Genomic DNA, 54,337 nt, shown 5'->3' on the forward strand with positions numbered 1-54,337 from the left:
GCGGCGGCGGGCAGCGGCGTTTCCTTCGCGATGCGGGCGACGGTGTTATGCGTCCGCTCACGCGTGGAGCCGCCCGCGCCATAGGTCACGGACACGAATTTGGGGGCAAGCGGCGCCAGCGTCCCGATCGCGGACCAGAGCTGCTCCTCCATCTTCTCCGTCTTGGGCGGGAAGAATTCGAAGCTGACATTCAGGTCGCCCGCCATATCGGCATAGAGCGGCGCATCGAGCACGCGCCGGGCCTCTTCGACGGAGGGGAAGGGAAAGGTCATGCGCAAATGCGTCCTTCAATCGGCAGGATGCGCGCGCCGCGACGCCGCCCCAGCCACAGTTTCACGGTCAGTTCATGGCCGGGCAGGCTTTCCACCCGGTCGAGGTCGAGGCCCGCCTGCGCGAACCAGCTTTCCATCTGGTCGTCGGAAAAGCCGAGCCGCGCATGCTGGTCGCGCAGCCGGAGCTCCTCCCGCTCATGCGCGTCGAAATCGGCGATCAGCACCCGGCCCCCGGCGGCCGTGACGCGCGCGGCTTCGGCGATGACGGCTTCGGGCGCCTGCGCATAGTGCAGGACCTGATGCAGCACCACCGTGTCGGCATCGCCCTGCGCCAGCGGCAGCGCGCCGAAGTCGCCGAGCACCAGCGCATATTTGCCGCCAGCATCCTCAGGCAGCTTGGCACGGGCGATGCGCAGCATGTCGGGGCTGCGGTCAAGCGCCGTCACCTGATCCGCCAGCGGCCCGAACAGTTCGATCATGCGCCCCGTGCCGGTGCCGATGTCAAGCAGATGGCCGATCGGCTCCGCCTCCAGCAGCGCCGTCATCGCGCGTTCGACATCACGCTCAGGCACATGGAGCGAGCGGATGGCGTCCCATTTTTCGGCATGTTCGGCGAAATAGCTTTCCGCCGCGCGCGACCTGTCGGCGCGCACCGCGGCCAGCCGGGCAAGGTCCGCCTTCTGCCACAACTGCTCGCTTTCCGAAGGGGCAAGCTGATCGAAAAGGGTGAGGAAGGGCGCGATGGCGGAGCCCCGGCCCAGGCGCAGGAACACCCAATTGCCTTCCTTGCGCCGCTCCACCAGCCCGGCTTCGGCCAGGATGCGGACGTGGCGGGACACGCGCGGCTGGCTTTGCCCCACCACCTGTGCGATTTCGCCGACGGCAAGCTCCATCGCGCGCAGCAGATAGATGATGCGCAGCCGCGTCGGATCGCCAAGGGCGCGGAAAATGTCGAGTGCGGCACTCATGCGAGGATCATATAAAGAAATCTTTATATGCGTCAATGGCTGTCGCCAGTGGCACCGCAATTGCGCGCTTTTGCGCGGTTACGCAGGAATGGGATTGCCTTGAGTCGCCGTATTCATTACGTATCGGCCCCGCAGGCGCAAAGGGGGGTGAACTTTTCTCCGAGAGTGGTCTGCGCAGTTTTTTTCTCTGAGAGGGGTTTGCCCATGTCCAAGTCGATTGCTCTTTCGCTCGTTCTCGCCGCTTCGCTCGGTCTCGCCGCTTGCTCTGGCGGTTCGGAAAACGCCGCCAACGTTTCGGCCAATGCTTCGGAAAACGCCGCGAACGCTGCCGACAACGCGATGCTGGCTGCTGAGAACGCCGCCACCAACGCTTCGAACGCTGCTGAAAACGCCAGCAACGTCGCTGCCAACGCTTCGGCGAACGCGATGTAATTTCCCTTTTCCCAAGGGAAATGTCGAAGGGGCCGCGCCGGTGACGGAGCGGCCCTTTTCTTTGCGGAAAGGTCAGGCGATGAGGATGATCGGCTTGGGGCCAGCGCTGCTGCTGCTTTTGTCCTTGGGCGGATGCGGTTCATCAGACGATGGCGATGCGAGCGGCCTTGCCCCCGGAGAGGCGCGCGCGCTTAACGACGCTGCGGCTGAACTAGACGCGCGCAACCATCCGCCGCAGGATGACGCGGGCATCAATCCCGCCGCCATGAGCGCGGCAAGGGCCAGGCGGGAGCAGACCGGCCCATGAAAAAGGGCCGCCCCGGAAGGCGGCCCTCTTCATTTGCCTGCCGTTGGAAAGCGGCTCAGCAATCCCGGTCGATCGCCCGGCCCGCCAGAGCGCCCACGCCCGCGCCGATGATGGCGCCGGTGGTGCCGTCTCCGCGACGGCCATAGCGGCCGCTGCCCTTGCCGACTTCATTGCCGAGCAGGCCACCGGCGATCGCGCCGATGATCGTGCCGCCCGTGCCATTGTCGCGGCAGCGGTAACCGCCACGATAGCCGCGATAATAGTTGTTCCGGTAATAGCGGTCGCCACGATCGCCGCGGTAATAATCGCCGCGATAACCGCGATAGCCACGGTCCCCGCGATAATAGTCGCCGCGTTCATAGCGGCCCCAGCCGTCGCGGGCCTGCGCCGGAGCGGCGGTGACGGCGAAGGAAGCCGCGCCCATGGCCAGCGCTGCCCCCATATTGATCAGAAACTTGGTCTTCATGGCGTGCTCCTCGAAATATCCTTTTCGATGGCTGCTGCCATTGGGGCAACTGCATCGATTGAACCCCTTTTGCCCGATTCGCTTTGAGCCAAGCCTGAATGGGCGTGACAGCCGCCGTTAATGCGCGTTTTTCTTTTCCATTCGCCGCAGTTGAGCGAAAAGCAGCGGCGCCGAAGCGGCCCGCCCGGACAGGCAGTCATGAAGGTTGGTTCCGTCACCCGGAATGCCTATGGCGAAACGATGCGCCGAATCCTGATCGTCCTGCTGCTCGCGATCCTGCTGTTACCGGCGCCGCACAAGAACAAGCCGGAGCTTTTCGGCCCCGGCCCCCTGCTGGTCAAGGTCCGTGCGCTTCCCTTGAGTTCCATAGACCCGTCCGTCAACCAGGTGGGGGCGCTCACCTATAAGGGCGGCTGGCAGCTCAGCAGCCCGCATCGCGGCTTTGGCGGCATCTCCTCGCTGATGGTGGATGCGCACGGACAGGTACTGGCGCTCAGCGATTCAGGGACGCTGATGGGCTTTGCCGTGCGCCCCCGCCCGGACAACCGCCACCCGTTCATCGCTCCCCTGCCGGTGAGGGCCGAAGATCGCAGCCAGCCCTGGTGGGCATGGGATTCAGAATCGCTCACCCATGATCCGGCGACGGACCGCTATTGGGTGGGGTTCGAGATGCTCCAGAGGATATGCCGCTATGCGCCGGGCTTCGCGCGGGTGGAGGCGTGCCGGACCTGGCCGGACATAGAGGCATGGCCTGAAACCGGATCGATCGAGTCCATGGCCCGCTTGCCCGATGGCCGCTTCCTGGTGATAGCGGAGATGGGCATGACGAGCGATGGAAGCCACGACACGCTGCTGTTCAGCGGCGATCCGGCCGATGAAGCGACGCCCGCCCCCATTCACCTGCGCTATGCGCCGCCGCGCGGATACCGGCCGACCGATCTGGTCGCGCTCGATGAGCGCCGCCTGCTCGTGCTCAACCGCAGGGTGACGTTGCAGAATCTCTTCACCGCGACGCTCGCCATAGTGGAACTGCCCGCATCGCCGCGCGCGGGCGACAGGTTGAAGGCGCGGACGCTGGCGCAGCTTGCGCCGCCGCTGCTGGCCGACAATTTCGAAGGGCTGGCGCTCAGCCGGGAACAGGGCCAGACCATGGTGTGGATCGTGTCCGACGATAACCACGAATTTTTCCAGCGCACCTTGCTGCTGAAATTCGCGCTGCGCCCCTGATCCTCGCGCGCGCCGAACGCAAAAAAGCGGCCCGTCGCCAGGCCGCTTCATGCCGAAACGAATCGAGCGGAAATCAGGCGGCTGCGGCGGCCTGCTTCTTCGCAATGTCGCGCTTCAGGCGGCGCGCCTTGAGCGACAGCTTGTCGTCGCTGGTCTTCAGCAGCCAGTTGTCGAGGCCGCCATTATGTTCCACCGAACGCAGGCCATGGGTCGAAACCCGCAGCTTCACCGTGGTTTCAAGCGTTTCGGAGATGAGCGACACGTTCTGCAAGTTGGGCAGGAACACACGCTTGGTCTTGTTATTGGCGTGGGACACGTTGTGACCCACCTGGCGGCCCTTGCCGGTCAGCTCGCAGATGCGCGACATAGTCAATCAACCTTGTAATGCATGATCGTTCGGAAAGCGGCGCGGATAACGGGAATCCCCCGCGCCGTCAACCCGGCAGAGGAGCGCATGGATCAGCTCGCGCAACCCTTTCGCCGGACGGGGCGTTTGGCATCCATATCCCTAAGGAGGGCGAAATGCGACTCATTGGTGGCCTGTTGCTGATCGTGCTGCTGATCCTCGCCGCCGGAATCGTCACCGGCTTCATCAACCTGGAACAGACGCAGAGGGGCAGCTTGCCCAAGATCGCGGTCGAAGGCGGCACCCTGCCCAAATATGAGGCGAACGTCGCCAAGGTGGAGGTCGGATCGCGCAACGAGACGGTCGAGGTGCCCACCGTCGACGTGAAGAAACCCTGACCTTTTCGCCATAGCCCATCATCCTGTAAGGGACGGCCATGACGCCGCCCTTCCCCCTTCCCCCGCCCATGCGCCGCGCGCTTGACCTGGCGCGCGCGGCGGAGGCCGCGGGGGAGGTGCCGATCGGCGCCGTAGTGACGCTGGACGGCCGTATCATCGGCGAGGGCGAGAATCGCAACCGGCGTGACAATGACCCCACCGCCCATGCGGAAATCGTCGCCCTGCGCACCGCCGCCACGCTGCTGGGCGACTTCCGCCTGACCGGGTGCGACCTGTGGGTGACGCTGGAGCCGTGCCCGATGTGCGCGGGCGCGATTTCCCATGCGCGCATTGCCCGCCTCTATTACGCAGCCGCCGATCCCAAGGGCGGCGCGATCGAGCAAGGGCCGCGCCTGTACGCGCAGCCCCAATGCCTGCACCGGCCGGACGTCTATGGCGGCATTGGCGGTGAGAAAGCCTCAGCGCTGCTGCGAGGCTTTTTCGCCGCCCGCCGCTGAATAATCGATGCGGTAAAGCGTGTAGGGCAAGGTCAGGCCCGTGCGCAGGGGCACGGGTTTCAGCCAGCCGGGCACCTCGCCCCGCATCAGACCGGCATAGAAGCCCTGGGGGCTGCGCGCCTGATAGACGGTGCCTTCGGGGAAGCCGGGACAGATCAGCAGATAGGTTGCATGATGCCGCGCCGCGATCGGGCGGAAGGCGGCGGGGGGGCCGTCAAAGGCGTGATGGACGTCCAATATCACCTTGCCGTTGCGGTGATAGGGGCCAGCGATCGCGCTGTGATGGGTGGTCGCGATCAGGCGGGGGCCAAGGTCCACCATGGTGAAGATGGTGGCGGGGGGCAGTTGATCCAGCACTTCCAGAACGGGCAGGCTGCGGCAAAGGGCATTGGCCTTGTTGATGATCTTGTGCCGGGCCGCCAGCGATGCGCGCTGGGGCTTGGCCGCCTCGCCCGTGCTGCTGGCCCAGAGCCGGTTGAGTTGCGGATAAAGCGGCGTCGCGAAGGCCGCCACGGCCAGGATCGCGGCCCCCGCAACACCCAGGATGCGCGCGAGCGGGCGGCCGGTGAAGATCATCCCGATCACGCGATGCGCGGCCCAGGCGGCGGCCGGGATGGCGAGCAGTTGCGCCGCCGGACCCGCCCGCAGCTGCCAGAACAGCAGCGCCGTGGAAAAGAGCATCATCAGCCCGATCGTGGTCCATGCCCAGCGTCTGTCGCTGTCGCGGCGCGACTCACACGCGCCCCAGATCAGGCCCAGAAGCCCCGCCAGCGGGATCGCCATCAGCGGCACCACCATGTTGCGCGCCTGCGCGGTGATGGGCTTTGCCTCGCGGATGTTGGACAGCCAGAGCCTCTCCAGCTCCGGCGAGATCTGATAGGCGCCCGACAGGCATTGCGGCCAGTTGAGCCAGGCGAAGGCGGCGACCGCTGCCCCCACCAGCATGCCCGCGCCAAGGCGGCTTTGCCAGTTGCGCAGCGGCAGCAAGGCCAGCAGCGTCATGCCCGCCGCCACCGCGCCGAAAATGGCGACCCAGATGGGCGAGAGCGCGTCGCACACCATTTGCCGGTTGGCATAGCTGGCGAACAGCAGGAACAGGATGGACACGCCGCCGCCCAGGCTCAGCGCATAGGGCAGCATCCGCCGTCCCGCCCCTTCCTTGAACACCCAGCGCAGCGCGATCAGCGCCCCGCCCGCCGCCAGATAGACGATCATTTCCATGCCGATCGCGATCGACAGCGCGCTGCTCAACCCCGCGACGATCCCGCCGCGCAGCCATTTGCGATCGACAAGGCCAGCCAGCATCAGCACCGCGAGGGCAAGCTGCCAGCCATGATGATCGACCCGCATGGGCATGAACATGCTGATGCCCATCTGCGCCGCGAAGGGGGCGAGCGCCGCTAATATCCAGCCATTGCCGCCCGCCAGCCTGCGGCCGATGAAGCCGAGGCCAAGCATCAGCGGCAGCAGCGGGAGCAAGGGCGCGATGCCGCAGGCGATCCGGTCCGCCTGCCCCTGATCCATGAAGGCGCGGAAGAACAGCATCAGCCCGGCCAGCGGCAGGTCGACCAGCCGCGACCAGTGGATGTCGAACCCGGCGGGCGGGTCGAGCCGGTACTGCCGCAGATCGTACCAGCCCTGCCCCGCGAGCCAGTCCCGCACTTGCAGGTAGCGGATATTGTCGTCGGTATCGTTCAGCGTCAGCCAGTGGATGGAAGGCCAGCGCATGACCAGGAAGCAGGTGACCGCCACGACCCACATCAGGAAGACCAGCCACGCCCAATGCCGCTCCGCCCCGCCGGACAGGCGCATGAGCCATGGCATGAGACGCGCCCGCAGGGTGACGCTGCTTTGCAAGTTCATGGCGCGTGGATTAGAGGCTCCGCAACAAAGCGCAACGGGGCGATCCATGAAAATCCTTGGCCATCTGTCCGCCGGCCGGCAGGCCCTGTTCTGGCAGATCGTCCGCTATGGCGTCAGCGGCCTGTTCATCACCGCCTGCCAGGCGGCGATCTACTGGACATTGGCGGCTCCCGCCGGGCTGCATCCGCAACTGGCCAACGGCATTGGCTATGTGGCGGCAGTGATCATCGGCTATGTGACGCACAGCCTCTTCACCTTCCGGGGGCATGGGACACGCGGCAATCAGGCGGCGCGCGGGTTCAAATTCGTCGCCGTGTCGCTGGTCAGCTATGCGCTCAACGCGTTGTGGGTCTTCCTGTGCGTCACGCATATGCGATGGCCGGAATGGTCGCCCATCCCGGCCATGCTGTTCGTGACGCCTGCGGTGGTGTTCAGCCTGAACAGGCAATGGGTGTTCAAATGAACGGCCGTGCCCTTAATGCACGAAGCGCGCCACCACGTCGCGATAGGAGCGGCTGACCTTTACCTGCGCGCCGGATTCCAGCACCAGGAAGCATTCGCCGTTGGTGTGCGGCTTGACCTGGCGCACCTGGCTCAGGTTGACGATCGTGGAGCGGTGGACGCGCTGGAAGTTGCGCGGGTCGAGCCGTTTCTCAAGATCCTTCATCGTTTCACGCAGGATCAGCGAATTGTCGGCGGTGTAGATGCACATATAGTCGCCCGCGGCGTCGATCCGCTCGATCGAATCCACGTCCACGCGGAAAATCTGCCCGCGATCCTTGATGTTGATGAGCTTTTCGAAGCGGTTGGACGAAGGCGCTTCCTCGTCGGCGGCGAACTCGTTCATCGCATCGGGTGCGACTTCGGCCAGCACTTCGCGCAGCTTTTCAGCTTCCTGCACCTGCCGCTTTTCCGTGAGGCGCTGGCGCACGCGGTCGAGCGCGTCGGCAAGGCGGCCCTCGTCCACCGGCTTCATGAGATAGTCGACCGCCTGCGCTTCGAACGCGCGGATCGCGTGGTCGCTATAGGCGGTGCAGAAGATGAAAAGCGGCGGCTCCACCTCCATGAGCCCCTGCACAACGGAAAAGCCGTCGAAACCGGGCATCTGAATGTCGAGGAACACAAGGTCGGGTTTATGCGTCTTGATAGCGCGGATGGCTTCGCGGCCATTCGAGCAGGTTTCTACGATTTCGACATCCTCATGCGCTTCCAGACGGAGCTTCAGGCCTTGGATAGCCAGGCTTTCGTCATCGACGAGGATTGTTCTGATGGTCATGCGGCCACTTTCGATGGTTCATCCAGATTAAGCGGCATTTCGATCACGACCGAAAAACCGCCTGGCGTGGAACGCGTCTCAAAGCTTTGTCGTTCCCCGAAGGCCTGAATCAGACGATCGCGGATATTCGCCAAGCCAACTCCCGTTCCTTCGCTGGCGGGATTGTTCGGACGGGTGAACCCCTCGTTCAATCCCGGACCGCTGTCCGATACGACGATCCGCACATTTTCACCGGCAGGCTGCGCGGTGATCGAGATTTCGGCCCCCTCCTCCTTGGGCGTGACGGCATATTTGATGGCATTTTCCACCAGCGGCTGGAGCAGCAGCGACGGCAGGCGCGATTGCGCCACGGCCGGATCGATGTTGAAGACCGGGCGCAGGCGGTCCTCGAACCGCATCTTCTCGATCTCCAGATAGAGTTTCAGCGTCTCCACCTCCTGCTCGATCGTCACCTGCGCGGTCGGTTCGTTGATCAGCGTGTAGCGCAGGAAGGACGACAGGCGGGACAGCATGGCGTTCGCCCGGTCGGTCTGCTTGAGCAGGACAAGCGTCGAGATGCTGTTGAGCGTATTGAACAGGAAATGCGGATTGAGCTGGTAGCGCAGCATGGCGAGCTGGGCGCTGGACGCCTGATTTTCCAGACGCAGAAGCTGGTCCGCCTGCTCCTCCACCGTCAGATAGAAGTTGATGGCGTAATAGAGCGCCGACCATGCCCCCAGCAGCGTGATGCTAAGGTAGAATGCGCCCAGGAACAGTTGCAGCCCGGCGGTCTCGCTCGCCCGGTTCTGGGTCGAAAAGACCCAGGCGTCGATAAAGGCGACCAGCCCCGCCGCCAGCACCACGGTCAGGATCGAAGCGCCCCAGGTGACGATCGGCCGTTGCCGTTGCAGGAAGCGGAAGACGACCGCGATCAGCAGCGTCACCGAATAGCCCGTCACGGTCGATATCATCACCGGGATCAGGCTGGAGAGCGGCTGGCCATTGGCGATGGTGGACGACCCGCGCAGCAGGAACGCGCCCGCCCACCCGGCGAATTGCAGGTTCCAGAAGGCGCGGTTCTTGTCAGCGAAAAAGGGCTGAGGCTGGATGCGATGGACAGACATTGCCGCCAGCCTAGGCGATTTCATGGCAGGGGTGAAGCCGCGCCGCGAACCACGCGGGTTCAGGCCGCCGCCGCCGGTTCCTCTGCGACCGGCGTGATTTCGTCGGGGCACAGCCACACAAGGTCGCTGAGTTCCAATGCGCGGCCATCATGCGCCTGGATCACGATCTTGCGGATGGGCTTTCCGTCCCGCCGGTCCGCCAGCACCTGGCAGGACAAGGTGCCGCAGCCCCATTTTTCGCCCCATTGCCGCAATGCGATCATGGCGGGGGCGAGTTCCTGCCCCTTTTCCGTCAGGCGATATTCCACCTTGCGCCGGTCGCACTGCATCGGCTGGCGCACCATGATGCCGTTTTCCACCAGCCGGGCGAGCCGGTTGGCAAGGATGTTGCGGGCGATGCCCAGGGTCGATTGAAATTCCTCGAAATGGCGGATGCCGGACAGCGCGCCGCGCAGAATGAGGAACGACCAGCGCTCCCCCATCATCTCCAGCGCGCTGGGCAGCGCGCATTGTTCCAGATCCTGCGCCAGATTGTGCTTCATCGTTCCGCCTAGATAGCTCAAAGCCACAGCCGTTGCAAAAGCGCAGCCTATTTGCCCCAAGATGGGATTTTTTTGTTGCACAGCAAGGTGCTTCCCACACAATCGGGAAACGATGTTACGCCAGTACGAACTTGTCGAACGCGTGAAGCGCTACGATCCGAACGCGGACGAAGCGATGATCAACCGCGCCTATGTCTTTTCCGTCCAGAAGCATGGGAGCCAGAAACGCGCCAGCGGAGACCCCTATTTCAGCCACCCGATCGAGGTGGCGGGCATCCTGACTGACTTCAACCTGGACGACCAGACCATCGTGACCGCGCTGCTGCACGACACGATCGAAGACACGCTGGTCACCTATGACGAGATAGAGAGCGCGTTCGGCAAGGATGTCGCGCGCATGGTCGACGGCGTCACCAAGCTCAGCAAGATCGAGGCGATGAGCGAGAATGAGCGGGCGGCGGAAAATCTCCGCAAGTTCCTGCTCGCCATGTCCGACGATATCCGCGTGCTGCTGGTGAAGCTGGCCGACCGGCTGCACAACATGCGCACGCTGCACTTCATCAAGAATGAAACCAAGCGCCGCCGCATCGCCAAGGAGACGATGGACATCTACGCCCCGCTGGCGGAGCGGATCGGCATGTACGACTTCATGCGCGAAATGCAGCTTCTGGCCTTCCGCGAACTGGAGCCGGAAGCCTATGACAGCATCACCAAGCGGCTGGAGCAGTTGAAGGAAGGCGGCCACGACAAGGTCGACCGCATCGGCGCGGAACTGCAATTGCTGCTGGGCGGAAAGGGGCTGCCGGTCACCGTGTCAGGCCGCGAAAAGCATCCCTATTCCATCTGGAGGAAGATGCAGGAGCGGCACATCAGCTTTGAACAGCTGACCGATGTCATGGCGTTCCGCGTCATCACCGAAACGGCGGAGGATTGCTACCGCGCGCTGGGCGTCATCCACCAGACCTATAAAATGGTGCCGGGGCGGTTCAAGGATTACATCTCCACCCCCAAGCGCAACGGCTACCGGTCGCTGCACACCACCGTCATCCATCAGGACAATGCCCGCATCGAGGTGCAGATCCGCAGCCGCGACATGCATCATGACGCGGAACTGGGGCTGGCGGCGCACTGGGCCTACAAACAGAAAAGCGACGCGCGCGACCATCAGGCGGCATGGCTGCGCGATCTGGTCGAGATATTGGAACAGAGCCAGGACGCGGACGAGTTGCTCGAACATACCCGCATGGCGATGTATCAGGACCGCATCTTCGCTTTCTCCCCCAAGGGCGAGCTGCACCAGTTGCCCAAGGGATCGACGCCGGTGGACTTCGCTTATGCGGTGCACACGTCGCTGGGCAACCAGACTGTAGGCGCGAAGGTCAACGGGCGCGTGGTGCCGCTGCGCACCACCCTTGAAAATGGCGATCAGGTCGAAATCCTGAAATCGGAGGGGCAGGAGCCGCAGCCGGGCTGGCTGACCTTTGCTGTGACCGGCAAGGCGCGCGCCGCCATCCGCCGCTACATCCGCCAGAAGCAGCGCGGGGAAGAGATTGCGCTGGGCGAAAAGCTGTATGAGGAGATCATTGGCCGCTTTTCCCCCGAACTGGCCAGCGAACTGGGCGAAAAGGCGCTCAAGGCCGCGCTCAAGCGCTTGAAGCTGGAGGATCGCGCTGCCCTGATGATCGCCATCGCCACCCACCGGCTGCGCGATTTCGAGGTGATGGAGGCGCTGGTCCCCGGCTCCACCAGCGCCGAAGGCGTAGAGGAAGCGCATCCGCGCCAGCACGCGCCCGTGTCGATCCGCGGCCTGACGCCGGGCATCGCCTATAATCTGGGGGATTGCTGCCATCCGGTTCCCGGCGACCGGATCGTGGGCGTGCGCCGCACCGGCGAGCCGATCGAGGTGCATACGATCGACTGCCGGTCGCTGGAGGCGGGGCAGGATGACGACTGGATCGACCTTGCCTGGGACAGCAAGTCCAAGGGCGGCACGGCGCGGCTCCAGGTCATCGTCAAGAACCAGCCGGGCGCGCTGGCGGCGGTCACCAACGTGTTCGGCGCGACCAAGGCGAACATCCTCAACCTGCAACTGGTGAACCGCGACGGGCCTTTCCACACCGACGTGATCGACCTTGAGGTGAACGACGCCCAGCATCTGAACCGGATATTGTCGGCGCTGCGGGCGCTGGACACGGTGGTGCAGGCGGACCGGGTCTAAGAGCGCAAACGCATCCTCCCCGTCTGCGATGGGGAGGATCAGAATATGCGTGACTCCGCGCTGCTTTGCCGCTAAAGGCGCCCGCAGCAGACCCCTTGGGGTCTTCCGTCCGAGACAGTTGGCGAAGGAAATCGGTCCTTCTTAATCTCCAACCTAGACGGGGAAAAGTTCTTTACCGGCCGGGTTCGACCTGTCCGGGTCTGCCTGTTTTCCCATGAGGATGCGGGCCAGTCGATCTCTCCCCTTCGGACTAATGCCCCGCGTGCAAGCGCGGGTTTTTGCCGTTCGTCCGGGCATTCCGGGCGGACATGAAGTGGAGAATGGCATGGATCGTAATCAGAAGGCTGAGGTCGTTTCCGCGCTGAACGCACATCTGGCAGAGGTTGGCGTGGTCGTCGTGACCCGCAACCTCGGCATGACCGTCGCCCAGTCGACGGACCTGCGCCAGAAGATGCGCGATGCCGGTGCGACCTACAAGGTTACGAAGAACCGCCTCGCCAAGATCGCCCTTGAAGGCACCAGCTACACCGGCATCAGCGACCTGCTGACCGGCCCGGTTGGCCTCGCCTCCTCGGCCGATCCGGTCGCAGCCGCCAAGGTTGCGGTCGATTTCGCCAAGACCAACGACAAGCTTGAGATCGTTGGCGGCGCGATGGGCGAAGTGCTGCTGAACGCGGAGGGCGTCAAGGCGCTCGCCTCGATGCCGTCGCTGGATGAATTGCGCGCGAAGATCGTCGGGCTGCTCGTTGCACCCGCGACCAAGCTCGCGACCGTCACCCAGGCGCCGGCGGCCCAGCTCGCACGGGTCTTCAACGCCTATGCGGAAAAGAACGCGGCCTAAGGGCAGCGGGACGTTTCGGAATAACCTTTTCACACTCTCATTAGGGGCGCTGCGCCCCGCCCAGAAGGGAATAGATTAACATGGCAGATATCAATGCTCTGGTCGATCAGCTGTCGGCCCTGACCGTACTCGAAGCCGCCGAGCTGTCGAAGGCTCTGGAAGAAAAGTGGGGCGTTTCGGCCGCTGCTGCCGTGGCGGTTGCCGCTCCGGCCGGTGGCGCTGCTGGCGGCGCTCCGGCTGCTGAAGAGCAGAGCGAATTCGACGTGGTCCTGACCGGCGACGGCGGCAAGAAGATCAACGTCATCAAGGAAGTCCGCGCCATCACCGGCCTGGGCCTCACCGAAGCCAAGGCTCTGGTCGAAGGCGCGCCGAAGGCCGTCAAGGAAGGCGTCAGCAAGGACGAAGCCGAAAAGCTCAAGAAGCAGCTGGAAGAAGCCGGCGCGACCGTCGAGCTCAAGTAATCGGTGCGCCCCGCCTTGCGCGGGGCTCGCTGACCGGCTGTGCCGGGGAAAATCGGGCGGCGTCCTTTCGGGGATGCCGCCTTTTTCTTGGGCGGAATATCTGTTTGCTGAACTAAAATCCGCGCAGGCTGAGCCTGTCGAAGCGCTTCACTTCATGATTAGGCGGTTGGTTTCCATCAGGGACGATCCGCATCAACGCTGGAACACGGCGCCCACCACGGCGATCCGGTCAACCTCCTGATAGGCTTCGTTCGCCAGTTCCTCCCCGAATACATCCGGGTCCAGTTCTTCATAGCGCATGGCGCAGCCCGCCGCGCCAGCCATCCCGGTCAGCGCCTCGCGCAGAACATCCTTGCCGTCCACGATCGCCGATCCGGTATAGAGGATGAAGCGGCCGCCGTCCGCCAGCCGGTCGAGCGCCTGGCGCGTCATGTCGAGCGCCGCCGCGCCGCCATGCAATGCGCCGCCGTCCCTGTAGGCGCGCTTGGCCGGGTCGATAATATAGGGCGGGTTGGCGAGCACCAGGTCAATCGGATCATCGACGCCGGTCAGGCCGTCGCTTTCGATGAATTCCGCCTCGACGCCTGCCGCGCCTGCGTTGATCCGGGCAAGCCGCAGCGCTTTTGGATTGATGTCGGTCATGATCAGCCGCGCGCCGGGGCACAGCCGGTGCGCGACGATCGCGCCGACGCCAGCGCCTGCGCCCATGTCGGCGAGGCGCACAGGCGCGGCGGGCGGCCGGGCGCTGAGTTCCGACATGATCAGCCGGGCGAAACGATAGCTGTCAGGACCGAAGAAGACGGCATCCTCATCATCCGTGGGGTAAGCGGAATGGAGGAACAGCGCACCGCCCAAAGAGGAGACCCGGAACAGGGAGCGCCAGCGCCCCTCCCCCGCTTCCTCAAGCGCGCCCGCCGTTTTCAGCAACTGCATGACCTCGCGATCCAGCAGAGACGTGCCGAATGGCAGGCTCCATCCCAGCACATCCTCAATCTTGCGCGCCTCGCGCCGGTCCGGGCGGCTCAGGACCAGCCCGTGAGTAGCGGGCGTGGGCGTCACGAAATGGTAATCACGCGCCTTGAGCAGTTGAAGCAGGGCGGCGAGCGCGGCGTCAGCCGGGTCGATAGGAGAATGAATCATCGGCAGACGGTTCCCGCCATCACAAGGGTTCAGCATCGAGATAAAGATAGCTGGGGTCGAATTCCGCCATCAGCTTAAGGCCATCAAGGTCCAGGATGCGCGCTTCCCCGCGATTATAGTCGAGCAGGCGCTGGTCGCGCAGCAGGCGCAGCGTCCGGTTGGCGTGAACGGAAGTCATGCCCAGCGCATCGGCAAGCTGGGACTGGTTCATGCCCAGGGTGAAGCGTTCGCCGTTCAGCCCGACGATCGCCAACCGCTCATGCAATTCGCAGAAAAGTGCCGCCAGCCGCCCCGCTGCCGACCGCTGGCCCAGCGACAATTCCCATTCCCGGTTCATGCACGCGTCCAGATTGGTGCTGAACCAGTAGATGCGGCCAAGCCGTGGATGAGCCTCGATAAGTTCGCGGATGCTTTCGTGGGGCACACGCGACAGCATGCAGTCAGTGAGCGCCATGATATTATGTTCGAGCCGCTTGAGCGTGAAACCGTGAAGGTCGGCGAAATCCCCCGCGACATGCAACTGGGTGATCTGCCGCTTGCCATCGGGCAGATCCTTGTAGCGGCACAGCAACCCGTCGAGCAGGAGGGTGCTGGCCTCCAGCAGTTCGCCTTCCCGCACGATGACGCTGTTCCTGGACACCGGGCGCGCGGGAGGGATCAGCGCAAGGATCGCCTGCTCCTCTTCCTTCGAAAGGGAGTGCCGGGCCTTGATCCGGGCGAGATGACGTTCGATCATCGGGCGGCCCCTGACCGCGCCGCGACGGCCCGGCCCCGCCCGCCTGCCATGGCGGACGCGCAGCGGCCTTGACCGGGGTCCGAATGGCTGGACCCGTTGCCGTCCTGAAAGCCGGAAGGGGGTGAGGGCATCGCTATCGAACGCCGCCCAAGGCGGTAAGTTGCACTTGATGACCGGCCCGGTGGAAAGAAGCGGAGGGAGCGCGCCGCACCGGCAACGCGCTCCCTTGCCGCAAAGCGCTGTAGCGCGGGCGTTTCAGCGCTGCGCGATCAGGATGGGGCGATCCTTTTCCGCCTGTGCCATGGTCTGCGCCCGGTATTGCGAACGCAGGGCGCTCAGCATGCCCTCCTTTTCCGTGTCATCGCGCGCAACGATGATCCACGCTTCGAACTTGCGGTTCGCGCCCACATTGCCGGGCAAGGGGTGAAGCGATCCCATGGCCTTCACCGCGCGCATGGAGATGCGGTTGATGTTGCGCGAGGTGGAGGGACCCGCCAGTTCCACATTTTGCGGCCTTCCCTGATCGTCCAGGCGGAACTGGACCCGGCTGTAGCCAGTGGAACTGGCGTCACGGTAGAGCCAGCTGGCATTGCGGATGCTGCGGGATAGCCGGGCGGCCGTCCTTCCGGTCCAGGCTTCATAACTGGCCGCATCCTTTTCCGGCGCGACGACGGTAAGCTGCCCCGGTCCCTGCCGGGCTTCCGCAGCGACAGGCGCAACCAGACAGGCGCACAGCGCTACGACAACAGGTTTGGCATGCATGATGGCCTCCTCTGCTTTCTCTTCGATTGTCATTGGGACTGCTGCGGCAGCATCGGACCGGCCGAGAGCAGAGAGGCTATATAGACCCGCAACACAGTGCGGAATAATCATTTTACGCCTTCAAACTCATCCACATAGTACAAATATCAAGAAGAACCAGAAAGACGAAATAATCGAACTAAAGACGTACGCCTTGGGCAAGCGTCTGGCGCCACTGCCTTTTGCCGGACGCTACAGCATCCACGGCCCCGACTCAGGCAGACCGCAAGGCTGGTTAAGGCGCGCCATCGGCACTGATCGCGAGGCCGATCGCTTCGGCCACCTTGATCCCGTCGATGGCGGCGGACAGGATGCCGCCAGCATAGCCCGCCCCTTCGCCCGCCGGGTAGAGCCCGGTGACGTTGAGGCTCTGATAATCCGCACCGCGCGTGATGCGGATGGGCGAAGAGGTGCGGGTTTCGACGCCCGTCATGACCGCATCGGGATGGTCGTAATTGGCGATCTGCCGTCCGAAGGCGGGCAGCGCCTCATGAAACGCCTCTATGACGAAATCGGGCAGGCAGCGCGACAGGTCGGTCATGGTGACGCCTGGTTTGTAGGAGGGGATGACCTCCCCCAACTCCGTCGAGGGACGGCGCGCAAGGAAATCCCCGACCTTCTGCCCCGGCGCCCAATAGGATGATCCGCCAGCCTCATAGGCCATGCTTTCCCAGTGCCGCTGAAGCTCGATCCCTGCCAGCGGGCCGCCGGGATAGTCGCGTTCCGGGTCGATGCCGACCACCAGCCCGGAATTGGCGTTGAACTCGGCGCGGCTGTACTGGCTCATGCCGTTGGTGACGACACGCCCTTCCTCCGACGTGGCGGCGACCACGCGGCCGCCCGGACACATGCAGAAGCTGTAGACCGTGCGCCCATTGGCGCAGTGATGCGCAAGGCTGTAGGCCGCAGCGCCCAGCAACGGATGGCCCGCGCAATTGCCGTAACGCGCCCGGTCGATCCAGCTTTGCGGATGTTCGATGCGCACGCCGATGGAAAAGGGCTTGGCTTCTATATGCACGCCGCGCCGGTGGAGCATTTCGAACGTCGGCCGCGCGCTGTGCCCCACCGCCAGCACGACATGATCCGCCTCGATAAAGCCGCCATCGGACAGATGCACGCCGCGCAGCCGCTGCCTGCCATCGCCCCCGGCCGTCAGTTCCAGTTCCTCGACCTTGTGCTGCCAGCGATATTCGCCGCCCAGCGCCTCGATCTGGCGGCGCAGGCTTTCGACCATGGTGACGAGGCGAAAGGTGCCGATATGCGGATGCGCTTCGGTCAGGATATCGGCGGGCGCGCCAGCCGCGACGAATTCCTGTAGCACCTTGCGGCCCAGAAAACGGGGGTCCTTGACCCGGCAATAGAGTTTTCCATCGGAAAAGGTGCCAGCCCCGCCCTCGCCGAACTGCACGTTGCTGTCGGGGTTCAGTTCCGCGCGCCGCCACAGACCCCAGGTATCCTTGGTCCTTTCGCGCACCACCTTGCCGCGATCCAGGATGATCGGGCGGAAACCCATCTGCGCCAGGATCAGCCCGGCGAACAGGCCGCACGGCCCCGCGCCGATCACCACTGGCCGCTTGCCGCTCCACCCGTCAGGCGCATGGGCGGCGAAGCGATAATCAGTGTCGGGACGGGGGCGGACATCATGATCACTGGCGAAGCGGGCCAGCACCGCCTCTTCGTCCGCCAGTTCGACATCGACGGTGTAGACGAGCTGGATGGCATTCTTGCGCCGGGCGTCGTTGCCGCGGCGCACGACCGCATGGCTGATCAGGTCCGCCGCCGCGATGCCCAGCCGCGCGCAGATCGCGGCGGGCATCGCTTCGGCCGGATGGTCGAGGGGCAGTTTCAGGCCGGACAGACGCAACATGGCCCCGCCCCTAGACCCATTTCCCCGCCCGCTCCAGCCCCCCATGAGGATGAGGGGAGCGCGCCTTAGAAACGGGCGCGCAGCCCGCCATAGATGGCGCGGCGCTCAACCGGGTAGAAGGCGGCGCTGCCTTCATCGGCCGGGGTAGCCGGATTATCCGGCACGTAGCGGACCATCGCGCTGATATCCCCGATCGCACGCTTTCCAGTCAGGTTGCGCGCGTCGAGGAACAGCGTCACGCCCTCCCTAACCTCCGCCTGCGCGCCGAGGTTGAGCATCGCATAACCGCCGATCCGCTTTGTATTCGCATAGTCCACCCATGCCCCCTGCGGCACCCATTCCACGGCGGGGGAAAGGCTGAGCCGGTCCGTGCCCAGCCGCAGTTCCGCCCGATAGAAGTGGCGCGGCACCACCGGCAGGCGATTGCCGCCGAACTGCACATCGTCCCGGAAGCGGAAATCGCTATACTGATAAACCTGCCGCAGCATCGCCCAGGGAGCGAGCGTCAGGTCCAGACCCGCCTCGATCCCCTGATGCAGGGTGCGATCCGCGTTGAAGGTTGCGGCTGGAATGCCCTGCGCGGGGTTCACCGTATATTGCAGCATTTCGTCCTTAAGATCCGCGCGATAGAGGCTGACGTCCCACGCGGCGATACCGGAACGTCCCCTTGTGCCCACCTCGACGGTCCACGCCTTTTGCGGCCGCACGGGCACGAAGGCCGCGATCTGCGCGACTTCGCCAAAGCCCGGCATCTCGACGGAACGGCTGTAATTGGCATGGAATTGCACGGCCTCGCCCGGCTCGAACAGCAGGCCGAATTTTGGCGCGAACGCATCATAATCGACCCGCGCGCTGACGGAGGCAGGGATCTGCTGATCCTGTTCCCGCTCAGCATGGGTATAGATGCCCCCCGCGATCAGCGTCAGCCTGTCTGCGGGACGGTAGCGCAGTTCGCCATAGCTGTTGATCGTCTGCGCCCGCTGGCGGGCATCGAACGTTGGCGCAGCACCCGGAGCGCGGCGGCCTGCCGCATTCACGAAGCGGCGTGAGCGAACCTCGCCGAACCGGGCTGTGCTGCCGAGGGTGAGGCCGAATGGCCCCGCTTCCAGATCATATCGGCCATAGAGGCCGTAATCGGTCGATTTCTGGTCCACCACCTGAAAAATGGGATGGAACAGATCCTTGACGTTCAGGAACACGCCCCCTTCCAGCGCGCCACGGCCCAGTTGCACGGTCGTGCGGTTCTGCAAGCGAATGGAATCGATGTCGCGCGCCTGATCGCCCGTGACGCTGGCGGGGTTGGCGGCGGCTGGACGGTTCAGCGCCTGTCTTTCCGACAGGGTGCCCGGCAGGCTCTGGCGAATGCTCTGCACGCTCGCGTAAAACCGCGTCTCGACCGTATCGCTGATCTTCAACCCGGCATTGCCGTTGAAACGGACTGCCTTGCGCGCCGCATGGTCGCGGTCGCCGTCCGAACGATCGGCGGTGATCGCCATCCAGGCATCGCCGCGCGCACCGGCATAGCCATAGGCCGCCTTGGCGCGCAGCGTATCGAACGATCCGCCGTCGATGCGCAGTTCCGCTCCCGGCGCGCTCCGCCCTGTCGGGGTGACGGCATTGATCGCGCCGCCCAGCGTCGATCCGCCCCAACGCAGCGCATTGCCGCCGCGATAGACCTCCAGATGCTGAAACACCTGCGGGTCCAGTTCCTGGAAATCGCCATTGTCATCGGCAAGGTTGATCGGAATGCCGTCCTGCAACAGCGTCAGCCCGCGCATGTGGAAGCCGCGTGAAATGCCCGATCCGCGGATGGAGATGCGCACCTCCTGCCCGAACCGCGGCTGGGTATAGACGCCGGGCGAAAAGCTGAGCGCGTCGCGCAGCGACACGGCCACCCTGTCTTCGAATTCCTGCGCCGCGACGACATCCGCCCCGCCCGCTACGCGGTCCACGCGCGCTTGGGCGTCTTCGATCATGGGAAGGGCCGTGACGATGATCCTCCCCTGATCGGGCGCTTCATCGGCCAGCGCGGGCAGGGTCGTGAGAGAACAGGCAAGGGCGCACAGCGACACGCTGCGCAGGTCAAGAATGACGGACATGACAGGACAACCTCATGAAAATACAACGCCAGCGCCACCGGCATGGCAGCGCGCAAAATGAATTTTCTAGAAGGTTGAAGGCGGCCCCGATGAAGGCGGCGGCGGGGCGGCCAGCCGGGCGACAAGGCCCGTCTTGAGCGCGAAGGCGATCGGCCCGAACGCAAGTTGCCAGGCAGGCAGGGCAAGATCGGCGGCGGCCAGCGGCGGGATCAGCGGCTGGACCGACGCGGCGAAGGGGCAATGCTGCTGAACAGGCGCGGCATCGCCCTTGGGATGCGGCTTGCCGGGCGCATGGTCACGATCGACCACGACATTGACCGCGCCCTGCCCGGTACACAGCGTCACGACGACGCCCCGGTCGGTGCGCACCGGCATGAAGCCGGACGGGGCGACTAGCTGGATGGCGAGGACAAGCAGCGCGAGCGCGGCCAGAAGGCCCCGCGCGGCTTCCGATTGTCTGATCGCCCCCGTCATGCTGCTGCCCCTAGCGCCAGCGGCGGCTCTTGTCATCTGGATATCATGCGGCCAGCGCACTCACCTTGACGTAAACGTAAGGTGTCCCTAGATTGCCCGCCATGGACCAGCGCAGCAGCATCGCCGGCATAGAGGTGCCGGATCAACGCGAACGGCAAAGCTATACCATCACCGACCTGTCGGAAGAATTCGGCGTCACCGCGCGGGCGCTGCGCTTCTACGAAGATGAAGGGCTGATCGCGCCGGAGCGGCAGGGCCTGGCGCGCATCTATTCGCGCCGCGACCGCGCCCGGCTGGCGTGGATACTGCGCGGCAAGCGGGTCGGTTTCAGCCTGGCCGACATTCGCGAGATGATCGACCTGTACGACGCCGATGAAGAGCATGAGGAGCAGCGCCGCGTCACTCTTGCCAAGTGCAAGGCGCGCATCGAACTGCTCACCCGGCAGAAGGACGATATCGACGCAGCAATCGCCGAACTGTCGGGTTTCGTCGCCGCGCTCGAAAAATAACGCTTCATCAGAACGACAATATTCCCGGAGAAGATCATGCCCAGCTATACCGCCCCGATCCGTGAGACCCGTTTTGTGCTCGATCATGTGCTGGGGCTGGACCGCTATGCCAATCTTCCGGGCTTCGAAAATGCGACGCCCGACCTGATCGAAGCCATACTGGCCGAAGGCGGCAAGATCGCGGAGGAGGTGCTGTTCCCGCTGAACGCCGTGGGCGACAAGGAAGGGTGCACCCGCCATCCCGATGGCAGCGTCACCACCCCGCCCGGTTTCAAGCAGGCGTTCGATACCTATGTGGAGGGCGGCTGGACGACCTTGCATGCGCCGGTCGAATATGGCGGCCAGGGCCTGCCCAATGTCGTGGCGAGCGCCGTGGGCGAATATGTGCTGTCGGCCAATCACAGCTTCGAAATGTATCATGGCCTCACCAGCGGCGCGGTCGCCGCCCTGCTCGCCAAAGGCAGCGACGAATTGAAGCAGACCTATATTCCCAACATGGTGTCAGGCCGGTGGACCGGCACGATGAACCTGACGGAGCCCCATGCCGGTACTGACCTTGGCCTCATCAAGACCAAGGCGGTGCGGCAGGATGACGGCAGCTATGCCATCACCGGCACGAAGATCTTCATTTCCTCGGGCGAGCAGGACCTGACCGAGAATATCATCCACCTCGTCCTTGCCAAGACGCCGGACGCGCCGGAAGGCAGCAAGGGCATCTCCCTCTTCGTCGTGCCGAAGGTGCTGTTGAAGGAGGACGGGTCACTCGGCGAACGCAACGCGGTGTCCTGCGGCTCGCTTGAACATAAGATGGGCATTCACGGCAACGCGACCTGCGTCATGAACTATGACGGCGCCAAGGGCTGGATCGTGGGCGAGGAGAATAAGGGCCTTGCCGCCATGTTCATCATGATGAACGCCGCGCGCATGTGGGTCGGCATGCAGGGGCTGGGCCAGGCGGAAATCGCTTTCCAGAACGCGGTCCATTATGCGCGCGAGCGGCGGCAGGGCCGGGCGCTGACCGGCCCCAGGGACAAGGATGAGAAAGCCGACACGCTGTTCGTCCACCCCGATGTCCGGCGGATGCTGATGGAAGCCAAGGCGCTGACCGAGGGGCTGCGCGCGCTGATGCTGTGGGGCGCGCTCCAGGTCGATCTGGCGCAACATGCAGCGAGCGAGGAAGAACGGCAGGCGGCCGACGATATGGTCCAGCTGCTGACCCCGGTGCTGAAAGGCTATGGCACGGACAAGGGCTTTGACGTCACGGTCATGTGTCAGCAGGTGTTCGGCGGCCATGGCTACATCTGGGAAAATGGCGTCGAACAATATGTGCGCGACGCCCGCATCGCCCAGATTTACGAGGGCACAAACGGCGTGCAGGCGATGGACCTTGTGGGGCGCAAACTGCCGATGAATGGCGGGCGCGCGTTGCAGACCTTCCTGAAAATCGTCGCGGACGAGGTTGCTGCGGCCAAGGGCGATGAGAAGGTGGCAGGCCTTGCCGAAGCGCTGGAAAAGGCCAGCGGGCAGCTGGGCGCGGCGACCATGTGGCTGATGCAGAATGCGATGCAGAACCCCGACAATGCCGGGGCTGGCGCGGTGCATTATATGCACATTCTCGGCATCGTTTCGACCGGCCTCATGTGGCTGCGCATGGCAAAGGCGGCCGCCACGCTGCTGAAGGCGGGCGAAGGCGATGCGCGCTATCTGGAGGCGAAGCTGGTCACGGCGCGCTTCTTTGCCGAACGCATCATGCCCGATGCGGGCGCGCTGCGGCGGAAGATCGAGGGCGGCGCGGAGAGCCTGATGGCGATCGACCCGGATATGTTCCTGGCGGCTTGAGGAGCCGGACGCGCAAGGCCTTGGCTACATCCTCCCCACGCCTATCGGCGCAGGGAGGATTTTGGCGCCCGTTTATAGAGGCTTCAATCGCCCCATAATTCCTTGAGCTTGCTGAAAAAGCCCGTCGATTGCGGGCATTCTTCGCCGGTCTCGGTCTCGCGGAAGGCTTCGAGCAGTTCGCGCTGCTTGGCGCTGAGGCGGGTCGGGGTTTCGACATCGACCTGAATCACCAGGTCGCCCTGCCCCCGGCCGTTCAGCACCGGCATGCCTGCGCCGCGCTGGCGGATCTGCTTGCCCGATTGGATGCCGCTCGGAATCTTGATCTCGTGGCGCTGGCCGTCCAGGCCGGGCACTTCGATGCAGCCGCCCAGCGCCGCCGTGGTGAAGCTGACCGGCGCGCGGCAGAAGAGGGTCGTGCCTTCGCGTTCGAAAATCGGATGCCGCTTCACATGCAGGAAGATGTAGAGGTCGCCCGGCGGTGCGCCGCGCGCGCCTGCCTCACCCTCGCCGGAAAGGCGGATGCGCGTGCCTTCATCGACACCTGCGGGAATGTTGACCGACAGCGTCTTGGGCTTGTCCACCCGCCCCTCGCCGCGACAGGCGCGGCAGGGGCTTTCGATCACCTGACCCGCGCCGTGGCAACCCGGACAGGTGCGTTCGACCACGAAGAAGCCCTGCTGCGCCCTGACCTGACCATGCCCGTGACAGGTGGTGCAGGTCTTGACCCCCGTGCCCGGCTGCGCGCCTGAACCGTCGCAACTGTCGCAGGGCGCGGAAACCTCGATCTCTATCTCGGTCTGCTTGCCGTGATAGGCGTCGTCGAGGCTGATCTCCATATCATAGCGCAGGTCCGCGCCGCGCCGCTGGGCCTGACGCCCGCCGCCAAAGCCGCTCTGGCCGAAGATCGTCTCGAAAATGTCGCCAAGGTCGGAAAAGCCACCCGCGCCGCGTCCGTTGAAACCGCCGCCGCCGCCATTCTGGGCGTTGGTATAGGCCGCATGGCCGTAGCGGTCATAGGCCGCGCGCTTCTGCGGGTCCTTGAGACATTCATAAGCCTCGGAAACGGCCTTGAACTTCGCTTCGCTGTCGGTGCAGCCCCCGGTGCGATCGGGGTGATATTTCATCGCAAGCTTGCGATAGGCGCTCTTGATCGTCCCGGCATCGGCCGTCCGCTCGACTTCGAGCAATGAATAATAATCAACTTCGGTAGTCATATCGCCCCCGGGCGCGCACGTCCCCCGGCTTCGCCCCGGACGGCTGCATGGTCAAACACCATGCCGTCCGCCCGAGGCGAAGTCGAGAAGCGTTTCATCGGGCCTTACGCCTTGTTGTCGTCCACTTCCGAAAATTCGGCGTCCACGACGTCATCATCAGCCTTGGGAGCATCAGTGCCCGGAGCGGCGGCCGCAGCCTGCTCCTTCTCGTAGATCGCCTGGCCAAGCTTCATCGCCACCTGGGCAAGTTCCTGCGCCTTGGACTTCATCGCTTCGACATCGCCGCCTTCGACAGCGGACCTGGTCGCGGCGATCGCCGTCTCGATCTCGGACTTGAGGGCCGCATCCACCTTGTCGCCATGCTCGGAAAGCTGCTGCTCGGTGGTGTGGATCAGGCTTTCGGCGTTGTTCTTCGCCTCGGCCGCCTCGCGCTTCTTCTTGTCCTCTTCGGCGAAACGCTCGGCATCCTTGACCATCTGTTCGATGTCGGCGTCGGACAGACCGCCCGAAGCCTGGATGCGAATCTGCTGCTCCTTGCCGGTGCCCTTGTCCTTGGCATGGACGTTGACGATGCCGTTGGCGTCGATGTCGAAGGTGACTTCGATCTGCGGCACGCCGCGCGGCGCGGGCGGAATGCCGACCAGGTCGAACTGGCCCAGCAGCTTGTTGTCCGCCGCCATTTCACGCTCGCCCTGGAACACGCGGATCGTCACCGCCTGCTGATTGTCGTCGGCGGTCGAGTAGACCTGCGACTTCTTGGCCGGGATCGTCGTGTTGCGGTCGATCATGCGGGTGAACACGCCGCCCAGCGTTTCGATGCCCAGCGACAGCGGAGTGACGTCCAGCAGCAGCACGTCCTTGACGTCGCCCTGCAACACGCCCGCCTGGATCGCCGCGCCCATGGCGACGACTTCGTCCGGGTTGACGCCGGTGTGCGGTTCCTTGCCGAAGAATTCCTTCACGGCCTCGCGCACCTTGGGCATGCGGGTCATGCCGCCCACGAGCACCACTTCGCTGATGTCGCTGGCCGAAACGCCCGCGTCCGCCAGCGCCTTCTTGCACGGCTCCATCGTGCGCTTGATGAGGTCGCTCACCAGACGCTCCAGATCGGCGCGGGTGATGGTCTTCACCAGATGCTTGGGACCATTCTGGTCAGCGGTGATGAAGGGCAGGTTGACTTCGGTCGACTGTGCGGAGGACAGTTCGATCTTAGCCTTTTCGGCCGCTTCCTTGAGGCGCTGGAGCGCGAGCTTGTCCTTGGTGAGGTCGATGCCCTCATCCTTCTTGAAGCCTTCGGCCAGATATTCGACCAGCTTGGCGTCGAAATCCTCGCCACCCAGGAAGGTGTCGCCGTTGGTCGACTTCACTTCGAACACGCCGTCGCCGATTTCCAGGATCGAGATATCGAAGGTGCCGCCGCCAAGGTCGTAGACGGCGATGGTCTTGCCGTCCTGCTTTTCCAGGCCATAGGCGAGCGCGGCCGCGGTCGGCTCGTTGATGATGCGCAGCACTTCAAGGCCCGCGATCTGGCCGGCGTCCTTGGTCGCCTGACGCTGGGCGTCGTTGAAGTAGGCGGGGACGGTGATGACCGCCTGCGTCACGGTTTCGCCCAGATAGCTCTCGGCCGTTTCCTTCATCTTCTGGAGCGTGAAGGCGGAAATCTGCGAGGGCGAATAATCCTTGCCGCCCGCCTGCACCCATGCGTCGCCATTGGCGCCCTTCACGATGTGATAGGGGACAAGCTCCATATCCTTCTTCGTCGTCGGATCGTCGAAGCGGCGGCCGATCAGGCGCTTCACGGCGAAAATGGTATTATCCGGGTTGGTGACGGCCTGACGCTTGGCGGGCTGGCCGATCAGCCGTTCGCCATCCTTGGTGAAGGCGACGATCGACGGCGTCGTGCGCGCGCCTTCCGCATTTTCGATCACCTTGGGTTTGCCGCCGTCCATCACAGCCACGCAGCTGTTGGTGGTGCCAAGGTCAATGCCGATTACTTTTGCCATTTTTGTCCTCTTCGAACCCCAAATCACATTCAGCGGTTGACGGCCCCATACCTCACGAAAGCGCCAAGGCAAGGCCGTTTGCGGATGGGATATAGGCGCGATCTTCCTTGGCACAAGAAGCCTGGGTGATTACCGTAACAATCGACCGGAAACGAGACAGTCATGAAAGCGAGAGCAATGCGTCCCATCCTATCCTTACTTCCCCTTGCTGCTCCCTTTTTGCTGACCGCCTGCGGCGATCCCGCGCCCACCTATATCGATCAGGCGTGGGTGCGGCTGAGCCCCAACAAGGATACGCCGTCCGCTGGCTATTTCGTCGCGCATGGGGGTGATGCCGATACGCAGCTTCGCGGCGTGCTGACCGACTATGCGATCAAGGTCGAAATGCACGAAACCGTCAGCGAGGGCGGCGTCATGAAGATGAAGCCGATCGATTCGGTGGACATCCCGGCCAAGACCAAGGTCGCCTTCGCGCCGGGGGGCAAGCATCTGATGCTGTGGGGCGTCAACGACACGGCGATCAGCCGGGGAAAGATGACGCTGACATTCCTGCTGTCCAACGGCGACCGGCTGCTGGTCGATGCCGTGATCCAGAAGCCGGGCGCGGCCGCTCCCGCCGGGGCGGGCGGCGGGGCGCAGAAGCAGCCTTGACCAGCCGCGCCCTCACCCCGGCCGAAACCGCGCTTGCCCGCTCGGTCTTCGGCGGGGCGATCGCCTATGACAGGGTGCGGGTGCATAACCGCAAATGGTGGCCGCTCCAGCCGCGCGGTGTGACGATGGCGCCCGACGGAGACCTGTGGTTCCATCCGGGCAGCGGCATGTTCTGTCCCGACTTCTGCGAAGCGCCGCTGCATCTGCAAGGGCATTTCATCCATGAAATGACCCACGTCTGGCAGGCGCAGAAAGGCGGCAAATGGTATCTGCCGCTGATGCGCCATCCCTTCTGCCGCTATCGCTATGACATCGTGCCGGGCCGCCCCTTCGGCCGCTATGGGTTGGAGCAGCAGGCGGAGATCGTCCGCCACTGCTTCCTGCTGCGGCGCGGCGCGCGGGTGGAGGGGAAGCCGCCCCTTCCCGTCTATGAAGCGCTGATCCCGTTCGCCGCCGCCTGAGCGATGGGGACGCGCTGCCCCTGCCGTGATAGGATGCCGCCATGCGCATCATGACCGCCCTGCTTCCGCTCGCCGCCTTCGTCGCGGCTCCTGCATGGGCCGGACAGGCGGAACGCGCGGGTCATTATTATCTGCAAGGCGTGATGGAGACGGGGTCGGAACTGATGCTCCATCCCGATGGCCGCTTTCAATGGTATCTCGTCTATGGCGCGCTCGACCTGTTCGCCGAAGGCCGGTGGCAGGAAGCGGACGGGCAGGTCGTCCTGACCGCGCACAAGAGCAAGGACGTGCCCGAACCGGGGTTCGAAACGCTGGTGCTGACGGTGAAGGACAGCGTGCTGATCCCGCCGGACGGGCGCGGCGCTTACAGGAAGCCGCCGGACGAGCGGGATTGACCCGCCCGACCGCTTCTTTTCAGCGCACCGCCGGTTCCAGCAGGCGGATGCTGCCCAGATCGGCATCGATTTCCGCGCGGACGCCCACGGGCAGGCTGAACTGACTTGCGACATGGCCGATCGCCGCGCCCTGAAACGCTGGCACGCCGAGCGGTTCCAGATGCTGTTGCAGGACTTCCGACACGGTAAAGCCGCCATAGGAGGCATCGCTGGCAGCGCAGTTGGTGCATTGGCCGAAGACGACGCCCGCCACCTTGCCCAGCAGCCCGGCGAGCGACAACTGGGTCAGCATCCGGTCGATCCGGTAGGGCGCTTCGCCCACATCCTCCATGAACAGGATCGCGCGATCGAAAGCGGGCATCCATGGCGTGCCCACCAGCGCCGCCAGCACCGTCAGGTTGCCGCCCAACAGCCGCCCCGCCGCTTTCCCGCCGCGAAAGGTGCGGATGCGGCCGCTGCGCTGCACCAGCCGGTCTTCATGCGCGACCGGATTGACCAGCAGCGGCGTTGCGCCGTCAAAGGCGATCGCGCGAAAGGCGTCCCAGGAAAAGCGCGGCCAGCTGCTCGCGGCGTTGGGACCGTGGATGGTGGGGAATCCCGCGCGGGCGGCAAAGGCCAGATGCAGGGCGGTGATATCGCTGAAACCCACCAGCAGCTTGGGATTGGCGCGGATCGTGGCGAAGTCGAGATAAGGCAATATGCGCGCGCAGCCCCACCCGCCCCGCACGGCGAAGACGGCGCGCACTTCGGGGTCGGCGAACATCGCGTTGACGTCGGCGGCGCGGTCGGCATCCTTGCCCGCCAGATAGCCCTGCCTTTGCGCGAGATGCCTGCCGGGCCTTGGCTTGAGCCCCATGGCGGCGACGGTTTCCTTGACCAGATCAAGGTCGAACAGATCGTCGGTAAAGCCAGCGGGCTCGATCAATCCCACGGTGTCGCCGGGGCGCAGGCGGGGCGGCTTTTCCGGTGGTCGGGGCGCGGGAGCCTTCGCCGCAGCCAGCGCTCCGCCCATGGCGGCGAGCATCATGCGCCGGTCCAGCCCCATCGCCTTGCTCAAAATGGCCGCCCGTCCTTATGGCTGTACGCGCTCCCCGACCAATGAAGGTCTATATCGGGATAATGAGCGGCGCCGGACGGCACGCGGCCGAAGGCGAGGAACGCGCAATCGCCGCTGCTTTCGTTCACCAGATGATGCCCATTGGCACGCCCCTTCGGAAAGGCCGCCATGTCACCGGCCTTCAACAGCACCCGGCTGTCCTCTTCGACCAGCATGGCTTCCCCGCTCAGCATCACGACGAATTCATCCTCTTCTTCATGCCAATGACGCTGGGAGGACGCAGCCCCCGGCTTCAGCACGACATGGCTGACGCCGAAATCAGCGAGGCCCGCCGCCGGGCCGAGCCTGCGCACCCAGCGGCCCGCGACCGCCCCGGCGAACTCCGCCGGATAGCCGGTGCGATTGCTCTGCTCTATCGCTGCAAGATCGATCTTGGGCATGATCTTCCCTTCCGCTGGCAAAGGCGCTGGCCTTTCGCTAACGCAGCGCCATGAACATGACCAGCACCAATCCCGGCATAGTGGACATAGCCAGCAGGCTGATCGCCTGCCCATCGGTTACGCCCGCGCGGGGCGAGGTGTTCGCGGTGCTGGAAACGCTGCTCGTGCCGCTGGGCTTCACGGTCGACCGCTTCGTGGCGGGTCAGGAACCTGACGGGCCGGTGGAAAATCTGCTCGCCTGGCGGACCACCGGCGCGGGGCCGCATTTCGCCTTTGCCGGGCATCTGGACGTGGTGCCGCCCGGCAATGGATGGACCAGCGATCCCTTCACGCCGGACATTCGCGGCGGCCTGCTGCATGGCCGGGGCGCTGTCGACATGAAGGGGGCGATCGCGGCGTTCGTCGCCGCGCTGGCCGGTATCCCGGACGAACTGCCCGGCACGATCAGCCTGATCATCACCGGCGATGAGGAAGGACCGGCGGTCCACGGCACGCTCGCGCTGATGGAGCGGATGGCCGCGCATGGGTTGCGCCCTGACCTGTGCCTTGTGGGCGAGCCGACATCGTCCCAACGCGTGGGCGACGTCATCAAGATCGGCCGCCGCGGCTCTGTGAATATGTGGATCAAGGTGGAAGGCGTGCAGGGCCATGTCGCCTATCCGCATCTGGCCGACAATCCCGTCCCCCGGCTCGTCCGCATCCTGTCGGCGATCGACGGCATCGTTCTGGACGAAGGGACGGACTGGTTCCAACCCAGCAATATCGAGATCACGGACCTTGAGGTAGGCAATCCGGCCACCAATGTCATCCCAGCCGCCGCCCATGCCCGCATCTCCATCCGTTTCAACGACCGGCATAGCGGCGCCAGCCTGGTTGAGCGGATCACGGCGATCGCATCGGCCGAAGGCGGCGTGGTGACGGCGAAGATCAGCGGCGAGCCCTTCCTGACGCAGCCGGGAAGCCTGTCCGCTCTGGTGGCGGGCGCGATCCGCGAGGTGACCGGCGTGGAAGCGGAGCTTTCGACCACCGGCGGCACATCGGACGCGCGCTTCCTGTCGCGCCTTTGCCCCGTGGTGGAATTCGGCCTCAACAACGGGACGATGCACAAGCTGGATGAAGCCGTGGCGATCGACGATCTGAAGGATCTGGAGCGCATCTATGCGCTGATCGTGCGCCGCGCCCTGGGCGGCTGACGCCCCGTCAGCCCGCGCGGCGTTGCGCCAGCGCCTGCGGCGCGAAGCGGGAGAGGTAGTTTTCCTCCCCCGTAGGACGCGCGACATGATAGCCCTGGAACAGGGTGCAGCCGATCACGCGCAGCATGTCCATCTGCGCTTCACTTTCGACGCCCTCGACCACCACTTCCATGCCCAGCCCCTGGATCAGGCCGACGACCGCGCTGCAAATGGTGCGGGCTTCTGCGGAAATGGCGATGTCGCGCACCAGACTGCGGTCGATCTTGACCCGGTCCACCGGCAATTCCCTGAGGCGCGACAGGTTGGAATAGCCTGTGCCGAAATCGTCGATGGCGATCCGCACCCCTTCCTTCCGCAGCGCGCGCAGCTGCTCCAGCACGCGGGCATCCATTTCCATCGCCAGCGACTCGGTGATCTCCAGTTCCAGCATGTGCGCGGGGGTCCGGTGCGTCGCCATCGCCTGCCGCAGACGCAGGAAGAAGTCCCCCTGCGACAATTCGCGCGAGGAGATGTTAACGGCGATGCGCTGCCCCACATCCGCCTGCGACCAGCGCGCCGCCGTTTCGCACACGCGGCTCATCACCCAATCGCCCAGCGCCACGATCGCGCCGCTTTCCTCCGCCACCGGCACAAAGAATCCGGGCATAACCAGATCGCGCTCCGGGTGCGCCCAGCGGATCAGGGCTTCGGCCGTGACGATCCGGCCGCTGCCGATCTCGATCTGCGGCTGGAATTCCAGCAGGAACTCGTCGCGTTGCAGGGCCAGCAGCATGTCGCGCTCCAGCTCCGCCCGGTCCGCCGCCTCCAGCGCCAGTTCGGTCGTGAACATTTCCGCCCGGCCGCGCCCCTGATGCTTGGCATGATACATGGCGATGTCGGCGGAGCGCAGCAGCGCGGGCAGCGTGTCGCCATGATCGGGGTAGCAGGCGATCCCGATCGATGCGCCCAGGTCAATATGCTGGCTGCCAAGATCGAATCGCTCGCCGAGCGCGAACTGGATCGCGCGGGCGATCCGTGCCGCGCCTGCATGGCCGGGCACATTGGGGAAGAACATGGTGAATTCGTCGCCCGCCAGCCTGCCGATCACCGGATCGCTCATGCCTGCGCTGACCTGCGCCATCACGACTTCGCGCAGCCGCCCCGCGACGCGCGCGAGCAGCTGGTCGCCCGCCGCGTGGCCCAGCGTGTCGTTGACGCCCTTGAACCCGTCCAGATCGATGAAGAACAGCGCGCCGCGCCAATCCTCCGGGCTTTCCGCGAGCAGCCGCTCCACCTGGCGGCAGAAGCTGGCGCGGTTGGCAAGACCCGTGACCTGATCGAACAGCGCCAGCGCCTGCACATGATCCAGATTGGTGCGCACCTGGCTGAAAAGGCTTTCCATCGCCACGGCAAGATCAGGCATTTCCGCAGCGATCTCAGGCTCAACGGGGGATTGCAGGTCGCCATGCGCCGCCGCGACCAGCCGTTCGGTGGCGCTGTCGATGGCGGCGGCAGTGGTCGCGACGTTGCGCCGCGCCGATGCCCAGCTCAATGTGCCGCACAGGATCGCGATGATCAGCGAGCGGCCGACGCCCCCGACATCGGTGGCCTGCTGCTGTCCCAGCACGAGCGAGAGGATGAACACCAGCGCCCCCGCGGCGCAGGCGAAGGCAGTGGCGCGGCTTTTCAATGTCACGCCTTGCATGCGCCTCCTGCCAGACATGGGGTCCGCCTGTGGACCGCCCATGAGGCCGATATGAAGGACGCTGGTTAAGAAAGGGTCAGCAGTTGCCGCCCAACGCTATTTTTTGCGGCGCAGTATAACATAGATTGCACCGTTCCCTCCGTGGCGCGGATGCGCCAGCCGGACGCTGGCGATCCGGTCGGCATAAGCGCTGGTTTCCAGCCAGTGCCCTATCTCGCCGCGGATCGCGCCGCGCCGCGACTCGCGCCCCTGATCGGCGGATTTGGGCGGCTTTCCGGTGATGACAAGCACTATGCGAACGACCCGCGACAGGGCGATGCCCAGCGCCTGATTCAACCGCGCGTGGGCGGCCGGCAGGCTGTGGCCATGCAGGTCGATGGTCATGTCAGGCACCAGCGTGCCGTTACGGATTCGGCGTTCCCAGCTCGCGTCCAGCACCTTGGCGGGCGTGCGCTGGGGCGGAGCGGCGACAGGGACAGGCGGGGCAACCGTTAACCCTTGCGCTTGCCTGGGCACAGGCTGCGGCGCAGGCGGATCGGGCAAGCGCGCGGCGGGGCGCAACGGACGGACCGATCGGGCCAGGACGTTCCAAAGCGCCTGCTCCTCCGGCGAAAGATGCCGCCGCGCCACGGCAGGCGGCCTTACGGGCGAGCGAGCCGCGCCGCCGACCCGGCCGGCAGCAGGATCAGCGCGCTGCCCCGCGCCGACATGCCGCCCGCGATGCCGCGCGCCCGGCTGCCCGCGCCCCAGAAGCTGTCGAACCGGTTGGGGCCCTTGATCGCCCCGCCGGTATCCTGCGCGATCCAGATGCCGTTGGGCTCCGCGCGGTCGAGCGAGAGCAGCACGGGCGCGCCCAGCGGCACATATTTGGGATCGGCGGCAACGCTTGCCTCGGCGGTGACTGGCACGCCCATCGCGCCCAGCGGACCGGGGCCGGTGAGTTCGCGGAAGAAGACGAAGCTCTTATTCTCATCCATGATCGCCGCGCCCTCCACCGGATGGGCGCGCAGATATTGCATGATGTCCTGCATCGACCCGGCCTGAATGAGGCCGCGATCCTTCATCAGCTTGCCGATGCCCACATAGTCGCGGCCATTCTGCCCGTCATAGCCGATGCGCATGACGCCGCCATCGGGCAGCAGCAGCCTGCCGCTGCCCTGCACCTGGAGGAAGAAGAATTCGACCGGATCGGCGGCCCAGGCGAGTTCAAGGCCGCGCCCTGCGAGCGACCCGGCGACGATCTGCGCGCGCTCGTCATAGGGCACCAGGTTGCTGCCCTGAACCTTGCCGCGAATGGTCTTGCCTTGCAGGCTGTCGCTGAACTGGCCCAGGTTGACGTCGATCAGGTCGGGCGGGCGGCGGTAGATCGGCACCTCATAGCCCGGCTGGCGCGTGCGCGATCCGGCGATCTCAGGCTCATAATAGCCGGTGACGAAGGCAGCGCCATCGCCCACCTGCACCGCTTCGAAATGGCGCGCGAAAAATTCGCTGGCGCTGTCCTCAGGCCAGCTCGACGCAGCGGCGCAGGCGTTGTTCCAGTCGGACCCGCGCGTCAGGCCGCTCTGATCGGCGCGGCGCATCAGCGACGGGCAGGACAGGCGGAACGCCTGCAACGCCTTGCGCGATCGTTCCCCCGCCGGGATCAGCTCGGCGATGGCGGGACCGGGGGTGATGCCCGCGGCGACTGCTGTTCCGGTGGTGGAAGCGGGACCTGCTGGCGGCGTTACGGGAAGCGCAGGGCGAGGCGTCGCCGGGACCGGACGCGCCGCACCGCCCGCGCTCGTGCCGGGGCGGGAGGGAGCGGGGCCGCTGGCGCCCGGCGGAATCACGCCGCCCGCGCAGGCGGACAGCAGCAGCGCCGCCAGCAGCGCGCCCCCCGACTGGCGCAGCGTCATGCCGCCTCGTCGGTTTCGCTGAGCTTCCAGTTGGGATCGGTGCTGCGCAGGTCGCGCGTGAAGGTCCAGATGTCGTTCGTGCTCACCGCGTCCGTCAGCGACCCGGCGACGACATTGCCATCCTTGTCGCGCGTGACCGCCGCGATATCCGCCTCGAACCGCAGCGACACTTCGGCGATGCGGCCGTTGACGCTGGCGTCGACGATCTGCGCCTTTTCGATGCGGACCAGCCGGTTGTCGAGGACATGGCCCGCCGCCTCGCGCGCCGCGATCGCTTCTTCGAACGAGGCAAGCACATCGGCGTCGCACAGCCATTCCAGTTCCTGGCGATCGCCGCGCCAGAAAGCCTCCAGCACCATGCGATAGGCATTCTTCGCGCCTTCCATGAACTGGGGCACGTCGAAATTGCGGTCGGCCGCGATCAGCGCGCGCACGCCCGCTTCGCCGCCGGGCGCGATGAAGCCGTCCGAAAGGCGGATCGAATCGCCGGGCATGTCGGTGACGGTGCGGGGCTGGAGAACGGCGACCTTGGCGCGTTCTTCCGCCGGGCGCAGCGCAGGCTCCTGCTCATGCCCCGTCCGCTTGCCCAGGACGGAATAAAGCCGCAACGCCAGGAAGCCGGCGATCAGCGCGAGGATAACAATCACATACACGGGGCAGAACACCCTTTGGCTAGCACGAAAAACAGTAACGCAGCCAACATAGGCATGTTTCCGCGCATATTCAAATGCCGCTTCCGCGCCGCCATTGCCCTGCCCCGCCGCCCCTGCTAGACGCACGGCCCATCGACGGGCGGGCACGCCGCCCGCTGTCCAACAGGGATCATCAGGAAGCGCAAATGGCCGACGAAGCCGATACCATCCAGACCGCCAGCACGGGCAACGGCGCCGACAACGGGCCGCAGATCGCGCTTATCAGCCAATATGTGAAGGACCTGTCGTTCGAAAATCCGAACGCCCCGGCCGTCTATCAATGGCAGGACCAGCCGCAGATCGACGTTCAGTTCAACATCGGCGCGGACAAGGTGGGTGAGGAAGTCGTCGAAGTGTCCCTGAAGGTCGAGGTCAAGGCAACCGCGCCGCAGGGCACCGCCTTTGCCGTCGAACTGGTCTATGCCGCCATCTTCGGCATGCGCAACGTGCCTGAAGATCAGGTCCAGCCGTTCATGCTGGCCGAAGCGCCGCGCCTCATCTTCCCCTTCGCGCGCCGCGTGCTGGCCGACGCCATCCGCGACGGCGGCTTCCCGCCGCTGCTGCTCGACCCGATCGATTTCGGGGCGCTCTACATGCAGCAGGCGCAGGCGATGACGCAGACGGCGGGCGAACCGGCGGGCCACGCCTGAGGCCGGAGATGATCTCCGCTCCCGTTCGCCCTGAGCCGGGGCGGCCTTTTTCTTCGGGAAAGAACAGGGCGTGCGAAGGCCCGGCCCGGACGGGCGGAGATATTCCGGCATGAAGCTGGTCAAGGCGCTGGGATCGGTAGGCGGGCTGACGCTTGCCAGCCGCGTGCTCGCGCTGGTGCGCGATTCTCTGGCCGCCCGTTATGTCGGCGCGGGTTTTGCGTCCGACGCCTTCAATGGCGTCGCCTTCCGCCTGCCCAATATGTTCCGGGCGCTGTTTGCCGAAGGCGCCTTTTCCGCTGCCTTCATTCCGCTGTTCAACCGCAAGGCGGCCGGGCCGGACGGCATGAGCGGGGCATATCTTTTCGCCGAGCGCGCGCTGGCGGTCCTGCTGCCGGTGCTGATCCTCTTCACGATCGCGCTCATCGCCGCTGCCTGGCCGATCACCTGGCTGCTGTCGGGGGGCTTTTCGCGGCAGAACCCGACGCCCGAACAGTTCGCCTTCGCTGTCACCCTCTCGCGCATCACCCTGCCCTATCTGGCGCTGATCAGCCTTGCGTCGCTGCTGGGCGGCATATTGAATTCGCTCGACAAATTCTGGGTGAATGCCGCCGCGCCGATCCTGCTCAACGTCGCCATGATCGCTGGCCTGTGGTTCTTCCACGGGCCGGACGAATATGCGACCGCGCGGGTGCAGGCGATATCGGTCACCGTGGGCGGCGCGCTCCAGCTGCTCTGGCTGATCTGGGCGTGCCGGAGGGCGGGCGTGTCGATGCGCCTGCGGCGGCCGCGCCTTGATGGCGACGTCCGGGAACTGCTGCGCCTGATCGTGCCTGCCGCGGCGGGCGCGGGCGCGCAACAGATCAACCTGCTGATATCGACGGCGCTGTCCGGCTGGCTGCTGGCGGCGGGGTCGATCACCTATATCTATTATGCCGACAGGTTGAACCAGCTTCCGCTGGGCCTGATCGGCATCGGCCTTGGCACCATCCTGCTGCCCACCATTTCGCGCCTGCTGTCGACCGGCCAGGACGAGCAAGCCATGGAAACGCAGAATCGCGGCATCGAACTGGCGCTGTTCCTGACGCTGCCCGCCACGGTGGCCTTCATCACGGTCGCCGAACCGATCGTACGCGGCCTGTTCCAATATGGCCGCTTCACGGCGGAGGATGCGCAGCGATGCGGATGGGCGCTGTCCGCCTTTTCGATCGGCCTGCCCTCCTATGTGCTGGTGAAGGTGCTGACGCCCGGCTATTATGCGCGCGGCGACACGAAAACGCCGGTGCGCTATGCGATGCTGTCGATCGTCATCAACATCGCCGGCAATCTGGTGCTGATTCCGCTTGCGGGGCATGTCGGCCCGCCGCTCGCTACCGCCCTTTCCTCCACCGTCAATGTGGCGATGCTCTATTCGACGCTGGTCAAGCGCGGGCATTTCGCCGCCGACGCGCAGCTGCGCCGCCGCCTGCCCCGGCTCGCGCTGGCGGCCATCGTCATGGGCGCAGCCCTGTTCGCTGGCGAAGACCTGCTCGATCCGTGGCTCGGCGGGACCATGATGATGCGCTATGGCGCGCTCGTCCTGCTGGTGGGCGCGGGCATCGCGCTTTACGGGCTAGCCTGTTTCCTCACGGGCGCTTATCGGGTGTCCGACCTCAAGGCGCTGATCCGCCGCAAGGGTTCCACCAGCAACAGCTAAGAACGGATAGAAGAATGCGCGTCCTTTCCGGCATCCAGCCGACCGGCAATCTGCACCTGGGCAATTATCTGGGCGCGATCCGCAATTGGGTGCGGATGCAGGACGAGATGGATTCGACAAGCCAATGCTTCTTCTTCCTGGCCGACATGCACAGCATCACGGTGCATGAGGCGCGTGAGCAGCGCATTCGCAACGTGCGCGACATGGCGGCGGCATTGGTCGCTGCGGGGATCGACCCCGACCGTTCCGTCCTGTTCAACCAGGCGCGAGTTCCCGCCCATGCGGAGCTGTGCTGGCTGCTGAACGGCACGGCCCGGATCGGCTGGCTCAACCGCATGACGCAGTTCAAGGACAAGGCGGGCAAGGACCGCGAGGGCGCTTCGGTCGGCCTGTTCGTCTACCCCGTGCTCCAGGCCGCCGACATCCTTGCCTATAACGCGACCCATGTTCCCGTGGGCGAGGACCAGAAGCAGCATCTGGAACTGGCGCGGGACATCGCGGCCAAGTTCAACACCGATTTCGGCGTTGAGCTGTTCACCCTGCCCGACCCCATCATTCCCAAGGAATCGGCGCGCATCATGTCGCTGCGCGACGGCACGGCGAAAATGTCGAAATCCGACCCATCGGACATGAGCCGCATCAACCTGACCGACGATGACGATGCGATCATGCAGAAGGTGAAGAAGGCCAGGACCGATCCTGAGCCCCTGCCCAGCGATGCGCAGGGCCTTGCCGGACGGCCCGAGGCCAGCAACCTGGTCGGCATCTACGCGACGCTGACGGGGATGAGCGCGGACGCGGTATGCGCCGAATTTGCGGGCAAGGGATTCGGCGCGTTCAAGCCTGCGCTGGGCGAATTGCTGGTCGAAACGCTGCGCCCCATCCGCACGCGCTTTACCGATTTGCGGACCGACGACGCCGCGCTCGACGCGATATTGGAAAAGGGCGCGGCCAGGGCGAGGGCTGCGGCGGACCCGGTGCTGCGCGCCGCCTATGACGCCATGGGCCTGATGCGCTGATCCAGAGCAATGTCCGCCCGGCCGCGCCGCCGGGCGGACATGATTTGCGTCCATTTGCCTCTTTGAAGCGTTCAAATGATGTTCAGTTGCGTTCTGCTACTGCGGGGCGCAATAGTGATAGCCAGGCCTTGGCCTGATACAGGACGCGAACTCATGAGCCGTTTCAAGAAGATTGGTTTGATCGCGGCGCCCGCGCTGGCGCTCGTGACCCTTTCGGGCTGCGCCACCTCCTTCAAGGCGGACGTTGCCCGATTCCAGCAGTTACCGGCCCCGGCCGGACAGAGCTTCACCATCGTGGCTGACGATCCCAGTCTGGCGGGCGGCCTTGAATTTTCGCAATATGCCGGGCTGATCAGCCAGCGGCTGAGCCAGACCGGCTATGTCGCCGCCAATGATCCGGCGCGGGCGGACCTGATCGTTCGCGTTGCTTATGGCGTCGACAACGGGCGCGAGCGCGTCCGGTCGACAAATTGGGGACCAGACCCCTTTTATGGCAGCTGGGGATGGCGCGGCCGGTGGGGACGCCCCTGGGGCTATGGTTTCTATGATCCCTGGCTGTTCGGCCCCGGCTATACCGATGTCAGCAGCTATACCGTCTATACCAGCGACCTCAGCATGAAGATCGATCGGGCTGCCGATAACCGCCGCCTGTTCGAAGGCCGGGCCACGGCGCAGTCGCTGTCGAACCGGCTGACCTATCTGGTGCCCAATCTGATCGACGCCATGTTCACCGGCTTCCCCGGTCAGAATGGGGAGCAGGTGAAGATCACGCTGCCGCCGGAAAAGCGGGGCTGACGCTCCTCATCGGCATGGAAGCGCCCGGCGGCCCGAAACCGCCGGGCTTTCCTTTGCCCGCTGCGGATCAGGGCACGCGCCGGGCGCTGATGATCTTTACCGGCTGTTCCAGCATCTGCCCCTTCATCACGCCCTCGCCCGCTGCCGGGGATTTGGGCGCGGCCAGGATCGCGCGGACCACGTCCATGCCCTCGACCACATGGGCGAACACCGCGAAGCCCTGATTATCGCCCGGCGCTTGCGGTTGCGCGTCCATGCCCGGCATCTTGCCGAGCACGATGAAGAAATCCCCCGTCGCACTCCCGGGCGCATAGCGGGCCATGGACAGCGCTCCATCGTCATGGGTGAGGCCGGTCCTGCTGGTGGGCTCATGCGCGATCGGCGGCAGGACGCGCTTGGGATCATTCTGCGCGCCGCCCTGCACGAAGCCGTAATCGGCCGAACCGACGCCGCGGTAGAATAGTGTGCCGTCGAACCGCTTCTGATCGACATAGCGCAGGAAATTGGCGGCGGTGACAGGGGCCTTGGCGAGGTGGACAGCGACCAGGATGCGCCCCGCAGACGTATCCAGCGCCACCCGCACATCGGCGGGCGGCGGGGAAGCCGCAGGCACCTGCGCGAGGGCAGGCGGCAGGCACAGCAGCGCCGCCAGCAGCAGCGCGACATGCCGGATGAAATCGCGCGCCACCGCCCTCATGCCCTATTCTCCAAGGATCAGTTTTCCAGCTGACGCTGCAACGCGCGAATGTCCGCGTCCATGTCGGGATTCGTCTGCCGCAACTCTTCGATCGTCTTGACGGCGTGGATCACGGTGCTGTGATCGCGTCCGCCGAAAATCCGGCCGATTTCCGGCAGCGAACGCGGCGTCATCTTCTTGGCGAGGTACATGGCGACCTGCCGGGGCCGGGCGACAGCGCGCGCGCGGCGCTTGGAACGCATCTCCGCCGCGTCGATCTTGTAATGCGCGGCGCAGACCTTCTGGATTTCATCCACCGTGATCCGGCGCGCATTGGCGCGCACGGCGTCGGCGAGCATCCCCTGGGCAAATTCCAGGTCGATCGAGCGCCCGGTCAACTGGCCATAGGCGATCAGCTTGTTGAACGCGCCTTCCAGTTCCCGGATGTTGGAGCGGATCGACCGCGCGAGGAAGTCAATCACGGCATCGGGCACCGGCGGGTCACCCGCGATGGCGCGCTTGGCTTCCAATATGGCGAGGCGCAGGTCCAGACCGGCAGGGCGAATATCCGCCACCAGGCCGCCGGCCAGTCGCGACAGGATGCGCGGATCGATCGAATCGAGCAGTTGCGGCGCGCGGTCGGCGGTCACGACGATACGGGCGCCCGAATCGATCAGGTCGTTGATCGTGTGGAGAAACTCCTCCTGCGTCGATCCCTTGCCCGCGATGAACTGGATGTCGTCGATCAGCAGCAGCCGCGCCGCGCGCAGCCGCGCCTTGAACGTCATGGTGTCATTGGCGCGCATCGCGTTCACAAATTCCATCATGAACCGTTCGGCCGACATATAGAGCACCGGGGCGGCAGGCGAATGGCCTGAAAAGCTGCCCGCGATCGCATGCAGCAGGTGCGTCTTGCCCTGCCCCGTGCCGCCATGGATGAAAAGCGGACTGAACCGGGGTTGCGCCTCGCCCGCCAGCGCCTGGGCCGCCGACCAGGCAAGCTGGTTGGTTTCGCCGGTCACGAAATCGTCGAAGCTATGGCGCGGCTGGAAATTGCAGGCGGCGGGGCCTTCCTGCGCTTCTGATTCCTGCGGCTCGGCAAGCTCCTGCACGGGCGCGACTTCCAGAAGGCGCGGCCCCATGGCGTTGGGCGCGCGGCGCAGGCGGACTTCGCGCACTCCGGCCGCCGCGCTACGCCAGGCCATGCGAATCCGGTCACCGAAATGGCCCGAAACGAAATTGGCGGTGAAATCGGACGCGAACAGCAGGTCCAGCGTCTGCGAATCCGGGCAATATTCGCCCAGCCGGGCGGCCTTCAGCCACTGGTCGAACATGCGCGCGCCAATGTCGCGGCGCAGACCAGCGCGGATGGCGTCCCAGGCCGCATCCAGACGCGCATGGTCCTGCGCATCCTGAACAGGCGAACTTCCAGTCAATGCCGCAATACCCTTCATAAAACAGTCGACCCCCATCAACTGTGCCCCGGAGCGGAGCTTCAAGACACAGAGAACCATTTGGAAAAGCATCGCCCTTCCAACGCACCTGTGCCGACTAACCGTATGACGGCCGCCAAAATCGATTCGCTGGCGGCCAGAGAGTTGAAAATAGACAGGCCTTCTTCGCCTGATCAAGGGCGGCCCGGGTCAAAAATGTGAAATAAAGCCGTTGACTCAACAAACCCGCGGAAATGCGCCAGATTTAAAAAATGGCAATATATTCAATATATTATGTAGGTAGGGTCTGACCCTGTTTTGCTCGAATCGCGGGAATCCGGCCATGCCGCAATGGCCCTCCCGGCGTGCCGTTCTGTTACAGACCAATGAAAAAAGCCCGCCCCGCATCTGCGGGACGGGCCATCTCGATCTGACGGTAAATCTTGGCTGCGGCTCAGCCGAGCGCGCTGACGCGCTTGGTCAGGCGGCCGAACTTGCGGGCCGCGGTATTCTTGTGCAGCACGCCGCGCGCCACGCCGCGCGCCAGTTCAGGCTGCACCGACTGAAGCGCCGAGGCCGCCGCCGTCTTGTCGCCAGCGGCGAGAGCGGCTTCGACCTTCTTCACCAGGGTGCGGATCCGGCTGATGCGGGCGCCGTTGATTTCGGCGCGGCGGGCGTTGCGGCGGATGCGCTTCTTGGCTTGCGGCGTATTGGCCATTTACAATCCTCGGTCTCGTCAAATCTCGGAAATGGAGCCAGCCGGAATCGCCTGCCAGCCCCGTGAAGGTGCGCCCCTTACAGGGGTTCGGCACCATCGTCAACCGGCAGAGCGGCGCTACTTCTGGCATTTGGGGCAGTAGAAGGTCGACCGCCCGCCATCGGTCCGCCGCCGGATCGTGCCCCCGCAGGCGCAGCTTTCCCCTTCCCGGCCATAGACGCGCCATTGCTTCGAAAAATAGCCCAGCTCGCCATCCGGCCGCGCATAGTCGCGCAGGGTCGATCCCCCCGCCGCGATGGCCGCCGTCAGCACCTGCCGGATGGCCTCGACCAGCAGGATGAGGCGCGCGCGGCCGATCCGCCCCGCCGGGCGCGTGGGCGCTATGCCCGCCATGTTGAGCGCCTCGCACACATAGATGTTGCCCAGCCCCGCGACCACGCGCTGGTCGAGCAGCGCCGACTTGATCGACGCCGCCTTGCCCTCCAGCGCGCGCGCCAGGGCATCGGCGGAAAAGTCCGGTCCCAGCGGCTCAGGTCCCATGCGCGTGAAGGGCGCATAGTCCGCCCATGCATCGCTGCGCACCAGGTCGAGCGAACCGAAGCGGCGCGGATCGTTGAGCGAGAGCAGCCGCCCGCCTTCCGTTTCCAGCAACAGATGATCATGCGCGCCGATCTCCGCTGGATCGATTCGCCAGCGCCCGGACATCCCCAAATGAAAGATCAGCGTGTCGCCGCGGTCCGTCTCCACCAGCCCATATTTCGCGCGCCGGGACAGGCCCGTCACCCTGGCTCCGGTAAGCCGCTGCCGCAGGTCGGCGGGGATGGGGAAGCGCAGGTCGGCGCGACGCGGCTCGACGCGGGTCAACACGCTGCCTTCCAGTACGGAGCGCAGGCCAGCGACGGTGGTTTCGACTTCGGGAAGCTCAGGCATCGCACCCATTTAGGCGTTCGGGCGGCGTGAGAGAAGCAGGCCCGCGAAAAGGCGGCTGGCATGGCGGCCAATCTGTGGCTAGAGCGTTGCCCATGACCGAGACCGCATCCTTTGGCTATCGCGATGTCGATGCTACTGAAAAGCAAGGGATGGTTCGCGCCGTCTTTTCCAACGTCGCGTCCAAATATGACCTGATGAACGACGCCATGTCGGGCGGCGCGCACCGGCTTTGGAAGGATCAGTTCGTCAACCGCGTGAAGCCGCGCCGGGACGAAGCCATCCTGGACATGGCGGGCGGCACCGGCGACATCGCCTTCCGCCTCGCGAAACATGGCGCGCATGTGACCGTCGCGGACATCAATCCCGAAATGCTGGCCGTCGGCATGGAGCGCGCGCGCAAGAAGGGACTGGAAGGACTGGTCTGGTCGGAACAGAATGCGGAGGAACTCGGCTTTTCCGATCGCAGCTTCGACGCCTACACCATCGCCTTCGGCATCCGCAACGTCACCCATATCGACAAGGCGCTGCGGGAAGCGCACCGGGTGCTGAAATATGGCGGGCGCTTTTTCTGCCTGGAATTTTCCACCACCACCTGGCCCGGTTTCGCCGATGTCTATGACGTCTATTCGCACCGGCTGGTGCCCAGGCTCGGCAAGCTGCTGGCCGATGACGAGGACAGCTATCGCTATCTGATCGAATCGATCCGCCGCTTTCCGCCCATGCCGGAATTCGAAAGGATGATCCGCGCGGCCGGCTTCGTCCAGACCAGGGTCGAGCCGATCCTGGGCGGACTGGTCGCGATCCACAGCGGCTGGAAGATCTGAGCGGCTGTGCCTGCCCATGTGACGCATATATGGCGGCTGCTGAAATGGGGCCGCACCCTGGCGCGCCACGGCGCATTGCGGGGGATCGAGCGTGATCCGCTGACCCCCTCGCCCGTGCGGCGGCTGGTCAGGGTGGCGCGGATCGGCGCCCGCGTGCCGCGCCAGCCGCGCTATGCCGACGCTTTCCAGGCGATCGGTCCGGCGGCGATCAAGCTGGGCCAGACGCTGGCGACGCGCCCCGATCTGGTCGGCGAGGAAGCGGCGAACGACCTGCTGCGCCTTCAGGATGCGCTGCCGCCCGTCCCCTTCGCCACCATCCGCGCGCAGGTGGAGCAGAGTTTCGGACGGCCGCTTGAGGCGCTGTACAGCCGCTTCGACGAAGATCCGGTGGGCGCGGCCTCCATCGCGCAGGTGCACCGGGCGGTGACCGCCGATGGGCGCGAGGTCGCGGTGAAGATCATCCGCCCCGGCGTCACGGACCAGTTCAACCGCGACATCCAGACCTATGAATGGGCGGCCGCCCATGCCGAGATGCTGGGTGGCGAGATCGCGCGGCTGCGCCCCCGCCTCGTCATCGCCAATATGAAGCGCTGGACCGCGCGCGAGCTGGACCTGCGGCGGGAAGCGGCGTCGGCTTCCGAACTGGCTGAAGCGATGCAGGCGATGCCCGGCTATCGCGTGCCGCGGATCGACTGGGATCGCACGACCGGCAAGGTCATGACGATGGAGTGGATCGACGGGATCAAGATTTCCGACCGGGACGCGCTGATCGCCGCTGGCCATGACGTCAAGGAACTGGCCGCGCGGCTGGTCAACGCCTTCCTGCGGCAGGCCATTGCCGAAGGCTTCTTCCACGCGGACATGCATCAGGGCAACCTGTTCGTCACCGCGAACAACGATATCGTGGCAATCGACTTCGGCATCATGGGCCGCATCGACCGGCGCGCGCGCATGTGGCTGGCGGAAATCCTCTATGGCCTGATCACCGGCAACTACAAGCGCGTGGCGGAAATCCATTTCGAGGCGCAATATGTGCCCGGCCACCATAATGTGGAGGAATTCGCGACCGCCCTGCGCGCCGTGGGTGAGCCGATGCGCGGCAAGCCCGTGCGCGAACTGTCGGTCGGCGGCATGCTGGACGGCCTGTTCGCCATCACCCGCGATTTCGACATGCAGACCCAGCCGCATCTGCTGCTGCTCCAGAAGACGATGGTCATGGTGGAGGGCGTCGCGACGGCGCTCGACCCCGACATCAATCTGTGGGAAACCAGCGGCCCTTATGTGAAGGAATGGCTGCGATCCGAACTGGGGCCTGAGGCGAAGGCGGCTGACGCGCTGATCGAAAACTGGCGCACGCTCCAGCGGCTGCCCGGCCTCGTCCGGCGGATCGAGGAAGCCTTCCCCGAAAAGGGCGGCGCGCCGCCGCCGCCGCCGCTGACCGAGGTGAAGCTGATCCGCGTCGGCGGGGGGTGGCGCTATGCCGCCGTCGCCGGGGTAGCCGCCGTGGCTGGAGCGCTGGCGACCGCCCTGCTACACATTCAGCTATGACTCAGCCCCGCATCCTCCTGATCGTGTCCGGCGGCATCGCGGCCTACAAGTCGCTGGAGCTGGTGCGGCTGCTCAGGAAACGCGGCATCGCCGTGCGCGCCGTGCTGACGGACAGCGCCAGCCGGTTCGTGACGCCCCTGTCGCTGGGCGTGCTGACCGAAGACCATGTCTATGGCGACATGTTCGACCTCAAGGAAGAACGCGAGATCGGACATATACAGCTTTCGCGGCAGGCCGATCTGGTCGTGGTCGCGCCCGCCACCGCCAATATCCTGGCGAAGATGGCGGCGGGCATCGCCGATGACCTTGCCACCACGCTGCTGCTCGCCACCGACAAGCCGGTGCTGGCCGTGCCCGCCATGAATGTGCGCATGTGGCACCATGCCGCCACGCAGAGAAATATCGCGCAGCTACGCGCCGACGGCGTCCATGTGCTGGAGCCGGACGAGGGCGAGATGGCCTGTGGCGAGTTCGGCAAGGGACGGCTGCCTGACCCTGAGGCAATTGTCGAGGCGATTACGCGTGTGCTCCAGCCGCCGTTCGCTTCGAGCGCAGTCGAGAAGCCAGGCGTATCCCCGCTTCTCGACACGCGCAAAGCGAACGAAAGCGGGTTGAAGGGCCGCCACATCCTGATCACCGCCGGGCCGACCCACGAGCCGATCGATCCGGTGCGCTACATCGCCAATCGCTCATCGGGCAAGCAGGGCTTCGCCATCGCTGCTGCGGCAGCGCAGGCAGGCGCGCGCGTCACCCTTGTCGCAGGGCCGGTGCATCTGCCCACCCCGCCCGGCGTCGACCGGGTGGATGTGGAGACCGCCCGGCAGATGATGACGGCGGTAGAGGCGGCGCTGCCCGCCGACGCCGCGATCATGGTCGCCGCCGTGGCCGACTGGCGCACCGATGCCGCCGCCGGGCAGAAGCTCAAGAAGGACGGATCGGGCAAGCCCGCGCCGCTCATGCTGGTCGAAAATCCCGACATTTTGGCGACGCTCGGCCGCCATGCGCAGCGCCCGGCGCTTCTGGTCGGCTTCGCGGCGGAGACGGAGAAGCTGGCCGAACATGCGCAAGCCAAGCTGGCGCGCAAGGGCGCGGACTGGATCGTCGCCAATGACGTGTCGGGGGATGTGATGGGCGGCGACGATAACAGCGTCCATATCGTCACCGCGCAGGGCGTCGAAAGCTGGGATCATCTGCCCAAGGATGCCGTTGCCGCCCGCCTCATCGAAAAGGTCGCCCATGCCCTCGCATCTCGCTCCGATTGAAATCCGCCTCAAGCGCCTGCCGCATGGCGAAGGGTTGCCCGTACCCGGCTATGCGACGGCGCATGCGGCGGGGATGGACGTGGTCTCGGCCGAAGACGTAACGTTGCAGCCCGGTGGACGCCATGCCGTCGCGACCGGCTTCGCCATGGCCATCCCGGCCGGCTATGAAGTGCAGGTGCGCCCCCGTTCGGGCCTCGCCCTCAAACATGGGATCAGCCTGCCCAACACGCCGGGCACGATCGACGCGGATTATCGCGGCGAATTGAAGATCATCCTCATCAACCTTGGCGATGCGCCTTTCGTTATCGCACGGGGCGACCGCATCGCGCAGCTTGTGGCGGCCCCGGTCCAGATGGCCCGCTTCGCCGAGGTGGAGGAACTGGACTCGACTGTCCGGGGTTCGGGTGGTTTCGGATCGACCGGAGTCCGTTCCTCATGACCCCATCCCCCGCCGCCCTCTCCGACGAGCAGCTGGAACGCTATGCCCGCCATATCGTGCTCAAGGAGATTGGCGGCGCGGGGCAGGCGCGGCTGCTGTCGGCCGATGTCGCGGTGATCGGCGCGGGCGGCATCGGCAGTCCCGCTATCCTCTATCTGGCGGCCGCCGGTGCCGGCACGATACGGGTCATAGATGACGATCATGTCGCGCTGTCCAACCTGCAACGGCAAGTCCTGTTCGGCACCGACGACATCGGCGCGCCCAAGGCGGAGCGCGCCATGGCCGCAGCGGCGCGGCTCAACCCGGATGTAAAGCTGATCCCGATCAACGCGCGGCTCGATGCGGAAAATGCCGCGCTGATGCTGCGCGACGCCGATGTGGTGCTGGACGGGTGCGACAGTTTCGCGACCCGGCTGGCGGTAGCGGATTGCGCGCAAAGGCTGCGCATCCCGCTCGTGTCGGCGGCGGTCGGATCGTTTGAAGGACAGCTCGCCACCTATCGCGGCTGGGAAAAGGACCAGCCCTGCTATCGCTGCCTTGTCGGCCATCCCGAAGACGCGCCGGAACGCAACTGCGCGGAAACCGGCGTGATCGGCGCGCTGACCGGAATGATGGGCAGCCTCGCCGCGCTGGAGGTGATCCGCACGCTGGTGCCCTTCGGCGCGGATATGGCGGGCAAGCTGCTGCTCGCCGACCTCCTCTCCATGCGCTTCCGCACGGTCAGCATCGCCAAGGATCCCGCCTGCACCGCCTGCGCAGCGGAACTATGCGCGACCTGAGGATCATCGTCACCACGGCGGACGCGGAACGGCTGCGCGGCGCGCTGGTCCTGGCCTGCGCGCAGGCGGCGCTGGGCGGGCGGGCGAGCCTCTTCCTGCAACTGGATGCCGTGGCGCTGCTCAGGCCCCCGATTGACGCACCGCTGGACAAAACGCACCGGGCGGCCGGACTGCCCAGCCTCGCCATGGTGTTGGAAGAGGCGCTGGCGCTGGGCGTCACTATGCTCGCCTGCCAGAGCGGACTGGCCCTCTGTCAGCTTACCGCCGACCAACTCCCGCCCGGCGTGGAGATCGGCGGACCAGTCTCTTTCCTGCAAGCGGCGGACGATCAGGCACGGCTGCTCCTCGTCTGATCTCTTCATCCCTCGCGCCCGTTACTCGCAAGCGCCCTTCTATTGACAGGCGGGGCCGCCCATTTAAGGGGAAAGCGCGGCATTTTGCGCTGCTCGATCCCATAGACAGAAAGACCTGACCCTTGTCCGCCATGCTCAAGATCACCCTGCCCGACGGTTCCGTGCGTGAAGTCGCGCCCGGCACTACTCCGGCGGACATCGCGGCGGCGATCGGGCCGGGTCTGGCCAAGGCCGCCATCGCCGCGCGGGTGGATGGCGAACTGCGCGACATCATGCGCCCGCTGGAGCAGGACGCTCAGCTCGCCCTGGTTACGTCGCGGGACGAGGCGGACGCGCTGGAACTGGCGCGCCACGATTTCGCGCATATCCTGGCCGAAGCGGTGCAGGCGCTGTTTCCCGGCACGCAAATCACTTTCGGCCCGGCGACGGATGACGGCTTCTATTACGACTTCGCGCCCAGGGACCGCCCCTTCACGGAAGAGGACCTGCCCGCGATCGAAGCGAAAATGCGGGAGATCATCGCCGCCGACAAGCCGCTGCGCCGCGAAGTATGGAAGCGCGAGGACCTGATCGCGCGCTGGCGGGCCGAGGGCGAAACCTTCAAGGCGGAATGGGCCGCCGAACTGCCCGAAGGCGAGGAGCTGACCGTCTACTGGTCGGGCGGCGACTGGCTGGATATGTGCCGGGGGCCGCATCTCGCCTCTACCGGCAAGCTCGATCCGGCCGCGTTCAAGCTGACGCGCGTGTCGGGCGCTTATTGGCGCGGCGACCAGAAGAATGCGATGCTCTCGCGCATCTACGGCACCGGCTGGCTCAACAGGAAGCAACTGGACGCGCACCTCACGCGCCTTGAAGAAGCCGCCAAGCGCGACCATCGCAAGCTGGGCGCGGAGATGGACCTGTTCCATCTCCAGCAGGAGGCGCATGGCTCCGTCTTCTGGCATCCCAAGGGCTATATCATCTGGCGCGAGCTGGAAGCCTATATGCGCCGCGCCATCGATGCGGCGGGCTATCGCGAGGTCAAGACGCCCCAGGTGATGGACGCGCGCCAGTGGGAGCAGTCGGGCCACTGGGGCAAATATCGCGAAAATATGTTCGTCATCCCTGACGAGGTTCCCAACGTCGCCGACGAAGGCCCGCTGGTGTCGGACGATGCCGACTGGATGGCGCTCAAGCCCATGAACTGCCCGGCGCACGTCCTGATCTTCCGTCAGGGGATCAAGAGCTATCGCGACCTTCCCTTGCGCTTCTACGAAAATGGCTGCTGCCATCGCAACGAGCCGCACGGGGCGCTCCACGGCCTGATGCGCGTGCGCCAGTTCACGCAGGACGACGCGCATATCTTCTGCCGCGAGGATCAGATCGTCGAGGAAGTGCGGGCCTTCTGCGCGCTCGCCGACCGCATCTACAAGGATTTCGGCTTCACCTACTCGATCAAGCTGGCGCTGCGGCCCGAAAAGCGCTTCGGCACCGAGGAGATGTGGGACAAGGCCGAGGAAGAACTGCGCAACGCCGTCGCCGCCGCTGGCCTCAACACGCCGGAATATGGCTGGGAGGAACTGCCCGGCGAAGGCGCCTTCTACGCGCCCAAGCTGGAATGGCATCTGACCGACGCGATCGGGCGGACGTGGCAGGTCGGCACCATCCAGTCCGACCGCGTTCTGCCGGAGCGACTCGACGCTTCCTACATCGCGGAGGATGGCGAGCGGCACCGGCCGGTGATGCTCCACCGCGCGATCTTCGGTTCCTATGAGCGGTTCATCGGCATCCTGATCGAACATTATGCGGGCAAGTTCCCGCTCTGGCTTGCGCCGGTGCAGGCGGTGGTGGCGACCATCGTGTCCGACGCGGACGGCTATGCGCAGCAGGTCGTCGAGAAGCTGCGCGCGGCGGGCATCCGGGCGGAAACCGACATTCGCAACGAAAAGATCAACTATAAGGTGCGTGAGCATAGCCTGGCCAAAGTGCCCAACCTTCTGGTGGTCGGCCGCCGCGAGGCGGATGAGGGCACGGTCGCGCTGCGCGAACTCGGCAAGGAGGGGCAGAGCGTCCTTTCGGTCGATGATGTGATCGCCCGCCTTGCAAAAGAGGCGCGCGCTCCCGATATGGCGTGAGGCAGCGATGCCACATGGGGCCGGTAAATCCGCGCGCGCGGGCTTGCCGCCCCTTTCGGCTTTGCGCTAAAGGCCGCCAAAGCCATTTTCGTGAATCACTATAGGAGAAGCCGCTATACGTCCCCCAATGATGCGCCGTCCGATGGCGCCGCCGCCGAAGTCCGGTCCCCGTTATAATGAGTTCATCACCGTGCCCAAGGTGCGGGTGATCGACGACGAAGGCGAAAATCTGGGCGTGATGTATACGCAGGAGGCGATGGAGCGCGCGTTCGAGATCGGGTTGGACCTGGTCGAAGTGTCGCCCACCGCCGACCCGCCGGTGTGCAAGTTCCTCGACATCGGCAAATATAAGTATGAGGCGCAGAAGAAGGCGAACCTCGCGCGCAAGACCCAGCGGACGCAGGAGATCAAGGAGATCAAGATGCGCCCGAACATCGACGATCATGACTATGATACGAAGATGAAGAAGGTCCACGACTTCATCGGCGAAGGCGACAAGGTGAAGATCACCCTGCGCTTCCGCGGCCGCGAGCTGAGCCACCAGCAGCTCGGCATGCAGCTGCTCCAGCGCGTCGCGGAAAATGTCGGCGAGATCGCCAAGGTCGAAGCCTATCCGCGCATGGAAGGCCGCCAGATGCTGATGGTGCTGGCGCCTAAGTAAGCGGCTGGACAGCGAAAGCTTTAACGGGCGGAGCTTGGCGACAGGCTCCGCCCGTTTTTATGTGCTTATGCCTGATCAGCAGGGCTGCATAAGCTGCTGGCCGACAGACGGCGAGGATATCCCGCCTTCCTTCATCGTCACCCTGAACGCGTTTAAGGTTCATTTCTCCAGATAAAGCTGCCGCCGGTGAGGACAGATGGATGCTGAAACAAGTTCAGCATGACGACGGTGAAATGCCTGCTTTCGACCATAGCCAGACAGTATCTCGGAAAATTCACCGATCCGACAGCGGCGTCTACGTTTCAGGCATCGCTTGCTTACTCACGTATTTTCGTTAGCTTTGCAGAATGCTAGGGGCTGCACTCGCGTTGTTTTATCTGGCGGCGGGAAACGCTGTTCTTGCGCTCACAGTCGGCACGTGCACGCAAGGCGATGCCAGTCGGTTATGGGGAGGAGCACTCTCCCTACTATTCTACGGGATCGGCGTGCTATTCCTGCGGCAGACATCCAAACCCGTCCTTGCTCTGATCTTACTAATCCCACTCGCGCCAATCCTCATTTGGCAGGCGAATTTCGCTTTCAAACTAACGATAGGGTTCTGGTTCTTTGATCGTTCTGCGTGCGATATACTCGAGGGAGCCAGCGGCCAGTTGGTGGATGGTGGTGAGCCGATCTACGCTGCGATATGGCTAGCCGTTGCCGTAGTCTCTTGGTTGGGCTTGGCGGCGCTCGCTGTAAAGTGGAAGCGAGCCAAAATCGAACGTTCGTAGCCGTATAGTGATGGCTGCTTTTCCGATGTTATTCCGAAAGCCGCCAGTCCGCTTCACCCATCCTCGTCGTCCCCGCGCAGGCGGGGACCCATGTCGCCTTCCGCAATCCAGTCGTGTGCGGAGAGATAGGTCCCCGCCTGCGCGGGGACGGCGAGGTTTCGAACCGGCGGCGCCCGCTATCCGCCCCTCTTCCCACGCCATCAAAGACGGGGGAATGCCACCCCCCACCCTCGGATCAAAAATCCTCAGGCGGCCGGTCTGACCTGATAGAGGTTCGGGAACATCGCCTTGAAAGCCGCAAGCTTCGGCGCATCCCAGCGCTGGATATAGGGGTGGCGCGGGTTCCGGGTCAGGAAATTCTGATGATAGGCGTCGGCCGCCTGAAATCCGGTAAAGCCTTCCACGCGCGTGACGATAGGATCGCGCCACAGCTTCGCCCTGCCCAGTTGCGCCAGATAGGCTCGCGCCGCTTTCGCCTGCCCCGCGTTCAACGGGAACAGCGCGCTGCGATATTGGGTGCCACGGTCCGGCCCTTGATAATTGAGCGTGGTGGGATCGGCGATCACTGAGAAGAAGACGCGCAGCAGCGTGCCGTAGCTGACCTGCGCGGGATCGTAGGTCACCCGCACGGCCTCGGCGAAACCCGTGTCGCCCCTGCTGACCCGTTCATAATCGACCTTGCGCCCCTTCGGCCCGCCAGCAAAGCCGGACACGGCGGAGCGCACCCCCTTCACATGCGAGAAAACACCTTCCACGCCCCAGAAGCAGCCGCCCGCGAAGACGGCCGTCTCCAGCTTTTCACGCGACGGCGCTTCGACGGCGGGCACCGGCGCAAGGACCGGCCGCTCGGCGCGCAGGGGGGAAGCGACCAGAAGGGCCGCGAGGACGGCAAGGGCTATGCCGTCAGAGCGCCGCATCGGCCGGGCTGGCGTCAGGCGCCGCATTCGCGGAAGCGGCCATGGCCGGGCTGACCAGCGCGGGCGGATCGCTGGGTTGAAGCGCGATCATGCCAGCCGTGCCGATCACGAACCCGCCCAGAAAGCGGAGGAACAGGTCGGACTTCAGAAATGCCACCATGGCCTTCTTCCTTTCGATCTTGCCCTTGCATGAGCGGGCTAACAGAGGGCGGCTTAGCCCCGGCTTAACGGCGGGGAAGCGCCTTTAGGTTTTAGATTGAAACGCGATATAAGCCGCCAGCCCGTTTCCACAAGGCCGCGAATGGCAAAAATGCGTTTCCAAATGGAGGCCCTGCTACCGCAACGGGATCGCCGCTCACGTCCACGAACGCGGGGAGAAGGCGCTATGCCTACGGGATTTCCACTCGCACCGGGCTTGTCGAACGGCTCACTCCTCGACGAAGAAGAGGCTTCGACAACTCAGCCCGAACGGGCCGGCATCATCCCGATCCGAAGCTATGCCCCCTTCACTTCAAGGCGGCGCAGGCTTCCTGGATGCGGGTGCAGGCCTTCGCCAGCACCTCTTCCGACGTCGCATAGCTGATGCGGAAGGCGGGCGAGAGGCCGAAGGCCGCGCCATGGACGGCGGCCACCTTCGCTTCGTCCAGGAAATAGCCGATCAGCGTTTCGTCGCTGTCGATGAGCTGCCCCTTGGGCGTCGTCTTGCCGATCACGCCGCTGGCGTCGGGATAGACGTAGAAAGCGCCTTCGGGCACCGGGCAGTTGAGGCCCGGCGCATCGTTCAGCATCGACACCACCATGTCGCGGCGCTTCTGGAACGCGGCGTTGCGCTCCACCAGGAAGTCCTGCTCGCCGGTCAGCGCCGCCACGGCCGCCGCCTGGCTGATCGAGCAGGGGTTGCTGGTGGACTGCGACTGGAGCTTGCCCATCGCCTTGATCATCCATTCCGGCCCGCCCGCAAAGCCGATGCGCCAGCCGGTCATGGAGAAGGCCTTGGAGCAACCGTTCACCGTCAGCGTGCGGTCATACAAATCGGGGCACACCTGCGCGATGGTGGCGAAGGGAGTCGGCGCATACCAGACATGCTCATACATATCATCGGTCATCACCAGCACATGGGGGTTGCGCAGCAGCACCTCGCCCAGTTCCTTCAGCTCGCTCGCCGAATAGGCCGCGCCCGAAGGATTGGACGGGGAATTCAGGATCACCCACTTGGTGCGCGGGGTGATCGCCGCCTCTAGCTGCGCGGCGGTGATCTTGTAGCCCTGCGCGGCCGGGGCTTCGATGAACACCGGCGTGCCGCCCGCGAAGTTCACGATGTCGGGATAGCTGACCCAATAGGGCGCGGGGATGATGACCTCGTCGCCCGTATCCACCGTCGCCACCAGCGCGTTGAACAGCGTGTGCTTGCCGCCCGAATTCACGCTGATCTGGCTGCGCTTGTAGACAAGGCCATTGTCGCGCTTGAACTTGAAGGCGACCGCGTCCTTGAGGTCGGCGGTGCCGTCGACATCGGTATAGCGGGTCAGGTTGTTGCGGATGGCGGCGATGCCTGCCTCTTTCACGAAGTCGGGCGTATCGAAATCCGGTTCGCCCGCCGACAGGCCAATCACGTCCACGCCTTCGGCTTTGAGGGCATTCACACGCGCGCTCATCGCCAGGGTGGCGGAGGGCTGGATGCGGCCGAGGGCAGCGGAAGTCTGGCTCATCGTGACATTCTTTCCCAAAAGATGCTCATGCCCGCGCGCGGCGGACGCGAGGCTCCTTAGAGCGCTAAGCCGGACGGGGCAACCGCCAGTTGGCCGATGGCGGCATGGTGCGGGGCGAACCGCTATTTGACGAGGGAGGCCGCCACCATGCCTCGCGCCGCATTGCCGATGAAGAAGCCCTGTTGCAGGTCGCACGGGCGCAGGTCGTCCTCCACCGCTTCGCCCATGTCGATCAGGCTGCGGCGCAGCACGCCCGGCAGCAGCCCGCGCGACAACGGCGGCGTCACCAGCTTGTCGCCGCGCTCGACGAAGATGGACGAAAAGCAGCCTTCGGTCAGAAAGCCGCCGGCATCGGTCATCAGCACCTCATAGGTGCCGCCGCGCTTGAGGATGTCGCGGTAGAGCGAACGGTCGGTGGTTTTGTGCAGCAGGCGCGGGTCGCTCGCCGGGACGTCGCGCGGCACGATCGCCACATGCATGATCGCCTGCGGCCAGGTGCGATGCTCGCGCACCTCGATCGCCGTCGATCCGCGCCGCGACACCAGCAGCCGCAACCGGCTGCGCTCACGCAGGCGGAAGGTCGCGGCCTGCAATTCGTTGCGGACGTCATGCCGGTCGAAGGCGAAACCCAGCGCCGTCGCGCTGGTCTTGATCCGCTCAAGATGCAGCTCCAGCAACCT

57 protein-coding genes (2 of these 57 cut by a window edge) are annotated in these 54,337 nt (G+C 65.1%); 27 read left to right on the top strand and 30 right to left on the bottom strand.

Features of this window, described 5'->3' with window-relative positions; genetic code table 11:
- Positions 1 to 272: the beginning of a methylenetetrahydrofolate reductase gene (metF, locus tag ET21_RS0113750; protein ID WP_021238654.1), read on the bottom strand. It extends 646 nt beyond the left edge of the window; only the first 272 of its 918 coding nucleotides appear in the window; the start codon lies at positions 270 to 272; its stop codon lies beyond the left edge, outside the window.
- Complete coding sequence (locus ET21_RS0113755; protein WP_021238655.1) at positions 269 to 1,240, bottom strand: metalloregulator ArsR/SmtB family transcription factor; 972 nt, start codon at positions 1,238 to 1,240, stop codon at positions 269 to 271. The genes metF and ET21_RS0113755 overlap by 4 nt, the downstream gene beginning before the upstream one ends.
- 204 nt (positions 1,241 to 1,444) lie before the next feature.
- Here ET21_RS0113755 and ET21_RS0113760 point away from each other — a divergent pair, with 204 nt between their 5' ends.
- Entirely contained in the window at positions 1,445 to 1,672 is a 228-nt protein-coding gene (locus ET21_RS0113760; RefSeq protein ID WP_030540150.1) for a hypothetical protein, read from the top strand.
- An 85-nt stretch (positions 1,673 to 1,757) separates the two neighbouring features.
- Positions 1,758 to 1,979, top strand: a complete 222-nt coding sequence (locus ET21_RS0113765) for a hypothetical protein (protein ID WP_030540151.1) — start codon at positions 1,758 to 1,760, stop codon at positions 1,977 to 1,979.
- Between the two features lie 55 nt (positions 1,980 to 2,034).
- On the opposite strand, the gene ET21_RS0113770 is transcribed toward ET21_RS0113765, so the two are convergent.
- Positions 2,035 to 2,445, bottom strand: coding sequence for a glycine zipper 2TM domain-containing protein (locus tag ET21_RS0113770; protein WP_021238658.1), 411 nt, complete (start codon positions 2,443 to 2,445; stop codon positions 2,035 to 2,037).
- A gap of 240 nt (positions 2,446 to 2,685) precedes the next feature.
- Between ET21_RS0113770 and ET21_RS0113775 the strand changes: the two genes are divergently transcribed.
- A complete protein-coding gene (locus ET21_RS0113775) occupies positions 2,686 to 3,672 on the top strand; it encodes an esterase-like activity of phytase family protein (protein WP_030540152.1) in 987 nt (328 codons plus the stop codon).
- A 73-nt stretch (positions 3,673 to 3,745) separates the two neighbouring features.
- Here ET21_RS0113775 and rpmB read toward each other — a convergent pair whose 3' ends face one another.
- The gene (rpmB, locus tag ET21_RS0113780) at positions 3,746 to 4,039 is read right to left on the bottom strand and encodes a 50S ribosomal protein L28 (RefSeq protein WP_021238660.1); all 294 of its coding nucleotides are present in this window, start codon (positions 4,037 to 4,039) and stop codon (positions 3,746 to 3,748) included.
- Positions 4,040 to 4,194: 155 nt separating this feature from the next.
- Here rpmB and ET21_RS0113785 point away from each other — a divergent pair, with 155 nt between their 5' ends.
- Positions 4,195 to 4,416: a hypothetical protein gene (locus tag ET21_RS0113785; RefSeq protein ID WP_030540153.1), complete on the top strand. Its 222-nt coding sequence runs from the start codon at positions 4,195 to 4,197 to the stop codon at positions 4,414 to 4,416.
- Between the two features lie 38 nt (positions 4,417 to 4,454).
- Positions 4,455 to 4,913 carry a nucleoside deaminase gene (locus ET21_RS0113790; RefSeq protein WP_030540154.1) on the top strand — a complete coding sequence of 153 codons (459 nt, stop codon included), beginning with the start codon at positions 4,455 to 4,457 and terminating at the stop codon, positions 4,911 to 4,913.
- Here the strand turns inward: ET21_RS0113790 and ET21_RS0113795 are convergent.
- Complete coding sequence (locus tag ET21_RS0113795) at positions 4,875 to 6,776, bottom strand: hypothetical protein (protein ID WP_030540155.1); 1,902 nt, start codon at positions 6,774 to 6,776, stop codon at positions 4,875 to 4,877. The two genes, ET21_RS0113790 and ET21_RS0113795, sit on opposite strands and share 39 nt — an antisense overlap.
- Before the next feature lie 46 nt (positions 6,777 to 6,822).
- On the opposite strand from ET21_RS0113795, the gene ET21_RS0113800 reads away from it, so the two are divergent.
- Positions 6,823 to 7,239, top strand: coding sequence for a GtrA family protein (locus tag ET21_RS0113800; RefSeq protein WP_021238664.1), 417 nt, complete (start codon positions 6,823 to 6,825; stop codon positions 7,237 to 7,239).
- A gap of 12 nt (positions 7,240 to 7,251) precedes the next feature.
- On the opposite strand, the gene ET21_RS0113805 is transcribed toward ET21_RS0113800, so the two are convergent.
- From ET21_RS0113805 to ET21_RS0113815, 3 genes are read right to left on the bottom strand one after another with little or no spacing between them, the layout of a single operon-like run.
- Positions 7,252 to 8,052, bottom strand: coding sequence for a LytTR family DNA-binding domain-containing protein (locus ET21_RS0113805; RefSeq protein WP_021238665.1), 801 nt, complete (start codon positions 8,050 to 8,052; stop codon positions 7,252 to 7,254).
- On the bottom strand, positions 8,049 to 9,155 hold the full coding sequence (locus ET21_RS0113810) for a sensor histidine kinase (RefSeq protein WP_021238666.1): 1,107 nt from the start codon (positions 9,153 to 9,155) through the stop codon (positions 8,049 to 8,051). Before ET21_RS0113810 ends, ET21_RS0113805 begins: the two co-directional genes overlap by 4 nt.
- 59 nt (positions 9,156 to 9,214) lie before the next feature.
- Complete coding sequence (locus ET21_RS0113815) at positions 9,215 to 9,697, bottom strand: helix-turn-helix domain-containing protein (protein ID WP_021238667.1); 483 nt, start codon at positions 9,695 to 9,697, stop codon at positions 9,215 to 9,217.
- A gap of 112 nt (positions 9,698 to 9,809) precedes the next feature.
- Between ET21_RS0113815 and ET21_RS0113820 the strand changes: the two genes are divergently transcribed.
- The 3 genes from ET21_RS0113820 (at position 9,810) to rplL (ending at position 13,217) form a co-directional block, all read left to right on the top strand.
- The gene (locus ET21_RS0113820; protein WP_030540156.1) at positions 9,810 to 11,915 is read left to right on the top strand and encodes a bifunctional (p)ppGpp synthetase/guanosine-3',5'-bis(diphosphate) 3'-pyrophosphohydrolase; all 2,106 of its coding nucleotides are present in this window, start codon (positions 9,810 to 9,812) and stop codon (positions 11,913 to 11,915) included.
- 325 nt (positions 11,916 to 12,240) lie between these two features.
- A complete protein-coding gene (gene rplJ / locus ET21_RS0113825) occupies positions 12,241 to 12,756 on the top strand; it encodes a 50S ribosomal protein L10 (protein ID WP_030540157.1) in 516 nt (171 codons plus the stop codon).
- Positions 12,757 to 12,836: 80 nt separating this feature from the next.
- Positions 12,837 to 13,217 (top strand): 50S ribosomal protein L7/L12, encoded by a 381-nt coding sequence (rplL, locus tag ET21_RS0113830; RefSeq protein ID WP_021238670.1) that lies wholly within the window; start codon positions 12,837 to 12,839, stop codon positions 13,215 to 13,217.
- Between the two features lie 192 nt (positions 13,218 to 13,409).
- Here rplL and ET21_RS0113835 read toward each other — a convergent pair whose 3' ends face one another.
- The 6 genes from ET21_RS0113835 to ET21_RS0113860 all read right to left on the bottom strand — a co-directional run bounded on the left by ET21_RS0113835 (position 13,410) and on the right by ET21_RS0113860 (position 20,334).
- Positions 13,410 to 14,357 carry a methyltransferase gene (locus tag ET21_RS0113835; RefSeq protein ID WP_030540158.1) on the bottom strand — a complete coding sequence of 316 codons (948 nt, stop codon included), beginning with the start codon at positions 14,355 to 14,357 and terminating at the stop codon, positions 13,410 to 13,412.
- A 19-nt stretch (positions 14,358 to 14,376) separates the two neighbouring features.
- Positions 14,377 to 15,093, bottom strand: coding sequence for a Crp/Fnr family transcriptional regulator (locus ET21_RS0113840; protein ID WP_030540159.1), 717 nt, complete (start codon positions 15,091 to 15,093; stop codon positions 14,377 to 14,379).
- Between the two features lie 255 nt (positions 15,094 to 15,348).
- Positions 15,349 to 15,855, bottom strand: coding sequence for a hypothetical protein (locus tag ET21_RS0113845; protein WP_030540160.1), 507 nt, complete (start codon positions 15,853 to 15,855; stop codon positions 15,349 to 15,351).
- A gap of 274 nt (positions 15,856 to 16,129) precedes the next feature.
- Positions 16,130 to 17,761, bottom strand: coding sequence for an NAD(P)/FAD-dependent oxidoreductase (locus tag ET21_RS0113850; protein ID WP_030540161.1), 1,632 nt, complete (start codon positions 17,759 to 17,761; stop codon positions 16,130 to 16,132).
- Between the two features lie 65 nt (positions 17,762 to 17,826).
- Entirely contained in the window at positions 17,827 to 19,860 is a 2,034-nt protein-coding gene (locus tag ET21_RS0113855) for a TonB-dependent receptor (RefSeq protein ID WP_030540162.1), read from the bottom strand.
- Positions 19,861 to 19,926: 66 nt separating this feature from the next.
- Positions 19,927 to 20,334 (bottom strand): DUF2946 family protein, encoded by a 408-nt coding sequence (locus ET21_RS0113860; protein WP_030540163.1) that lies wholly within the window; start codon positions 20,332 to 20,334, stop codon positions 19,927 to 19,929.
- A 101-nt stretch (positions 20,335 to 20,435) separates the two neighbouring features.
- Here ET21_RS0113860 and ET21_RS0113865 point away from each other — a divergent pair, with 101 nt between their 5' ends.
- Together ET21_RS0113865 and ET21_RS0113870 are read left to right on the top strand one after the other, a co-directional pair.
- Entirely contained in the window at positions 20,436 to 20,843 is a 408-nt protein-coding gene (locus tag ET21_RS0113865) for a MerR family DNA-binding transcriptional regulator (RefSeq protein WP_030540164.1), read from the top strand.
- Between the two features lie 36 nt (positions 20,844 to 20,879).
- Positions 20,880 to 22,682, top strand: coding sequence for an acyl-CoA dehydrogenase C-terminal domain-containing protein (locus tag ET21_RS0113870; protein ID WP_030540165.1), 1,803 nt, complete (start codon positions 20,880 to 20,882; stop codon positions 22,680 to 22,682).
- A gap of 83 nt (positions 22,683 to 22,765) precedes the next feature.
- Here the strand turns inward: ET21_RS0113870 and dnaJ are convergent, their stop codons facing one another.
- Complete coding sequence (dnaJ, locus tag ET21_RS0113875) at positions 22,766 to 23,896, bottom strand: molecular chaperone DnaJ (protein ID WP_030540166.1); 1,131 nt, start codon at positions 23,894 to 23,896, stop codon at positions 22,766 to 22,768.
- A 104-nt stretch (positions 23,897 to 24,000) separates the two neighbouring features.
- Entirely contained in the window at positions 24,001 to 25,899 is a 1,899-nt protein-coding gene (dnaK, locus tag ET21_RS0113880; RefSeq protein WP_030540167.1) for a molecular chaperone DnaK, read from the bottom strand.
- 177 nt (positions 25,900 to 26,076) lie between these two features.
- On the opposite strand from dnaK, the gene ET21_RS0113885 reads away from it, so the two are divergent.
- Genes ET21_RS0113885 through ET21_RS0113895 form a run of 3 tightly spaced genes read left to right on the top strand, consistent with a single transcriptional unit; the run spans position 26,077 to position 27,406 of the window.
- Positions 26,077 to 26,550 (top strand): copper chaperone PCu(A)C, encoded by a 474-nt coding sequence (locus tag ET21_RS0113885; protein WP_030540168.1) that lies wholly within the window; start codon positions 26,077 to 26,079, stop codon positions 26,548 to 26,550.
- Positions 26,547 to 27,011 (top strand): hypothetical protein, encoded by a 465-nt coding sequence (locus ET21_RS0113890; RefSeq protein ID WP_030540169.1) that lies wholly within the window; start codon positions 26,547 to 26,549, stop codon positions 27,009 to 27,011. The genes ET21_RS0113885 and ET21_RS0113890 overlap by 4 nt, the downstream gene beginning before the upstream one ends.
- A gap of 41 nt (positions 27,012 to 27,052) precedes the next feature.
- Positions 27,053 to 27,406: a hypothetical protein gene (locus ET21_RS0113895; protein ID WP_021237407.1), complete on the top strand. Its 354-nt coding sequence runs from the start codon at positions 27,053 to 27,055 to the stop codon at positions 27,404 to 27,406.
- Between the two features lie 19 nt (positions 27,407 to 27,425).
- Here ET21_RS0113895 and ET21_RS0113900 read toward each other — a convergent pair whose 3' ends face one another.
- Positions 27,426 to 28,451, bottom strand: a complete 1,026-nt coding sequence (locus tag ET21_RS0113900; RefSeq protein WP_030540170.1) for an LD-carboxypeptidase — start codon at positions 28,449 to 28,451, stop codon at positions 27,426 to 27,428.
- 8 nt (positions 28,452 to 28,459) lie between these two features.
- Complete coding sequence (locus ET21_RS0113905) at positions 28,460 to 28,903, bottom strand: cupin domain-containing protein (RefSeq protein ID WP_030540171.1); 444 nt, start codon at positions 28,901 to 28,903, stop codon at positions 28,460 to 28,462.
- Between the two features lie 50 nt (positions 28,904 to 28,953).
- Here ET21_RS0113905 and dapE point away from each other — a divergent pair, with 50 nt between their 5' ends.
- Positions 28,954 to 30,096: a succinyl-diaminopimelate desuccinylase gene (gene dapE / locus ET21_RS0113910; RefSeq protein WP_030540172.1), complete on the top strand. Its 1,143-nt coding sequence runs from the start codon at positions 28,954 to 28,956 to the stop codon at positions 30,094 to 30,096.
- Positions 30,097 to 30,103: 7 nt separating this feature from the next.
- On the opposite strand, the gene ET21_RS0113915 is transcribed toward dapE, so the two are convergent.
- The 4 genes from ET21_RS0113915 to ET21_RS0113930 all read right to left on the bottom strand — a co-directional run bounded on the left by ET21_RS0113915 (position 30,104) and on the right by ET21_RS0113930 (position 34,328).
- Positions 30,104 to 31,780, bottom strand: a complete 1,677-nt coding sequence (locus tag ET21_RS0113915; protein ID WP_030540173.1) for a bifunctional diguanylate cyclase/phosphodiesterase — start codon at positions 31,778 to 31,780, stop codon at positions 30,104 to 30,106.
- Between the two features lie 96 nt (positions 31,781 to 31,876).
- Complete coding sequence (locus ET21_RS0113920; RefSeq protein WP_030540174.1) at positions 31,877 to 32,410, bottom strand: Smr/MutS family protein; 534 nt, start codon at positions 32,408 to 32,410, stop codon at positions 31,877 to 31,879.
- A gap of 11 nt (positions 32,411 to 32,421) precedes the next feature.
- A complete protein-coding gene (locus tag ET21_RS0113925) occupies positions 32,422 to 33,675 on the bottom strand; it encodes a murein transglycosylase A (protein WP_030540175.1) in 1,254 nt (417 codons plus the stop codon).
- Complete coding sequence (locus ET21_RS0113930) at positions 33,672 to 34,328, bottom strand: Tim44/TimA family putative adaptor protein (protein ID WP_021238129.1); 657 nt, start codon at positions 34,326 to 34,328, stop codon at positions 33,672 to 33,674. The genes ET21_RS0113925 and ET21_RS0113930 overlap by 4 nt, the downstream gene beginning before the upstream one ends.
- Before the next feature lie 185 nt (positions 34,329 to 34,513).
- On the opposite strand from ET21_RS0113930, the gene secB reads away from it, so the two are divergent.
- From secB to ET21_RS0113950, 4 genes are all read left to right on the top strand, one after another.
- Entirely contained in the window at positions 34,514 to 35,017 is a 504-nt protein-coding gene (gene secB, locus ET21_RS0113935; protein ID WP_021238128.1) for a protein-export chaperone SecB, read from the top strand.
- 109 nt (positions 35,018 to 35,126) lie between these two features.
- Positions 35,127 to 36,710, top strand: coding sequence for a murein biosynthesis integral membrane protein MurJ (murJ, locus tag ET21_RS0113940; protein WP_030540176.1), 1,584 nt, complete (start codon positions 35,127 to 35,129; stop codon positions 36,708 to 36,710).
- A 14-nt stretch (positions 36,711 to 36,724) separates the two neighbouring features.
- Entirely contained in the window at positions 36,725 to 37,729 is a 1,005-nt protein-coding gene (gene trpS / locus ET21_RS0113945; protein WP_021238126.1) for a tryptophan--tRNA ligase, read from the top strand.
- Positions 37,730 to 37,882: 153 nt separating this feature from the next.
- Positions 37,883 to 38,524, top strand: a complete 642-nt coding sequence (locus tag ET21_RS0113950) for a DUF4136 domain-containing protein (protein WP_021238125.1) — start codon at positions 37,883 to 37,885, stop codon at positions 38,522 to 38,524.
- A 67-nt stretch (positions 38,525 to 38,591) separates the two neighbouring features.
- Here the strand turns inward: ET21_RS0113950 and ET21_RS0113955 are convergent, their stop codons facing one another.
- From ET21_RS0113955 to mutM, 4 genes are all read right to left on the bottom strand, one after another.
- Entirely contained in the window at positions 38,592 to 39,221 is a 630-nt protein-coding gene (locus ET21_RS0113955; protein ID WP_030540177.1) for a peptidylprolyl isomerase, read from the bottom strand.
- A gap of 17 nt (positions 39,222 to 39,238) precedes the next feature.
- Positions 39,239 to 40,654: a chromosomal replication initiator protein DnaA gene (gene dnaA, locus ET21_RS0113960; RefSeq protein ID WP_030540178.1), complete on the bottom strand. Its 1,416-nt coding sequence runs from the start codon at positions 40,652 to 40,654 to the stop codon at positions 39,239 to 39,241.
- Between the two features lie 433 nt (positions 40,655 to 41,087).
- Complete coding sequence (gene rpsT, locus ET21_RS0113965) at positions 41,088 to 41,351, bottom strand: 30S ribosomal protein S20 (RefSeq protein WP_021238122.1); 264 nt, start codon at positions 41,349 to 41,351, stop codon at positions 41,088 to 41,090.
- 117 nt (positions 41,352 to 41,468) lie between these two features.
- Positions 41,469 to 42,281, bottom strand: a complete 813-nt coding sequence (mutM, locus tag ET21_RS0113970; protein WP_030540179.1) for a bifunctional DNA-formamidopyrimidine glycosylase/DNA-(apurinic or apyrimidinic site) lyase — start codon at positions 42,279 to 42,281, stop codon at positions 41,469 to 41,471.
- A 92-nt stretch (positions 42,282 to 42,373) separates the two neighbouring features.
- Here mutM and ET21_RS0113975 point away from each other — a divergent pair, with 92 nt between their 5' ends.
- The 8 genes from ET21_RS0113975 to infC all read left to right on the top strand — a co-directional run bounded on the left by ET21_RS0113975 (position 42,374) and on the right by infC (position 50,261).
- Entirely contained in the window at positions 42,374 to 43,105 is a 732-nt protein-coding gene (locus ET21_RS0113975) for a class I SAM-dependent methyltransferase (protein WP_030540180.1), read from the top strand.
- Positions 43,106 to 43,111: 6 nt separating this feature from the next.
- Positions 43,112 to 44,653, top strand: a complete 1,542-nt coding sequence (ubiB, locus tag ET21_RS0113980) for a 2-polyprenylphenol 6-hydroxylase (protein WP_030540181.1) — start codon at positions 43,112 to 43,114, stop codon at positions 44,651 to 44,653.
- The gene (locus tag ET21_RS0113985; protein WP_030540182.1) at positions 44,650 to 45,915 is read left to right on the top strand and encodes a phosphopantothenate--cysteine ligase family flavoprotein; all 1,266 of its coding nucleotides are present in this window, start codon (positions 44,650 to 44,652) and stop codon (positions 45,913 to 45,915) included. The genes ubiB and ET21_RS0113985 overlap by 4 nt, the downstream gene beginning before the upstream one ends.
- Entirely contained in the window at positions 45,890 to 46,354 is a 465-nt protein-coding gene (gene dut / locus ET21_RS0113990) for a dUTP diphosphatase (RefSeq protein WP_021238117.1), read from the top strand. Before ET21_RS0113985 ends, dut begins: the two co-directional genes overlap by 26 nt.
- Positions 46,351 to 47,133 (top strand): HesA/MoeB/ThiF family protein, encoded by a 783-nt coding sequence (locus tag ET21_RS0113995; RefSeq protein WP_030540183.1) that lies wholly within the window; start codon positions 46,351 to 46,353, stop codon positions 47,131 to 47,133. The genes dut and ET21_RS0113995 overlap by 4 nt, the downstream gene beginning before the upstream one ends.
- Positions 47,121 to 47,486: a DsrE family protein gene (locus tag ET21_RS0114000; RefSeq protein WP_030540184.1), complete on the top strand. Its 366-nt coding sequence runs from the start codon at positions 47,121 to 47,123 to the stop codon at positions 47,484 to 47,486. Before ET21_RS0113995 ends, ET21_RS0114000 begins: the two co-directional genes overlap by 13 nt.
- Before the next feature lie 131 nt (positions 47,487 to 47,617).
- Positions 47,618 to 49,600, top strand: a complete 1,983-nt coding sequence (gene thrS, locus ET21_RS0114005) for a threonine--tRNA ligase (RefSeq protein WP_030540185.1) — start codon at positions 47,618 to 47,620, stop codon at positions 49,598 to 49,600.
- A gap of 127 nt (positions 49,601 to 49,727) precedes the next feature.
- On the top strand, positions 49,728 to 50,261 hold the full coding sequence (infC, locus tag ET21_RS0114010; protein ID WP_030540186.1) for a translation initiation factor IF-3: 534 nt from the start codon (positions 49,728 to 49,730) through the stop codon (positions 50,259 to 50,261).
- A 1,015-nt stretch (positions 50,262 to 51,276) separates the two neighbouring features.
- Here the strand turns inward: infC and msrA are convergent.
- From msrA to ET21_RS0114035, 4 genes are all read right to left on the bottom strand, one after another.
- Entirely contained in the window at positions 51,277 to 51,948 is a 672-nt protein-coding gene (gene msrA, locus ET21_RS0114020; RefSeq protein ID WP_030540188.1) for a peptide-methionine (S)-S-oxide reductase MsrA, read from the bottom strand.
- Positions 51,935 to 52,108, bottom strand: a complete 174-nt coding sequence (locus tag ET21_RS28190; protein ID WP_021238110.1) for a hypothetical protein — start codon at positions 52,106 to 52,108, stop codon at positions 51,935 to 51,937. The genes msrA and ET21_RS28190 overlap by 14 nt, the downstream gene beginning before the upstream one ends.
- A 346-nt stretch (positions 52,109 to 52,454) precedes the next feature.
- Positions 52,455 to 53,657, bottom strand: a complete 1,203-nt coding sequence (locus ET21_RS0114030) for a pyridoxal phosphate-dependent aminotransferase (RefSeq protein ID WP_030540189.1) — start codon at positions 53,655 to 53,657, stop codon at positions 52,455 to 52,457.
- A gap of 122 nt (positions 53,658 to 53,779) precedes the next feature.
- Positions 53,780 to 54,337 carry the 3' portion of an aminotransferase class IV gene (locus ET21_RS0114035; RefSeq protein ID WP_021238108.1) on the bottom strand. Its footprint extends 66 nt past the window's final position, so only the last 558 of its 624 coding nucleotides appear in the window; its start codon lies beyond the right edge, outside the window — the gene reads right to left on this strand; its stop codon occupies positions 53,780 to 53,782.

The organism is Sphingobium sp. DC-2, from assembly GCF_000722555.1.
Classification (GTDB): Bacteria; Pseudomonadota; Alphaproteobacteria; order Sphingomonadales; family Sphingomonadaceae; genus Sphingobium; species Sphingobium quisquiliarum.

What these genes read in the sequence shown, in the direction of transcription:
- thrS (WP_030540185.1), top strand. Translation starts at nt 47,618, where the DNA reads ATGCTCAAGATCACCCTGCCCGACGGTTCCGTGCGTGAAGTCGCGCCC.
- ET21_RS0113810 (WP_021238666.1), bottom strand. Translation starts at nt 9,155, where the DNA reads ATGTCTGTCCATCGCATCCAGCCTCAGCCCTTTTTCGCTGACAAGAAC.
- rplJ (WP_030540157.1), top strand. Translation starts at nt 12,241, where the DNA reads ATGGATCGTAATCAGAAGGCTGAGGTCGTTTCCGCGCTGAACGCACAT.
- ET21_RS0113950 (WP_021238125.1), top strand. Translation starts at nt 37,883, where the DNA reads ATGAGCCGTTTCAAGAAGATTGGTTTGATCGCGGCGCCCGCGCTGGCG.
- ET21_RS0113835 (WP_030540158.1), bottom strand. Translation starts at nt 14,357, where the DNA reads ATGATTCATTCTCCTATCGACCCGGCTGACGCCGCGCTCGCCGCCCTG.
- secB (WP_021238128.1), top strand. Translation starts at nt 34,514, where the DNA reads ATGGCCGACGAAGCCGATACCATCCAGACCGCCAGCACGGGCAACGGC.
- ET21_RS0113900 (WP_030540170.1), bottom strand. Translation starts at nt 28,451, where the DNA reads ATGGGGCTGGACCGGCGCATGATGCTCGCCGCCATGGGCGGAGCGCTG.
- dnaA (WP_030540178.1), bottom strand. Translation starts at nt 40,654, where the DNA reads ATGAAGGGTATTGCGGCATTGACTGGAAGTTCGCCTGTTCAGGATGCG.
- rplL (WP_021238670.1), top strand. Translation starts at nt 12,837, where the DNA reads ATGGCAGATATCAATGCTCTGGTCGATCAGCTGTCGGCCCTGACCGTA.
- ET21_RS0113800 (WP_021238664.1), top strand. Translation starts at nt 6,823, where the DNA reads ATGAAAATCCTTGGCCATCTGTCCGCCGGCCGGCAGGCCCTGTTCTGG.
- dapE (WP_030540172.1), top strand. Translation starts at nt 28,954, where the DNA reads ATGAACATGACCAGCACCAATCCCGGCATAGTGGACATAGCCAGCAGG.
- dnaK (WP_030540167.1), bottom strand. Translation starts at nt 25,899, where the DNA reads ATGGCAAAAGTAATCGGCATTGACCTTGGCACCACCAACAGCTGCGTG.
- dnaJ (WP_030540166.1), bottom strand. Translation starts at nt 23,896, where the DNA reads ATGACTACCGAAGTTGATTATTATTCATTGCTCGAAGTCGAGCGGACG.
- ET21_RS0113985 (WP_030540182.1), top strand. Translation starts at nt 44,650, where the DNA reads ATGACTCAGCCCCGCATCCTCCTGATCGTGTCCGGCGGCATCGCGGCC.
- ET21_RS0113785 (WP_030540153.1), top strand. Translation starts at nt 4,195, where the DNA reads ATGCGACTCATTGGTGGCCTGTTGCTGATCGTGCTGCTGATCCTCGCC.
- ET21_RS0114030 (WP_030540189.1), bottom strand. Translation starts at nt 53,657, where the DNA reads ATGAGCCAGACTTCCGCTGCCCTCGGCCGCATCCAGCCCTCCGCCACC.
- ET21_RS0113865 (WP_030540164.1), top strand. Translation starts at nt 20,436, where the DNA reads ATGGACCAGCGCAGCAGCATCGCCGGCATAGAGGTGCCGGATCAACGC.
- ET21_RS0113850 (WP_030540161.1), bottom strand. Translation starts at nt 17,761, where the DNA reads ATGTTGCGTCTGTCCGGCCTGAAACTGCCCCTCGACCATCCGGCCGAA.
- ET21_RS0113995 (WP_030540183.1), top strand. Translation starts at nt 46,351, where the DNA reads ATGACCCCATCCCCCGCCGCCCTCTCCGACGAGCAGCTGGAACGCTAT.
- ET21_RS0113895 (WP_021237407.1), top strand. Translation starts at nt 27,053, where the DNA reads ATGCGCATCATGACCGCCCTGCTTCCGCTCGCCGCCTTCGTCGCGGCT.
- ET21_RS0113815 (WP_021238667.1), bottom strand. Translation starts at nt 9,697, where the DNA reads ATGAAGCACAATCTGGCGCAGGATCTGGAACAATGCGCGCTGCCCAGC.
- ET21_RS0113765 (WP_030540151.1), top strand. Translation starts at nt 1,758, where the DNA reads ATGATCGGCTTGGGGCCAGCGCTGCTGCTGCTTTTGTCCTTGGGCGGA.
- ET21_RS0113755 (WP_021238655.1), bottom strand. Translation starts at nt 1,240, where the DNA reads ATGAGTGCCGCACTCGACATTTTCCGCGCCCTTGGCGATCCGACGCGG.
- trpS (WP_021238126.1), top strand. Translation starts at nt 36,725, where the DNA reads ATGCGCGTCCTTTCCGGCATCCAGCCGACCGGCAATCTGCACCTGGGC.
- ET21_RS0113925 (WP_030540175.1), bottom strand. Translation starts at nt 33,675, where the DNA reads ATGACGCTGCGCCAGTCGGGGGGCGCGCTGCTGGCGGCGCTGCTGCTG.
- ET21_RS0113820 (WP_030540156.1), top strand. Translation starts at nt 9,810, where the DNA reads ATGTTACGCCAGTACGAACTTGTCGAACGCGTGAAGCGCTACGATCCG.
- ET21_RS0113860 (WP_030540163.1), bottom strand. Translation starts at nt 20,334, where the DNA reads ATGACGGGGGCGATCAGACAATCGGAAGCCGCGCGGGGCCTTCTGGCC.
- ET21_RS0113840 (WP_030540159.1), bottom strand. Translation starts at nt 15,093, where the DNA reads ATGATCGAACGTCATCTCGCCCGGATCAAGGCCCGGCACTCCCTTTCG.
- ET21_RS0113885 (WP_030540168.1), top strand. Translation starts at nt 26,077, where the DNA reads ATGCGTCCCATCCTATCCTTACTTCCCCTTGCTGCTCCCTTTTTGCTG.
- mutM (WP_030540179.1), bottom strand. Translation starts at nt 42,281, where the DNA reads ATGCCTGAGCTTCCCGAAGTCGAAACCACCGTCGCTGGCCTGCGCTCC.
- ET21_RS0113760 (WP_030540150.1), top strand. Translation starts at nt 1,445, where the DNA reads ATGTCCAAGTCGATTGCTCTTTCGCTCGTTCTCGCCGCTTCGCTCGGT.
- ET21_RS0113855 (WP_030540162.1), bottom strand. Translation starts at nt 19,860, where the DNA reads ATGTCCGTCATTCTTGACCTGCGCAGCGTGTCGCTGTGCGCCCTTGCC.
- dut (WP_021238117.1), top strand. Translation starts at nt 45,890, where the DNA reads ATGCCCTCGCATCTCGCTCCGATTGAAATCCGCCTCAAGCGCCTGCCG.
- msrA (WP_030540188.1), bottom strand. Translation starts at nt 51,948, where the DNA reads ATGCGGCGCTCTGACGGCATAGCCCTTGCCGTCCTCGCGGCCCTTCTG.
- ET21_RS0113775 (WP_030540152.1), top strand. Translation starts at nt 2,686, where the DNA reads ATGCGCCGAATCCTGATCGTCCTGCTGCTCGCGATCCTGCTGTTACCG.
- ET21_RS0113845 (WP_030540160.1), bottom strand. Translation starts at nt 15,855, where the DNA reads ATGCATGCCAAACCTGTTGTCGTAGCGCTGTGCGCCTGTCTGGTTGCG.
- murJ (WP_030540176.1), top strand. Translation starts at nt 35,127, where the DNA reads ATGAAGCTGGTCAAGGCGCTGGGATCGGTAGGCGGGCTGACGCTTGCC.
- infC (WP_030540186.1), top strand. Translation starts at nt 49,728, where the DNA reads ATGATGCGCCGTCCGATGGCGCCGCCGCCGAAGTCCGGTCCCCGTTAT.
- ET21_RS0113915 (WP_030540173.1), bottom strand. Translation starts at nt 31,780, where the DNA reads ATGCAAGGCGTGACATTGAAAAGCCGCGCCACTGCCTTCGCCTGCGCC.
- ET21_RS0113790 (WP_030540154.1), top strand. Translation starts at nt 4,455, where the DNA reads ATGACGCCGCCCTTCCCCCTTCCCCCGCCCATGCGCCGCGCGCTTGAC.
- ET21_RS0113905 (WP_030540171.1), bottom strand. Translation starts at nt 28,903, where the DNA reads ATGCCCAAGATCGATCTTGCAGCGATAGAGCAGAGCAATCGCACCGGC.
- rpmB (WP_021238660.1), bottom strand. Translation starts at nt 4,039, where the DNA reads ATGTCGCGCATCTGCGAGCTGACCGGCAAGGGCCGCCAGGTGGGTCAC.
- ET21_RS0113795 (WP_030540155.1), bottom strand. Translation starts at nt 6,776, where the DNA reads ATGAACTTGCAAAGCAGCGTCACCCTGCGGGCGCGTCTCATGCCATGG.
- ET21_RS0113805 (WP_021238665.1), bottom strand. Translation starts at nt 8,052, where the DNA reads ATGACCATCAGAACAATCCTCGTCGATGACGAAAGCCTGGCTATCCAA.
- rpsT (WP_021238122.1), bottom strand. Translation starts at nt 41,351, where the DNA reads ATGGCCAATACGCCGCAAGCCAAGAAGCGCATCCGCCGCAACGCCCGC.
- ET21_RS0113975 (WP_030540180.1), top strand. Translation starts at nt 42,374, where the DNA reads ATGACCGAGACCGCATCCTTTGGCTATCGCGATGTCGATGCTACTGAA.
- ET21_RS0113955 (WP_030540177.1), bottom strand. Translation starts at nt 39,221, where the DNA reads ATGAGGGCGGTGGCGCGCGATTTCATCCGGCATGTCGCGCTGCTGCTG.
- ET21_RS28190 (WP_021238110.1), bottom strand. Translation starts at nt 52,108, where the DNA reads ATGGTGGCATTTCTGAAGTCCGACCTGTTCCTCCGCTTTCTGGGCGGG.
- ET21_RS0113770 (WP_021238658.1), bottom strand. Translation starts at nt 2,445, where the DNA reads ATGAAGACCAAGTTTCTGATCAATATGGGGGCAGCGCTGGCCATGGGC.
- ET21_RS0114000 (WP_030540184.1), top strand. Translation starts at nt 47,121, where the DNA reads ATGCGCGACCTGAGGATCATCGTCACCACGGCGGACGCGGAACGGCTG.
- ET21_RS0113870 (WP_030540165.1), top strand. Translation starts at nt 20,880, where the DNA reads ATGCCCAGCTATACCGCCCCGATCCGTGAGACCCGTTTTGTGCTCGAT.